48 protein-coding genes, 2 tRNA genes and 3 pseudogenes (1 of these 53 running past the window's edge) are annotated in these 57671 nt (G+C 62.1%); 35 read left to right on the plus strand and 18 right to left on the minus strand.

Translation table 11 applies throughout. The features are described 5' to 3' along the window. The 5 genes from dnaA to L0U84_RS00025 all read left to right on the plus strand — a co-directional run. Positions 1 to 936 (plus strand): chromosomal replication initiator protein DnaA (gene dnaA, locus L0U84_RS00005; RefSeq protein ID WP_233799567.1); only part of this gene is annotated, 936 nt, incomplete at its 5' end. Between the two features lie 542 nt (positions 937 to 1478). Further along, complete coding sequence (gene dnaN / locus L0U84_RS00010) at positions 1479 to 2582, plus strand: DNA polymerase III subunit beta (protein WP_129956695.1); 1104 nt, start codon at positions 1479 to 1481, stop codon at positions 2580 to 2582. 114 nt (positions 2583 to 2696) lie between these two features. After that, positions 2697 to 5168, plus strand: coding sequence for a DNA topoisomerase (ATP-hydrolyzing) subunit B (gyrB, locus tag L0U84_RS00015; RefSeq protein ID WP_233845954.1), 2472 nt, complete (start codon positions 2697 to 2699; stop codon positions 5166 to 5168). Positions 5169 to 5772: 604 nt separating this feature from the next. Then, on the plus strand, positions 5773 to 6471 hold the full coding sequence (locus tag L0U84_RS00020) for a TnsA endonuclease N-terminal domain-containing protein (protein ID WP_233845956.1): 699 nt from the start codon (positions 5773 to 5775) through the stop codon (positions 6469 to 6471). Beyond that, positions 6452 to 7633: an integrase catalytic domain-containing protein gene (locus tag L0U84_RS00025; protein WP_233845958.1), complete on the plus strand. Its 1182-nt coding sequence runs from the start codon at positions 6452 to 6454 to the stop codon at positions 7631 to 7633. Before L0U84_RS00020 ends, L0U84_RS00025 begins: the two co-directional genes overlap by 20 nt. A gap of 66 nt (positions 7634 to 7699) precedes the next feature. Here L0U84_RS00025 and L0U84_RS00030 read toward each other — a convergent pair. Beyond that, positions 7700 to 8194, minus strand: a pseudogene (locus L0U84_RS00030) (ATP-binding protein); the annotation flags it as partial. A 294-nt stretch (positions 8195 to 8488) separates the two neighbouring features. Here L0U84_RS00030 and L0U84_RS00035 point away from each other — a divergent pair. Together L0U84_RS00035 and L0U84_RS00040 are read left to right on the plus strand one after the other, a co-directional pair. Continuing rightward, the gene (locus L0U84_RS00035) at positions 8489 to 8656 is read left to right on the plus strand and encodes a hypothetical protein (protein WP_011493047.1); all 168 of its coding nucleotides are present in this window, start codon (positions 8489 to 8491) and stop codon (positions 8654 to 8656) included. Further along, positions 8637 to 10694, plus strand: coding sequence for a recombinase family protein (locus L0U84_RS00040; RefSeq protein WP_233845960.1), 2058 nt, complete (start codon positions 8637 to 8639; stop codon positions 10692 to 10694). Before L0U84_RS00035 ends, L0U84_RS00040 begins: the two co-directional genes overlap by 20 nt. 28 nt (positions 10695 to 10722) lie before the next feature. Here the strand turns inward: L0U84_RS00040 and L0U84_RS00045 are convergent. The 7 genes and pseudogenes from L0U84_RS00045 to L0U84_RS00075 form a co-directional block, all read right to left on the minus strand. Further along, positions 10723 to 11043: pseudogene (locus L0U84_RS00045) on the minus strand (ATP-binding protein); the annotation flags it as partial. Beyond that, positions 11036 to 12514 (minus strand): IS21 family transposase, encoded by a 1479-nt coding sequence (istA, locus tag L0U84_RS00050; protein ID WP_267939715.1) that lies wholly within the window; start codon positions 12512 to 12514, stop codon positions 11036 to 11038. The gene istA and the pseudogene L0U84_RS00045, both read right to left, overlap by 8 nt. Positions 12515 to 12655: 141 nt before the next feature. Further along, positions 12656 to 12778, minus strand: a pseudogene (locus L0U84_RS00055) (plasmid partitioning protein RepB C-terminal domain-containing protein); the annotation flags it as partial. Further along, complete coding sequence (locus L0U84_RS00060; RefSeq protein WP_267939716.1) at positions 12775 to 13644, minus strand: ParB/RepB/Spo0J family partition protein; 870 nt, start codon at positions 13642 to 13644, stop codon at positions 12775 to 12777. The pseudogene L0U84_RS00055 and the gene L0U84_RS00060, both read right to left, overlap by 4 nt. A 29-nt stretch (positions 13645 to 13673) precedes the next feature. Next, complete coding sequence (locus L0U84_RS00065) at positions 13674 to 15239, minus strand: recombinase family protein (protein WP_233845966.1); 1566 nt, start codon at positions 15237 to 15239, stop codon at positions 13674 to 13676. A gap of 167 nt (positions 15240 to 15406) precedes the next feature. Beyond that, complete coding sequence (locus tag L0U84_RS00070; protein WP_233845968.1) at positions 15407 to 15850, minus strand: hypothetical protein; 444 nt, start codon at positions 15848 to 15850, stop codon at positions 15407 to 15409. 1012 nt (positions 15851 to 16862) lie between these two features. Continuing rightward, complete coding sequence (locus tag L0U84_RS00075; protein ID WP_233845970.1) at positions 16863 to 17744, minus strand: AraC family transcriptional regulator; 882 nt, start codon at positions 17742 to 17744, stop codon at positions 16863 to 16865. A 327-nt stretch (positions 17745 to 18071) separates the two neighbouring features. Here L0U84_RS00075 and L0U84_RS00080 point away from each other — a divergent pair, with 327 nt between their 5' ends. Together L0U84_RS00080 and eutC are read left to right on the plus strand one after the other, a co-directional pair. Continuing rightward, positions 18072 to 19466 carry an ethanolamine ammonia-lyase subunit EutB gene (locus L0U84_RS00080; protein WP_233845973.1) on the plus strand — a complete coding sequence of 465 codons (1395 nt, stop codon included), beginning with the start codon at positions 18072 to 18074 and terminating at the stop codon, positions 19464 to 19466. Continuing rightward, positions 19463 to 20254: an ethanolamine ammonia-lyase subunit EutC gene (gene eutC / locus L0U84_RS00085; RefSeq protein ID WP_233845975.1), complete on the plus strand. Its 792-nt coding sequence runs from the start codon at positions 19463 to 19465 to the stop codon at positions 20252 to 20254. The genes L0U84_RS00080 and eutC overlap by 4 nt, the downstream gene beginning before the upstream one ends. A gap of 36 nt (positions 20255 to 20290) precedes the next feature. Here the strand turns inward: eutC and L0U84_RS00090 are convergent, their stop codons facing one another. After that, positions 20291 to 22705 (minus strand): heavy metal translocating P-type ATPase, encoded by a 2415-nt coding sequence (locus L0U84_RS00090; RefSeq protein ID WP_442793959.1) that lies wholly within the window; start codon positions 22703 to 22705, stop codon positions 20291 to 20293. A gap of 81 nt (positions 22706 to 22786) precedes the next feature. Between L0U84_RS00090 and cadR the strand changes: the two genes are divergently transcribed. The 6 genes from cadR to L0U84_RS00120 all read left to right on the plus strand — a co-directional run bounded on the left by cadR (position 22787) and on the right by L0U84_RS00120 (position 28443). Continuing rightward, positions 22787 to 23218 carry a Cd(II)/Pb(II)-responsive transcriptional regulator gene (gene cadR, locus L0U84_RS00095; RefSeq protein WP_129956701.1) on the plus strand — a complete coding sequence of 144 codons (432 nt, stop codon included), beginning with the start codon at positions 22787 to 22789 and terminating at the stop codon, positions 23216 to 23218. 122 nt (positions 23219 to 23340) lie between these two features. After that, entirely contained in the window at positions 23341 to 23541 is a 201-nt protein-coding gene (locus tag L0U84_RS00100; RefSeq protein ID WP_233845985.1) for a hypothetical protein, read from the plus strand. A gap of 23 nt (positions 23542 to 23564) precedes the next feature. Continuing rightward, positions 23565 to 24968: an ATP-dependent RNA helicase DbpA gene (dbpA, locus tag L0U84_RS00105; protein WP_233845987.1), complete on the plus strand. Its 1404-nt coding sequence runs from the start codon at positions 23565 to 23567 to the stop codon at positions 24966 to 24968. A gap of 453 nt (positions 24969 to 25421) precedes the next feature. Further along, complete coding sequence (locus tag L0U84_RS00110; RefSeq protein WP_233845989.1) at positions 25422 to 26576, plus strand: pyridoxal phosphate-dependent aminotransferase; 1155 nt, start codon at positions 25422 to 25424, stop codon at positions 26574 to 26576. 64 nt (positions 26577 to 26640) lie between these two features. Beyond that, positions 26641 to 27435: an ABC transporter substrate-binding protein gene (locus tag L0U84_RS00115; RefSeq protein WP_233845991.1), complete on the plus strand. Its 795-nt coding sequence runs from the start codon at positions 26641 to 26643 to the stop codon at positions 27433 to 27435. Positions 27436 to 27576: 141 nt separating this feature from the next. Beyond that, a complete protein-coding gene (locus tag L0U84_RS00120; protein WP_233845994.1) occupies positions 27577 to 28443 on the plus strand; it encodes an AraC family transcriptional regulator in 867 nt (288 codons plus the stop codon). 46 nt (positions 28444 to 28489) lie between these two features. Here the strand turns inward: L0U84_RS00120 and L0U84_RS00125 are convergent, their stop codons facing one another. Then, on the minus strand, positions 28490 to 29077 hold the full coding sequence (locus tag L0U84_RS00125; RefSeq protein WP_233845996.1) for a LysE family translocator: 588 nt from the start codon (positions 29075 to 29077) through the stop codon (positions 28490 to 28492). A gap of 471 nt (positions 29078 to 29548) precedes the next feature. Between L0U84_RS00125 and L0U84_RS00130 the strand changes: the two genes are divergently transcribed. Beyond that, positions 29549 to 29830: a hypothetical protein gene (locus L0U84_RS00130; protein ID WP_233845998.1), complete on the plus strand. Its 282-nt coding sequence runs from the start codon at positions 29549 to 29551 to the stop codon at positions 29828 to 29830. Between the two features lie 26 nt (positions 29831 to 29856). After that, positions 29857 to 31374 carry a sensor domain-containing diguanylate cyclase gene (locus L0U84_RS00135; RefSeq protein WP_233846006.1) on the plus strand — a complete coding sequence of 506 codons (1518 nt, stop codon included), beginning with the start codon at positions 29857 to 29859 and terminating at the stop codon, positions 31372 to 31374. Positions 31375 to 31615: 241 nt separating this feature from the next. Here L0U84_RS00135 and L0U84_RS00140 read toward each other — a convergent pair. Continuing rightward, positions 31616 to 31691 (minus strand) — tRNA-Lys (locus L0U84_RS00140). A gap of 204 nt (positions 31692 to 31895) precedes the next feature. Between L0U84_RS00140 and L0U84_RS00145 the strand changes: the two genes are divergently transcribed. Both L0U84_RS00145 and L0U84_RS00150 read left to right on the plus strand, forming a co-directional pair. After that, positions 31896 to 32300, plus strand: coding sequence for a PaaI family thioesterase (locus L0U84_RS00145; RefSeq protein WP_233846009.1), 405 nt, complete (start codon positions 31896 to 31898; stop codon positions 32298 to 32300). 75 nt (positions 32301 to 32375) lie between these two features. Next, the gene (locus L0U84_RS00150) at positions 32376 to 33254 is read left to right on the plus strand and encodes a patatin-like phospholipase family protein (protein ID WP_233846017.1); all 879 of its coding nucleotides are present in this window, start codon (positions 32376 to 32378) and stop codon (positions 33252 to 33254) included. A 56-nt stretch (positions 33255 to 33310) separates the two neighbouring features. On the opposite strand, the gene L0U84_RS00155 is transcribed toward L0U84_RS00150, so the two are convergent. Further along, positions 33311 to 34324, minus strand: a complete 1014-nt coding sequence (locus tag L0U84_RS00155; RefSeq protein ID WP_129956711.1) for a D-2-hydroxyacid dehydrogenase family protein — start codon at positions 34322 to 34324, stop codon at positions 33311 to 33313. Between the two features lie 385 nt (positions 34325 to 34709). On the opposite strand from L0U84_RS00155, the gene L0U84_RS00160 reads away from it, so the two are divergent. Continuing rightward, a complete protein-coding gene (locus L0U84_RS00160) occupies positions 34710 to 36566 on the plus strand; it encodes a phosphoenolpyruvate carboxykinase (GTP) (RefSeq protein ID WP_233846026.1) in 1857 nt (618 codons plus the stop codon). A gap of 21 nt (positions 36567 to 36587) precedes the next feature. Here the strand turns inward: L0U84_RS00160 and L0U84_RS00165 are convergent, their stop codons facing one another. After that, positions 36588 to 36848 (minus strand): hypothetical protein, encoded by a 261-nt coding sequence (locus L0U84_RS00165; RefSeq protein WP_233846028.1) that lies wholly within the window; start codon positions 36846 to 36848, stop codon positions 36588 to 36590. Positions 36849 to 36908: 60 nt separating this feature from the next. On the opposite strand from L0U84_RS00165, the gene L0U84_RS00170 reads away from it, so the two are divergent. Continuing rightward, a complete protein-coding gene (locus L0U84_RS00170) occupies positions 36909 to 38015 on the plus strand; it encodes a LysR family transcriptional regulator (RefSeq protein WP_233846030.1) in 1107 nt (368 codons plus the stop codon). Between the two features lie 165 nt (positions 38016 to 38180). Here L0U84_RS00170 and L0U84_RS00175 read toward each other — a convergent pair whose 3' ends face one another. The 3 genes from L0U84_RS00175 to dprA form a co-directional block, all read right to left on the minus strand. After that, positions 38181 to 40850, minus strand: a complete 2670-nt coding sequence (locus L0U84_RS00175; RefSeq protein ID WP_233846039.1) for a DNA topoisomerase III — start codon at positions 40848 to 40850, stop codon at positions 38181 to 38183. Positions 40851 to 41160: 310 nt separating this feature from the next. Beyond that, on the minus strand, positions 41161 to 41538 hold the full coding sequence (locus L0U84_RS00180; RefSeq protein WP_233846041.1) for a thioredoxin family protein: 378 nt from the start codon (positions 41536 to 41538) through the stop codon (positions 41161 to 41163). 101 nt (positions 41539 to 41639) lie between these two features. Beyond that, positions 41640 to 42869: a DNA-processing protein DprA gene (dprA, locus tag L0U84_RS00185; RefSeq protein WP_233846044.1), complete on the minus strand. Its 1230-nt coding sequence runs from the start codon at positions 42867 to 42869 to the stop codon at positions 41640 to 41642. Positions 42870 to 43133: 264 nt separating this feature from the next. Between dprA and def the strand changes: the two genes are divergently transcribed. The 14 genes from def (at position 43134) to L0U84_RS00255 (ending at position 55874) form a co-directional block, all read left to right on the plus strand. After that, positions 43134 to 43637 (plus strand): peptide deformylase, encoded by a 504-nt coding sequence (gene def / locus L0U84_RS00190; RefSeq protein WP_129956718.1) that lies wholly within the window; start codon positions 43134 to 43136, stop codon positions 43635 to 43637. A 29-nt stretch (positions 43638 to 43666) separates the two neighbouring features. After that, positions 43667 to 44662, plus strand: a complete 996-nt coding sequence (fmt, locus tag L0U84_RS00195; RefSeq protein ID WP_233846046.1) for a methionyl-tRNA formyltransferase — start codon at positions 43667 to 43669, stop codon at positions 44660 to 44662. Between the two features lie 116 nt (positions 44663 to 44778). Beyond that, the gene (locus L0U84_RS00200; protein WP_233851879.1) at positions 44779 to 45420 is read left to right on the plus strand and encodes a LysE family translocator; all 642 of its coding nucleotides are present in this window, start codon (positions 44779 to 44781) and stop codon (positions 45418 to 45420) included. 105 nt (positions 45421 to 45525) lie between these two features. Next, positions 45526 to 46383: a zinc metalloprotease HtpX gene (gene htpX, locus L0U84_RS00205; protein WP_233846048.1), complete on the plus strand. Its 858-nt coding sequence runs from the start codon at positions 45526 to 45528 to the stop codon at positions 46381 to 46383. A 197-nt stretch (positions 46384 to 46580) separates the two neighbouring features. Then, positions 46581 to 48020 carry a 16S rRNA (cytosine(967)-C(5))-methyltransferase RsmB gene (gene rsmB, locus L0U84_RS00210; RefSeq protein WP_233846050.1) on the plus strand — a complete coding sequence of 480 codons (1440 nt, stop codon included), beginning with the start codon at positions 46581 to 46583 and terminating at the stop codon, positions 48018 to 48020. Then, positions 48017 to 48616 (plus strand): DUF4390 domain-containing protein, encoded by a 600-nt coding sequence (locus tag L0U84_RS00215; RefSeq protein ID WP_233846052.1) that lies wholly within the window; start codon positions 48017 to 48019, stop codon positions 48614 to 48616. Before rsmB ends, L0U84_RS00215 begins: the two co-directional genes overlap by 4 nt. Continuing rightward, positions 48606 to 51032, plus strand: coding sequence for a sensor histidine kinase (locus L0U84_RS00220; protein WP_233846054.1), 2427 nt, complete (start codon positions 48606 to 48608; stop codon positions 51030 to 51032). The genes L0U84_RS00215 and L0U84_RS00220 overlap by 11 nt, the downstream gene beginning before the upstream one ends. After that, the gene (gene esaR, locus L0U84_RS00225) at positions 51033 to 51722 is read left to right on the plus strand and encodes a response regulator transcription factor EsaR (RefSeq protein ID WP_233846056.1); all 690 of its coding nucleotides are present in this window, start codon (positions 51033 to 51035) and stop codon (positions 51720 to 51722) included. 94 nt (positions 51723 to 51816) lie between these two features. Further along, positions 51817 to 51892 (plus strand) — tRNA-Phe (locus tag L0U84_RS00230). Between the two features lie 394 nt (positions 51893 to 52286). Beyond that, positions 52287 to 53018 (plus strand): 7-cyano-7-deazaguanine synthase QueC, encoded by a 732-nt coding sequence (queC, locus tag L0U84_RS00235; protein ID WP_233846058.1) that lies wholly within the window; start codon positions 52287 to 52289, stop codon positions 53016 to 53018. Positions 53019 to 53072: 54 nt separating this feature from the next. Continuing rightward, positions 53073 to 53705: a 7-carboxy-7-deazaguanine synthase gene (queE, locus tag L0U84_RS00240; protein ID WP_233846060.1), complete on the plus strand. Its 633-nt coding sequence runs from the start codon at positions 53073 to 53075 to the stop codon at positions 53703 to 53705. A gap of 9 nt (positions 53706 to 53714) precedes the next feature. Next, positions 53715 to 54158: a 6-carboxytetrahydropterin synthase QueD gene (queD, locus tag L0U84_RS00245; RefSeq protein WP_233851880.1), complete on the plus strand. Its 444-nt coding sequence runs from the start codon at positions 53715 to 53717 to the stop codon at positions 54156 to 54158. Between the two features lie 202 nt (positions 54159 to 54360). Continuing rightward, on the plus strand, positions 54361 to 55143 hold the full coding sequence (locus L0U84_RS00250) for an HpcH/HpaI aldolase family protein (RefSeq protein WP_233846063.1): 783 nt from the start codon (positions 54361 to 54363) through the stop codon (positions 55141 to 55143). Then, positions 55140 to 55874, plus strand: coding sequence for a tetratricopeptide repeat protein (locus tag L0U84_RS00255; RefSeq protein WP_233846065.1), 735 nt, complete (start codon positions 55140 to 55142; stop codon positions 55872 to 55874). Before L0U84_RS00250 ends, L0U84_RS00255 begins: the two co-directional genes overlap by 4 nt. Positions 55875 to 55953: 79 nt before the next feature. Here the strand turns inward: L0U84_RS00255 and rodA are convergent, their stop codons facing one another. Next, the gene (rodA, locus tag L0U84_RS00260) at positions 55954 to 57102 is read right to left on the minus strand and encodes a rod shape-determining protein RodA (protein ID WP_233846067.1); all 1149 of its coding nucleotides are present in this window, start codon (positions 57100 to 57102) and stop codon (positions 55954 to 55956) included. A 10-nt stretch (positions 57103 to 57112) separates the two neighbouring features. Then, a protein-coding gene (mrdA, locus tag L0U84_RS00265) for a penicillin-binding protein 2 (protein WP_233846070.1) crosses the window boundary here: on the minus strand, positions 57113 to 57671 show its 3' end. Its footprint extends 1808 nt past the window's final position; 559 of the gene's 2367 nt are visible here — the last part of the coding sequence; its start codon lies off the right edge, out of view — the gene reads right to left on this strand; its stop codon occupies positions 57113 to 57115.

Here is a 57671-nt window from a genome sequence, read left to right on the forward strand (position 1 = left end):
GTCGCCGACAACCCCGGCATCTCGTACAACCCGTTGTTCCTGTACGGTGGCGTGGGCCTCGGCAAGACCCACCTGATCCACGCGATCGGCAATCAGTTGCTGATGGACAAACCCGGCGCGCGGATTCGCTACATCCACGCGGAACAATATGTGTCCGACGTCGTGAAGGCGTACCAGCGCAAGGCGTTCGACGACTTCAAGCGCTACTACCACTCGCTCGACCTGCTGCTGATCGACGATATTCAGTTCTTCTCGGGCAAGTCGCGCACGCAAGAGGAATTCTTCTACGCGTTCGAGGCGCTGGTCGCGAACAAGGCGCAGGTGATCATCACGAGCGACACGTATCCGAAGGAAATTTCGGGTATCGACGATCGCCTGATCTCGCGCTTCGACTCCGGCCTGACGGTGGCGATCGAGCCGCCCGAACTCGAAATGCGCGTCGCGATTCTGATGCGCAAGGCGCAATCGGAATTCGTGAGCCTGAACGAGGACGTCGCGTTCTTCGTCGCGAAGCATCTGCGTTCGAACGTGCGCGAGCTCGAAGGCGCGCTGCGCAAGATCCTCGCGTATTCGAAGTTCCACGGCCGCGAAATCACGATCGAACTGACCAAGGAAGCGCTGAAAGATCTGCTGACGGTGCAGAACCGGCAGATTTCAGTGGAAAACATCCAGAAGACGGTCGCCGACTTTTACAGCATCAAGGTCGCGGACATGTATTCGAAGAAGCGTCCGGCGAACATCGCGCGGCCGCGGCAGATCGCGATGTATCTGGCGAAGGAATTGACGCAGAAGAGTCTGCCGGAAATCGGCGAGCTGTTCGGCGGCCGCGACCACACGACGGTGCTGCACGCGGTGCGTAAGATCGCCGACGAGCGCAGCAAGGACGCGCAGCTGAATCACGAACTGCACGTGCTGGAGCAGACGCTGAAGGGCTAAACGGGCTGGCTGCGCCCACGACTATGAACCGCCGCGGGCGCGGAGTGAAATGCGAATGTGGATTGGTAGCGGCTGCAAGTGGGCCGCGCCAGCAACGGAAGCAGGGAAACGTGGAAGCGGGGCATCGAACGAGCAACCGGCGCCCATCTGCCGGACCCGGACGGGATAACGACAGGAGCGCAACGGCAAGCAGCCGGAGAGTGGCGTAAAAGCGCGGGGAAAAGTGCGACGAGGATACGGCTTGACCTGCCCGACCTGGCGCAATAGGCCGCCCGCGAACCGGCCGCGCAGCGCAGCGGCGCAACAAACCGCGAGCGACCGAGACCCCGCTCCGCAAAATCGACCTGTTTATTCCCAGACTCGCCCCCAATTTAGTGAGGCGGTCCCGTTTTCAGGCACAATACAGGTTTAACCGCCCGGCGGCCGCGGGCGGATTTCACGCCGTGACGGGCGCTTGCGTGGCGCCGGCGGGGAGCTGCGGCTGCACGCTGGAAAGCTTGTCCTGCAAGGCGTGCAGGCCGTTATATCAACGAAGGAACCCTATGCAACTGGTCAAGACCGAACGCGATAACCTCCTCAGGCCGCTGCAAACCGTGAGCGGCATCGTCGAACGCCGCCATACGTTGCCGATCCTCGCCAATTTGCTGATCACCAAGAACGGTCCCGACGTATCGTTCCTGTCGACCGACCTCGAGTTGCAGATCACCACGCGCGCCGACTTCGGCGTGGGCGGCGATTCGGTTGCGACCACGGTGGCGGCGCGCAAGCTCCTCGACATTCTGCGCGCGATGCCCGATGGCCAGGTCACGCTGACGTTGAACGACAAGCGCCTGACAGTGCAATCCGGCAAGAGCCGCTTTGCGCTGCAAACGCTCGCCGCGGACGAGTTCCCGACCGTCGCTCAGGCTAAAGACTACGGCGCGAGCCTCGTGGTTCCGCAAAAGACGTTTCGCCAGCTGCTCGGCATGGTCCATTTCTCGATGGCCCAGCAGGACATCCGCTACTACCTGAACGGCATGCTGCTGGTGGTGGACGGCGATCAGCTGATGGCGGTCGCGACGGACGGGCACCGTCTCGCGTTTTCGTCGATGAAGATCGAAGGCTCGTTCGCGCGCCAGGAAGTAATCATTCCGCGCAAGACGATTCTCGAATTGCAGCGCCTGCTCGAAGACATCGACGACACGCTGAAGATCGACATCGCGCAGACGCAGGTCAAGTTCACGTTCGGCCAGGTCGAACTCGTGTCGAAGCTCGTGGAAGGCAAGTTCCCCGACTTCCAGCGCGTGATTCCGAAGTCGCACAAGAACAAATTCCAGATTGGCCGTGAAGAACTGCAGCGCTCTCTGCAACGCGCGGCGATTCTGACGTCGGATAAGTTCAAGGGCGTGCGCTGCATCGTCGAGCCGGGCCAGTTGAAGATCATGTCGACCAACGCCGATCAGGAAGAGGCGCAGGAAGAACTGGAAATCGCGTACGACGGCGACAGCGTAGATATCGGGTTCAACGTCACGTATCTGCTCGACGTGCTCGCGAACCTGAAGGTCGACATGTTGCAGGTGAGCCTGGGTGATGCCAGCTCCAGCGCGTTGATCACGATTCCCGAGAACGACGAATTCAAGTACGTGGTGATGCCGATGCGCATCTGACGCGTCCAACATCAAGAAGAACACCAAGGGGCGCAGCGCCCCTTTGGCGTTTTTATGGCGTTTTGAAAAGTCCAGAGCAGCAACCTTGCAGTAACGCAGAACCGGAAAAAATCCATGACTGAAACGAACAATACGCAGCCCGATAACAGCTACGGCGCCTCGTCAATCCAGATCCTCGAAGGTCTGGAAGCCGTGCGCAAGCGGCCTGGGATGTACATCGGGGATACATCGGATGGCACCGGTTTGCACCACCTCGTGTTCGAAGTGCTCGACAACTCTATCGACGAAGCGCTCGCCGGGCATTGCAACGACATCCAGGTGATCATTCACGCGGACAACTCGATCTCGATCACCGACAACGGCCGCGGCGTGCCGACCGGCCTGAAGATGGACGACAAGCACGATCCGAAGCGCAGCGCCGCTGAAATCGTGATGACCGAGTTGCACGCCGGCGGCAAGTTCGACCAGAACAGCTACAAGGTGTCGGGCGGCCTGCACGGCGTGGGCGTGTCGTGCGTGAACGCGCTTTCCGCGTGGCTGCGTCTGACCGTGCGCCGCGACGGCAAGAAGCACTTCATGGAATTCCACCGTGGCGTGCCGCAGAACCGCATGCTCGAAGAAATCGACGGCGTGACCACGTCGCCGATGCAGGTGGTCGGCGACACCGAAAACCGCGGTACCGAAGTGCATTTCATGGCCGACGAGACGATTTTCGGCAACGTCGAATATCACTACGACATTCTCGCGAAGCGGATTCGCGAGCTTTCGTTCCTCAATAACGGCGTGCGGATTCGTTTGCTGGATCAGCGCTCGGGCAAGGAAGAAGATTTTGCGTTCGTCGGCGGCGTGAAGGGCTTTGTCGAGTACATCAACAAGAACAAGTCCGTGCTGCATCCGAACATCTTCCACATCATTGGCGAGAAGGAGGGTGTGGGCGTCGAAGTGGCGATGCAGTGGAACGACAGCTACAACGAAAACGTGCTGTGCTTCACGAACAACATTCCGCAGCGCGACGGCGGCACGCACCTTACCGGTTTGCGTGCGGCGATGACGCGCGTGCTGAACAAGTACATCGCCGATCACGAAGTCGCGAAGAAGGCGAAGGTCGAAACGTCGGGCGACGACATGCGTGAAGGGCTATCGTGCGTGCTGTCGGTGAAGGTGCCGGAGCCGAAGTTCAGCTCGCAGACGAAGGACAAGCTGGTGTCGTCGGAAGTGCGCGCGCCGGTGGAAGATGTGGTCGCGAAGGCGCTCGAGGAATTCCTCCTTGAGACGCCGGGCGACGCGAAGATCATCTGCGGCAAGATCGTCGATGCGGCGCGTGCGCGCGATGCGGCGCGCAAGGCGCGTGAGATGACGCGCCGCAAGGGCGTGCTCGATGGCGTTGGTTTGCCCGGGAAGCTCGCGGATTGCCAGGAGAAGGATCCGGCGAAGTCGGAGATCTATATCGTCGAGGGTGACTCGGCGGGCGGGTCGGCGAAGCAGGGGCGTGACCGCAAGTTTCAGGCTATCTTGCCGCTGCGCGGTAAGGTGCTGAACGTCGAGAAGGCACGTTACGACAAGCTGCTTTCTTCCGAGCAGATCGTTACGCTGATTACCGCGCTTGGGTGCGGGATCGGCAAGGAAGACTACAACCTCGAGAAGCTGCGTTATCACCGCATCATCATCATGACCGATGCTGACGTCGATGGTGCGCACATCCGGACGCTGTTGTTGACGTTCTTCTATCGGCAGATGCCTGAGATGATCGAGCGAGGTTATATCTATATCGCACAGCCGCCGCTGTACAAGATCAAGGCGGGGAAGGACGAGCGGTATCTGAAGGATGAGTCGGAAGTGAATGCTCATATTCTTCGGCTCGCGCTGCAGGGATCGGAGTTGGTGGCTTCTGAAGGTGCGACGCCGATTACCGGGGATGCGTTGGGTGAGTTGGCTCGGGCTTATCTGTTGGCGCAGGCGGTGGTTGATCGTTTGAGCCGCTTGTATGACGCTGGTGCGCTCGAGGCCGTGATGGATGGCGTCGTTATCGATCTAACCAGCGAGCAGGCGGCCGAGGCTTCGGCTCGCGCCCTCGAAGCGAAGCTGCGGGATGATGCGCTGAAGCCTGATGTCACCGTAACCACGATGTATGACCCCGTGCGAGAACTGCGCTCGCTGCGCGTCGCGCGGACGCATCATGGGAATCAGAAGATTTCCGTTATCGATGAAGAGTTTCAGTTGACCGCGGATTATCAGCAACTGGTGACTACCGCTAATACGTTTAAGGGGCTGATTGGCTCTGGCGCTGTGATCAAGCGTGGGGAGCGGAGTATGGCTGTCACCGACTTCAAGAGTGCGATGAAGTGGCTGCTTGCTGATGCCGAGCGGAATATGTCCAAGCAGCGCTATAAAGGCCTCGGTGAGATGAATCCTGAGCAGCTTTGGGAAACGACTATGGATCCGCAAGTGCGCCGTCTTCTGAGAGTGCAGATCGAGGATGCTATTGCTGCTGATGGGATCTTTACTACGCTGATGGGGGATGATGTCGAGCCGCGGAGGGCGTTCATCGAGTCTAATGCGCTTAGGGCGGGGAATATCGACGTTTAAAGGTGTAGGTTGTCAGAGATAGTGAAAAAATTCTCACTGAGATGAAAATTATTTCTCAGTGTTTGTGAAAATCTAGAGCAATGCTATAGCCCGGTCGACGAGCCACGTCTTCCGGGCTATTTTATTTTTTCGAGGCCAAAAACCTTACCCCGAGACGACCGGGGAACTGTAATTCAATAAATGTTGTACATTGCGCTAGTGAAAATGATTGCGCGATAAAAAATGAAATTTTCCTGGAATTGCAAAGCGTTGCGAATTAAACTCAAGGCGACCGGTTCGCAGCAGAAAATACTGCAATAGTTATTAATCGCAGGCCGGCAATCAATAAAATAACGTCTTCATTGCAAAAAGATGCTAATTTTAAGCAGCACTGTGCTCGCCCATCGATTTTGACGGGCACGAATAAAAGGAGGTCTGAATGTAAAAACGGAGCAAACCCCCTATTGGAAGCTCGCCCCGCTGGTGGGAGCTGACGCTACCCGATCTGGACAATCGAAGTATCGTCAATCCCCCGCCTCCGGTCAAGTTTTTGCGCCCAATTTTTTCTGATCTCGCAAGTTGAGAGGGTTTAATGCGCTCTTTTAATTTGCAAGCGGAGTGAATCATGCAAAACAAACCGCATGCCACCGTCACGCCGACGGCTAGGCAGGGGAGTCATCACATCCCCGCACGACAAGTCGTCCGGCCTACCGGTGGGATCTTCCGCGGCCGTTTTCCTTCCCGAAAATCAGGCAGAACCGTCGCGTTCGAGTCATTGATCGAGCGTGATGCATTGTTTCTTTTCGAATTTTCTCGCGGCGTCGTCAGTTATCGCGAACAACCATACTCGATTTATTACTCGTCCGAAGAAAAAACGCGGAAGTACACGCCAGACTTTGAGCTTACTCTGGCCAGCGGCGCTTTGCTCCTCATTGAGATCAAACCAGAAGAAAAGGCGCTTGCGCCAGACGAAGAAAGCCGGCTGCGACACATTGGGGAACATTTTTCCGAACTCGGCGTGCCGTTTCGCGTTCTGACGGACACTCAGATTCGTAGCGGCACACTCCTGTCTAATCTGAACACGTTATTCCCCTACCTAAGCAAACCGTTGTCCGGCTTGCAACGAAGGCTGGCTGTTGCACCACTCTTCGATGAGAAATTGCTGACGGTTGGACGTGCGAGCGCGCGTCTCGGTTCCACCGCAGCCGTTTGGCAGTTCCTTGCTCAAGATCTGCTGACCTGTGATCTGCGTCAGCCGTTGAGCGAATCGACTGCCTTGTCCATTCAAACCCGCGAGCCGAACGATGAAGAACTATATTTTTAAGGTTGGGGTGTCCATCGAAGTGGATGACCAAGTTCATAGGATCGTGCATCTCACGGCCGAAGGACTAGTGCACCTGACAGCGGCGGTCACCGGCGCAATAACCGTGACGTCGACAACGGAGCTGCAGAGGCAATATCAATCTGGTCGGCTGCGCTTTCTGGACGAGACAACGAACGTCGGCGAGCCGGTGTTCTCACGACTGGGGCGCCCGCTATCAACCTTCCCAGACCTCGTCCAAGGGAAGGCACTTCGGAAAAGAAAGTACTTGGACATGTTGCTTGCGCGGGGGCCGATAGTCTCGACGGCAACTGTACTAGCTCCGCTCATTAAGGAATGTGCGAGGGAACTGAACGACCCGCATCCGCCCAGTCCTATCAGCGTCTACAGATGGGCTCGCAGCATCTCACGAGCAGGTGGCGACAACCGGGCATTGATCGATCGATTCGATCGCAGAGGGGGTGGGAGCAGGTTACCCCTTCCCAGCCTGAACTTGCTGCAACAATCGATCGACTCGATATACATGGCGCGGGAACGAGGCTCCGTGACTGATGTGTATGCTGACCTCCGTTACCGGGTAGATCGCGAAAATGAATTTCGCAGCGAGAGCGAGAAGGTTCCGATGCCGAGTCTTGCCACGGTATATCGGGCGATCTGTTCCCTCGATTCGTTTGATGTAACGGCGGCCCGCCGTGGAAAGCGCATCGCGAAGATCAAGTTTCGTACAAGTGGCCTCGGGGTCCATGTTGAACAGATCCTTGAGCGTGTCGAGATCGATCACTCGCCTCTGGACCTCTTTGTGATCGACGAGAGGACAAATTTACCCTTGGGGCGTCCGACAGTGACCATCGCACTTGATCGGTATTCAAGGATGCCGGTCGGTATGCACGTTGGATTTCAGGGCCCGTCAGTCCATGCTGTCCTGCGGTGCCTGAGGCACGCCATAGTGCCAAAGGCTGATCTTCGAGATCGCTATCCGGATCTTCAAAACGACTGGCCGTGTCACGGCAAGATCCGTGAACTTGTCTGTGACAATGGGCAGGAATTTCACAGCGACGAGCTCAAGAAGGTTGCGTTCGAACTCGGCATGATCGTGACGTTTTGCCCAAAACGTCAACCATGGTTCAAAGGCGCAGTTGAGCGCTTCCTGAAGACATTGTGTTGATTTTCACGGAGTCTTAACCCACCGTTTTCATCTAAATTTGACCCACCTCGAGACAGCGTAGTACATCTATTCCGGTGTGGATAACTCTTCGTTTCCAGCCGGTTTTGCTGCCCTTTTTCTCGTTGCCTTCGCTTTGGCAGAACTGGTCCTGAAGCGCCACGATTCGTTGCCAGTCTCGACGATGTGGCAATGATGCGTAACCCGGTCCAGCAGCGCTGTCGTCATCTTTGCATCCCCGAACACCGTTGCCCACTCGCCGAAGCTGAGATTGGTGGTGATCGCGACACTCGTATGCTCGTACAGCTTTGACAGCAGGTGGAACAGCAATGCGCCACCGGTCTGGCTGAACGGCAGATAGCCAAGTTCATCGAGAATCACCAGATCGACGTACATCAGCTTGTGTGCGATCTGGCCTTGTTTGCCCGCCGATTTCTCCTGCTCCAGGGCGTTGGTCAGCTCGACAGTTGAGAAGTAACGCACACGCTTGCCGTGGCGCTGTACGGCCTCGATTCCGATTGCCGAGGCAAGGTGCGTCTTGCCAGTGCCCGGCGAACCCACTACACACTGCCCATCATCATTGCGATGATGTGATCATCCGCTATCCGTTTCACCCTCGCTGCGGTGAACGGATAACCGTCATCGGGATGAACAATTACCGGGGCGAGTCGTATCTGACTATCAGGCAGCCCGATGGCACTCTGACGCATCTTCCGCCGTGGATGGCAGGCGAGGATGCTGCCCGCATGTCTGTCGTCGTCCAGCCGGAGTTGCCTCATGCGGTGCTGATCGAACTTCTGCGCCTGGTCGACACGGCGTTATCGTGCTTTGCGGCGGTAACACCTGAGGGAGGCAAAGATGCGCAACCAGATGACGAGGCAGAAGGATCTGTTCGAGGAAACTGTGCCGGAGGCGTTAGTATCAGAGGAGATGCAAGCCGAGCTGGTGACGCAACTGGCGCTGCTGATGTTCGCGTTGATCGACGTCATCGAAGCGGAGGCGCGTGATGAGCAAGATCGGCGCTGAACACCTTTCCCGTCGTGCATACGTGTACGTCCGTCAGTCAACGCTGGATCAGGTCCACCACAATCGCGAGAGCCAGTTGCGCCAATACGGGCTTGCCGATCGCGCACGCGGACTTGGCTGGCCAGATGCGACGGTTATCGATGACGACCTGGGTCGCTCCGGCTCTGGCAATCATCGTCCCGGATTCGAGCGCCTATTGGTGGCACTGTGCAGCGGCGAAGTGGGTGCCGTATTCTGCATCGAAGCCTCGCGTCTTGCGCGCAATGGTCGTGACTGGCACACGCTTCTGGAATTCTGCCGTCTTGTAGGATGCCTGCTGATTGACGAAGATGGAATTTACGATCCGAGACAGCCTAACGATCGCCTCCTGTTAGGCATGAAGGGCACGCTTTCCGAGATGGAGCTTTCGACGTTTCGCCAACGCTCACAGGCGGCTCTTGATCAGAAAGCCAAACGCGGTGAACTGTTCACGTCGGTGCCAATCGGTTATGTGCGTGCACAAGGAAATCGTATCGAGAAGGATCCTGATACCCGCGTCCGGGAAGCGCTCGATCTGGCGTTCCGGAAGTTTCGCGAGTTTGGTAGCGTCAGGCAGGTCCTCCTATGGATTCGACAGGAATGCATTGAGCTACCCGCGGTGAACTACGGCCCGGACGGTCGCCACATTGTATGGAAGCTTCCCGTCTATAACACCCTTCTGCACATCCTGACGAATCCGACTTATGGCGGCGCATACGCGTTTGGCAAGACCCGGACTATTGCTCGCATTGTGAACGGACGCAAGCGAGTGTTTGCGGGCAACCCCCTTCAGCGCGAGGAATGGCAGGCCTTGATCATCGAGCACCACGCGGGCTACATTAGCTGGGACGAGTACGAGGCGAACCGCAAATTGATTACCAATAACGCGAACATGAAGGGCAGCATGGTCCGCGGCGCTGTCAAGCGCGGGAGCTCGCTTCTGGCGGGACTGCTTCGTTGCGGTCACTGCGGGCGCAAGCTGCACGTTGCGTATTCCGGCACCAAAGGCACCGTCGCGCGGTACAACTGTCAGGGCAGCATGATCAATCATGGTGGCCCTCGCTGCATTTCGTTTGGTGCGGTTCGTGTTGATCAACGCGTTACTGAAGAAGTTTTGCGCCAACTTCAACCGTTAGGTATTCGTGCATCACTCGAGGCCATTGAACGTACACGAACAGAGCAGGACGAACGCGTGCGGCACAAGGAGCTGGCACTTGAACAGGCGCGGTATGAAGCTGCGCGAGCACGTCGGCAATACGATGCGATTGATCCTGAGAACCGGCTGGTTGCGGCGGAACTTGAGCGACGGTGGAATGAAACGCTGAAGACGCAGGTGCAAATACAGACCGAACTCGACCTCCTGCGCGAACAGTCATCGAGGGCGCTGAGTGCGGGCGCGCGTGATGAACTTCTGCGACTCGGTGAAGACCTGCCCCGGCTATGGCACCACCCGGCCAGTTCGGTCGAGATCAAGAAACGCATTCTTAGGACGGTCGTCAAGGAGATCGTTGCCACAAAGCAGGACGACACGATTCGTGCACTCGTGCATTGGCAAGGAGGCGATCACACCGAGATCGTGTTCGAGAAGAACCACACAGGTGAGCATCGCTGGGCCACCGATGTCGCAACGATAGACATCGTTCGCGCGTTGGCGAGAACGTTGGCAGATCAAGGCGTAGCGGCGGTCATCAATCGACTAGGCAAACGGACGGCGAAGGGCCACACCTGGACCGCCGCGCGAATCTGCACGCTGCGGAAGGACCATCGAATCCCTGCATATCGCGAAGGCGAACGGCAGGAGCGCCGCGAACTGACGGTTACAGAAGTAGCCACCCTGCTGGGTATCAGTGCGCCAACCGTCATCCGCCTGATTCGAGTCGGGAGGTTGCCGGCGTCACAGGCTTGTCTGGGTGCGCCATGGATCATCCAGCAGGTGGACGTCGACAATTATCTGGAGCGACGAGCTGCGGACCGTCCGCAATCAGATAACTCAAATCAATTATCCATTGATCTTCAATGACATAGGGAGGTGAGCATTATGTCTCGTGCCCGGGGCCGCCGATGAACACGACGTTGTGTGCGCTTGCGAGAAACGACAGTTCGCTGAGTTCACGAATCAGCGCTTCATCAACTTGTGCCTGTGCGAAGTCGAAGCCTTTCAGGTCGCGGTGAGCCGGGAAGCGTGCGGCGGTCATCTGGTAAGCGATCGAGCGGACCTGCCGTTCGGCGGTTTCCGCCATCAACAGCTGCTTCATGAAGCGCTCCGGCTCGAAGTCAGTGTGACGCGCCTGTGCCAGTAGCTCCGGCCAGGTACTCGCCATGCCGTGCAGTTTGAGGCCCTTGAGCTGGGCAATGATGTCGTTAGACATGACGATCCTCCGGTGGGTTGGCGCGTAGCGTCTCGTAGCGATTCACGTCAGCCGCCGGTTCTTCCTTGAGCTGGAGTTTCGTGGTGGCGAGACTGGCACTCGTGACAGGCGCCTTCAGCCGGCTCAGCACGTTCAGGACATGCTCCCCACTGGGGCGCCCTGAATCCAGCGCAGCCTGCACAGCGAGCAGCACAGCATCGAGTCCGTGTTCGCGCACCGCGGCGAGCACCTGCGTCATGATGCGATCGCCGCCCGGGTGTTTGAGCAGGTGCCGCTGCAATAGCTGCAGCGGTTGCGGCATCGTGATGAAGGGCGCACCGTTGCGCAGTGCGCCGGGTTTGCGCTCGACCAGCGTGATGTAGTGTCGCCAGTCGTAAAAGGTCATGTGCCGCTCGAAGCTGCGTTCGTGGCGGGCGATCTCGTGCGCGTCGGCGACGACGCTGAGATACGCCGGATAGCAGCGCACGCTCACCAGCTGGTTCGTGTACTCGGTAGGCACGCTGTAGCGGTTGCGCTGGACGTGGATCAGGCTGGTCGACGAAACCCGCAGGGTCTGCTCGACGTAGCCGTCGAACGGCCGTGGGTTGGGCATCAGCCGGGTGCGCTCGTCCTGCAACACGTCCTCGACTGTCAGCTCGGGCCATTGCGGGTGCCGCATGTGCCAGGCTTCGCGACACTGGCCGGCGACCCATTCGTTCAGAATCTCCAGCGTCTCCCAGCGCCGTAGCGCCGCTTCGTGCCAGATCTGCCGTCGGCGGTCCTGAACATTCTTTTCGACGATGCCTTTCTCCCAGCCTGCCGCCCGGTTGCAGAACTCTGGCTCGAACAGATAGTGGCTGCACATCGCTTCGAAGCGTGCGTTGACCGCGCGCTCCTTGCCGCGGCCAACCTTGTCCACGGCGGTCTTCATGTTGTCGTAGATGCCGCGCCTGGGCACACCGCCGAATGCGGCGAATGCGCGGGCGTGCGCGTCGAACAGCATCTCGTGACTCTGGGTGGGATAGGCGACGAGCCAGAACGCGCGGCTGGCGTTGAGTTTGACGTGGGCAACCTCGAGGCGCCGCCGCAGCCCGCCGATGAAGGCGTATTCGCAGCTCCAGTCGAACTGGAAGGCTTCGCCGGGCTCGAAGGCGAGCGGCACGTAGGCCTTTCTGCGCGGCGCTTCGGCCTGTTCCTCATGCCAGCGCCTCACGAACGCGCTGACGCGGCCGTAGCTGCCCGCGTAACCCTCGCCGCGGATCGCCTCGAACATGAATCGCGCGGTGCGCCGGTCGCGCTTCGGGCGATGACTGTCCGCCCGCAGCCAGCCCGTCAGCTGTGCGGCCCACTCGTCAACAACGCTCGGACTGACGCGCTTTGGATACTTCGGCTCGACAGAATCGGTCTGCCGCAGCCAGCTGCGCACCGTGTTTCGGGACAGGCCCGTACGCCTCGCAATCTCGCGCAGCGGGACCTGCTCGCGGAAATACATCCGCCTGATCTTGGCCAATATGCCCACCGTGATCACCTCTGTATCCCCTGCTCAAAGATTGAGCAGGACATTCAATCACGTGGGTCAAAATTCGATGAAAATTACGCCCCTTAGTGGGTCAATTCTGCGTGAACATCAACAGGTTCTTATCTGCTTGTATTTTCTCGATTCGACCACGGGGGCCGGTATCCTGCGCGAAGGCAGGATGTTGCAAACTGGCACTGACAACGGCTCGGGGATGAATCCAAGAGTGACGCCGGTCATGTAACACTCCCGTTTGGCCAGACGCGTTCGGCAAGATATTTCGGCAGGCTGGCCAGTCCTTCCGCGCGCAGAAGGTTGATGAAGTTCTCATCGGCGAACAGTTGCCTCAACGCACCGACGACAAACAGCAACCGCTGTTGTGTGAATTCGGCCTTCCTGACCATGGATTTCTGACGTTCTACCTCGCGCTCATACGTGCGTACGAGACTCGATGTCGTGACGGCAGCGGACTTTCTGGTCATATTGCGCGCAGTGCTTCTCCCAAGCGCTTTTCTGCGTTCGATGACACGGCGAGCGTTCATTAGTTGTTTGCCCCACAATTTGCCCGACTCGTAGGCCTCCTGGAGTGCGGCCTGTATTTCAGCGTCGTCGTCGCCGGCGCCGACAATCGTGAGGGCGGCGTTCAGGGGAACGAGGCCTTTCTCCACCGCAACCACGAGTCTCTCTTCCCCTTGATGCAGCAGCGTCAGGATGCCGTGAACGTAAGTCTGTGTGAGCCCCGTTTTTTCGGCGATGACCTTCGGTGCATACCCCTGCTGCTGCAATTGCCGGATGCCGGCGAGCCGTTCGATGGGACGACACTGTCTGCGCGCAATGTTTTCAGTCAGACTCATGACGAACGCGTCCTCATCGCTGACGCTCACGACGAGCGCGGGAATAGTCGTTTCCCCGAGCGTGCGGAACGCCTTCAATCGCCCCTCGCCGCACACGAGCAGATATTTTTCTATGCCGCCTGCCGTGGCTCGCGGCGTAACCACAATAGGCTTTTTGAGACCGATGGCCTTGATGTTGTCGACGATTTCCTTGAAAACCCGACTGTTCCGTTCCCTCGGATTGATGACCTCAATCTGATTGACGGGGACCATACGGATTTCTCCGGTCTGCTGTCGCGAATTCACGCTACTCTCCTGAGACGGGCGCGTTCAGCCATGCCATAGAGGTAGTCCAGCGTATCGAAGCGATAGCTCTCAAACTCGATGGGGTTCTGGTCTGCCAGCTGAATGCGAGGTTGGCAAAAATCCAGATGTGGCAGCAGGTAGTAGTCCAGCGTCGATGCGTTCGTCTGGTCGAGCCGTACCGCAACAGTGATGTCCGGCAGAAGGCTCGTATCAAAACGCACCTTCCAGTGGTTGCGGCCGTTGTCATGCGCCTGGCAGCGCGCGAGCACGATGCAGGCCGTGAACTCGTCATTGACCGTCAGCAGGTCGGTTGCCGGGTCGCGTATCACCGTGCCACCCAAATCCGCGATTTTCGTCTCTGTCTGCGCGACGATTTCTGGATGCAGTTGCCGCAGGAAGCGGTTGGTTTCGATGTAACGATAATCCCGGCCCGGCGTAAAACCCACGGTCTGGTAGGCGCGAATCAGGCTGCCGAAGCGGTATACGTAAACAGACGTAGATGGCATGCCATCCGTTTCGTCAATCACGACGCCGGACAGAAACCCGCGACTTCGGTACAGGTTGCGCAGCCGCTCGATTAGCTCCTCATCTGAATAGCGACGCGCTCGTGCTCTCATGATGCCCTGGGCGGTGTAGAACGTCTCGCTCGGCACAATGGCCTGAAATGCGCCTTCCTTTCGAATCCACATGTCTGGTGTGTTGGTCACGCGCATTTTCTTCAGCTTGAACGACACACGGTTGTACACGTTGTTGCCGATGTATTTCTCGTTGGTCAATACCTCCCGTACCGTGGCTCGAGTCCATTCCCGGTCGAGGTCAGTCCGCACGCGCATGCCGTTCAGACGCGCTGCAATTTCGTATTCATCGAGCGACCCGTCGATAAACCAGTCGTAAATCAGGTTGACGGTTCGGACTTCGCTTTCCGGTCCCGGCATGAGAATTACCCGGTCTGTCTGCAGGCTCTTATGTTCGCCCCGGCGCAATTCTGCTTTCATGAGACCGTGGTCGTCGACCAATACGCGGCGTAGTCCATAGCCAGCCGGGCCTCCTTGCCGGAAACCCATCTCAATCAGACGACACTGGCCGGCGAACACCTTCGCCGACAGCTCCCGGCTGTATTCGCCGGCCATGGCCCGCTTCACCCCTTTCACGATAGTCGAGACAGGCGACCCGTCGTTCTCGAACTGCTCGGCGCAGTACGCCACCTGGATGCCAGCGCGGCGGCAGATGTACTCGTAATACGCGCTCTCGTCGGCATCCTGGAATCGCCCCCAGCGACTCACGTCGTAGACGAGGATTACGGTGAAGTCAGCGTTGCCATTGACCACATCGGATATGAGATTTTGCAGTGCCTGCCGACCGTCGATTCGAAGGCCGCTTTTGCCCTCATCGGCGTATGTGCGGACGATTTCGAATCCGCGCCGGGCTGCGTAATCTCGAATCCGGTCGCGCTGATTCTCGGTCGAATACTGCTGATGCTCGGTCGACATGCGGACGTACTCCGCTGCGCGCCCGGCAGGCGAATTGGCCACGACTGGTGCATCCGCGTTATTGAATGACATGCTCCACCCCGCAACTCAAACACGGAAACGCGACAGCCACCGGGCGCAAGGGAACGTCGAATGCGAGCGTCGCAGCTTCACGTCAGGTGGTCGCGTTCGAAAGCGAACGGTGACAAGGCAAAGGTAGCAGGCCCGACACCAATGCGTATCAAGTCATCTCTTTGCAATCACGTCGGTGGCGCTGGCGGCGCGGACAGCACGGCTATGTGGACGGTCCACGCGTTCATATTTGCAACGCCGATGTCTTCGGCGTGAGATAGCACGTAGAAGCCAGAGTCCAGCGGCCGGGGGAGCCTGACAACGTCCATCTTTGCAATCGGCGTGTGACTCCGCCGTGCGTTGCGCGTTCGCTGCATACTGCGGTTGCGCTCGCGATACGCCGGGTGAGCAGCTCGATATTCGCGCCAGTAGCTCGAGTGGCCTGCGCGCCATTTCGCCTGCGCCCGGGCCTGGTTGTCGCGATAGTCGCTATCGATGCGGAGCCGGTTGTTCTGCCAGTTGCGTCGACGGGCGCGCTGGCACGCTTTCGAGGAGCAATATCGCTGACGGGGAACATGCAGCAGCGGCACGAACGCGTTGCCACAGGCGAGACAAAGGCGGGTCGATTTCATGAAAACCCTCCATGTCAGGCTGCGACGGGCGGACTCCGACGCCTCGACCAGCCACTGAAACCACTGGACTGAGACGGGATAGAGAGGGGCTTACTCGGTAATCGCTTCGTTAACCGGCCATCCCTATGTGTTTGGCGCGGTAGTAGACCAGTCGCAGAAATTTGGACATTTCTTGACCGTCAGTGTGCATCGAGATGGTTGGCTCACGACTGCCCTATGGGCGACGGTGATGGGAGAAACTCGCCAGGAAAGTACCCCGTTCTCATTCGGGCTCAGCTGCGCGGCCAAAAATCTCACGCGATGCTTCCCCTAATCTCATCTCATGCGTCCCACAGTCCGCCGAGCCTTGTCTGACGGGCCCAAAAATCTCACGTTTTGAGTCTCGCTACAGGTGTAGTGCGAAGCTCGACCGAGCATCTCATCAAGTCGTGCGATAGAGTCCTGAAACCCCGCAGCCGTAAAGGCTTGCGGGGTTTTTTGTTGCCCGCCTCCGCGACACAGTCCCGAACCGATACTGAGCGAATCACATCGAGTGGCAGTTGCGCCTACAGAAAAATCGATTTGCGAGCCCCGACTCTGAATGGCTGCGGTTGAAAATCCGCGGGGCGCGACCATTCAGTTGCCGCCGACGAGATCTTCTAATGGCCTTTCACTCAAGGCGACTTATCCACATCCCCCTTTGGACAAGTTTTGTAAAAGCAGCCGAACACGTTGTGGGCGAAACCTTGATAAACGCTCAGCGTTAACGGACCGACTAAAAGTTCTCCCTGGCTCCGTTAACCTGTCCGCCCGCGCTCCCAAGGGTTATCGATTCCGCAGCGCGTTGATCCGTAAACGAACTTCCAAGTTATCCACAGCCGAACGCGTCACTTGTTAACTATTACTACGTATACATATACAAAGACTATAAAAATCAGAGAAGCAAACCGAAACCTGCGCAACGTATACGCACACGAGAACAGCAACATCGCAGCAAGCAGAAGTCGCGAGCACCCGCCCAGCCACCCGCGCCTCACCCCAACGGCAAACAGATCTCCGTAATCAACTCCGCAGGCGCAGTCTCCTTGGGACTATTCAAATACTCCTCGAACACCGGCGCATCCGCCGCCTCTCTTCCAGACTGCACGAGCCAGGTCGCGTATAACCACTCGTAAGCCGCCCGCATATCGCTATACGGCCCAACATGCCGCAACACCGCATATTCCCCGCCGCGTATACGCGTGACAGAAACCCCGCCACCCATCCCAACGGCAGAAGCAACTTCAGCCATCACCGGTCCCGGCAACAGCACTCCCGCCTTCGAGCGCAGCGCCTGCTCTTCGACCAGCCCCGGATCATCGAAGTAAACGCCGATCATCCGCATCTGTGCCTCGAGCAGATTATGTTTCGCAAGCCACCCAAACAAAGCATCAAAAGCCTTGCCGATCTGCATATAAGGCCCGACATGATCGACCGACAGAATCTCCATCGGCTCCACGTAACGAATCACGACCTCACGAATCATCGTCATCTGATCGTCTCCTGAAAGCGCCGGCCGAAACCGGCTGTGCGTGCCCTGCTTGCGATACTGCGCCGGCGGCACACCAAACACCGCGCGAAACGTCCGCGAAAATGACTGCAAACTGCTATACCCGGAACGCTCGGCGATCAGGGCAATCGGCATCGAGCTGTTTGCGAGAAACCCCGCCGCGCGATGCAACCGTAAACGGCGGACCGTCGTCGCGACCGTCTCGCCGTACATCGCCTGATAAATCCGGTGCCAGTGATATGGCGACAGGCATGCAATCTCCGCAAGCCGATCGATATCGAGCGGCTCGTCGAGGTGATCGTAGATATGATCGAGCACGCGTGCGAGTCGCGTTTCATATCGAGCCCGATGGTTTGATTCATTCATAGCTGGACCGCAGAAAATTGGCGCGAGAGCATGCAAGCAAAGTATCACGCCGCGGCGTGCGGGCCGTTTACCAAATCCTGCGGATTTAACGCGGTCCGCGAGAAGCGGATTAAGCGCTTGTTGACCACGCCACGCCACGCCGCGCGCGCAAGCGCGCGCACGTACACAAGCGGGAGCACCAAACGCAGCATCGGCAAACAGCCCCGACCCGCCGCAACGTGACGCTGCCTCAATTTGGCGCTATGGTGTGTAATCCACACCACCAGCAGCAAGCAGCCGCCGTTCCCATTCCTACCCGCGTTCGCGCGAAGCGATGGAGCCGCAAACATGAGCTATACCGAGTCGATCGGCAGTCGCACGTACCGGTTCGCCGACCTGAAGACCTTACTAGCCAAAGCGAGCCCGCAGCGCTCCGGCGACCAACTGGCAGGCGTCGCGGCAACGAGCGAAGAAGAGCGGGTCGCCGCCAAAATGGCGCTGGCACAGGTGCCGCTGCGCACGTTCCTGAACGAACCGCTGATCCCCTACGAAACCGACGAAGTCACCCGCCTGATCATCGACGATCACTCGCCACAAGCCTTCGCCGAAATCTCGCATCTGACGGTAGGCGATTTCCGCAACTGGCTGCTCAGCGCCACAACCGACACCGACGCACTCACCCGCATCACCCAGGGCCTCACGCCTGAAATGGTCGCCGCGGTCTCGAAGCTGATGCGCAACCAGGACCTGATCGCCGCCGCCCGTAAACGCCCGGTCGTCACCCGCTTTCGCAACACGGTCGGTTTACCGGGCCGCATGTCCGTACGCCTGCAACCGAACCACCCGACCGACGACGTCAAGGGCATCGCCGCCTCGATGCTCGACGGCCTGATGTACGGCTGCGGGGACGCAATGATCGGCATCAACCCCGCGAGCGACAATCTCGCCGCGATCACGAAGCTGCTTCACATGATCGACGGATTCCGTCAGCGCTATCAGGTGCCGACGCAGTCATGCGTCCTCACGCATGTGACGAGCACGATCGCGGCGATCGAAAAAGGCGCGCCGGTCGATCTCGTGTTCCAGTCGATCGCGGGCACCGAGAAAGCGAACGCGAGCTTCGGCATTTCGCTCGCGCTGCTGCAGCAAGCGTACGAGGCGGGGTTGTCGCTGCAACGCGGCACCGTCGGCAGCAATCTGATGTACTTCGAAACGGGGCAGGGCAGCGCGTTGTCGGCGAATGCGCATTTCGGCGTCGACCAGCAGACCTGCGAGGCGCGAGCCTATGCGGTCGCGCGCAAGTTCAAGCCGTTCCTGGTGAACACGGTGGTCGGTTTCATCGGCCCCGAGTATCTGTACGACGGCAAGCAGATCACGCGTGCGGGTCTCGAGGATCACTTCTGCGGCAAGCTGCTCGGCGTGCCGATGGGCTGCGATATCTGCTATACGAACCATGCCGAAGCGGATCAGGACGACATGGACAATCTGCTGACGCTGCTCGGCGTCGCGGGCATCAATTTCATCATGGGCGTGCCGGGCGCGGACGACGTCATGCTCAACTATCAGAGCACGTCGTTTCACGATGCGCTGTACGTGCGTGACGTGCTCGGTTTACGGCGCGCGCCTGAATTCGAGGAATGGCTGGAATCGATGCAGATCATCGACGCACGCGGCGCACTGATCAGTGCATCGACGCGGCAACCGCTGCTCGAAGGCGCACGCGACTGGATGGGGATCGCATGAGCGAGAACGACGCACTCGATAAGGATCCATGGAACGCGCTGCGTCGGTTTACGCAGGCACGCATCGCGTTGGGTCGCGCGGGCAACAGCCTGCCGACCGCGCCATTGCTCGCGTTCAATCTCGCGCATGCGCAGGCGCGCGACGCCGTGCACCATCCGCTCGACGTGGAGCCACTGCACGCACAGCTGCGCTCGCAAGGTTTCAACACGCTCGACGTGCATAGCGCCGCGCCGGATCGGGAGCATTATTTGCGGCGACCTGACCTGGGGCGGCGTCTGTCGGATGAGAGTCGCGCGGCGCTCGCGCAATTGCCGGCACAATCAACCGATGTGCTGTTCGTCATTGGCGATGGTCTATCGGCATTTGCCGCGTCGAAGCAGGCTGTGCCGTTGCTGCAAGCTGTACGTCCAAAGCTTGCGGGTTGGAGCGTCGGTCCCGTAGTGATCGCGCGTCAGGCGCGCGTCGCGCTTGGCGACGAGATCGGCGAATTGCTCGACGCGAAAATCGTCGTGATGCTGATCGGCGAGCGGCCGGGTTTGAGCTCACCGGATAGCCTCGGCATCTACATCACGTACGCGCCGAAAGCGGGTTGCAGCGACGCGCAGCGCAACTGCATTTCGAACGTGCGGCCCGAGGGACTCGACTATCCGCAGGCCGCGCACAAGCTGCACTATCTGCTCACGCAGGCGAGGAAGCTCAAACTCACCGGCGTAGGTTTGAAAGACGACAGCGATGAGCTACTGGCGGGCGCAGCAACGCATCCCGCGGTGAGCGACGGTTCAACGTAGGACGCAACGCGAAAGCAAACGCCACACGCCCGTCGCTCACTTGCGCAACAACCTCAAGCCATTGCCCACCACCAGCAAACTCGCGCCTACATCGGCGAACACCGCCATCCACATCGTGCCGAAGCCCATCAACGTCAGCACGAGAAACACGCTCTTGATGCCCAGCGCGAGCGCGATGTTCTGCACCAGCACCGCATACGTCGCCTTCGACAACCGGATGAACGCCGGAATCTTGCGCAGATCGTCGTCCATCAGCGCGACGTCGGCCGTCTCGATAGCAGTATCGGTGCCCATCGCACCCATCGCGAAGCCGATGTCAGCGCGCGCGAGTGCGGGCGCATCGTTGATGCCATCGCCGACCATCCCGACGGTCGCGCCATCGGCCGACCATTGCGCGACCGCAGCGAGTTTGTCCTCGGGCAACTGATCGCCGCGCACTTGATCGACGCCGACCTGTTGCGCGATCGCCTCGGCGGTGTGGCGGTTGTCGCCGGTCAGCATCGAGGTGGCGACGCCGAGTCGCCGCAATTCAGCGACGGCGGCGCGGCTCGTCTCCTTCACCGTGTCGGCGACCGCAAACAGCGCGAGCACGCGCTGCGCGTCGACCAGCATCACGACGGTTTTGCCTTGCTGTTCGAGCGCATCGAGACGCGCTTCGAGTTGCGGCGAGCAGCGGCCCAGTTCCTCGACCAGACGATGATTGCCGAGCCAGTACGCGATGCCGCCGATGTCGCCGCGCACGCCGCGTCCAGCGATCGCTTCGAACGCATCGACGTGCAGGTGTTCGACGCCGTCGTCATCTGCGGCAGCAGCAATCGCCATCGAAACGGGATGGTCGGAGCGTCCCGCGAGGCTCGCCGCGAGCGTGCGGTAGCGGTGCGCGTCACCGTCGTCGCCAAGCGCCTCGAACTCCGTCTGCACCGGCTTGCCATGCGTAATCGTGCCGGTTTTATCGAGCGCCAACCGGGTCAGCTGGCGCCCCTGTTCGAGGTATACGCCGCCCTTGATCAGAATCCCCTTGCGCGCCGCGGCCGCAAGCCCGCTGACGATCGTCACCGGCGTCGAAATCACGAGAGCGCACGGACACGCGATCACCAGCAGCACCAGCGCCTTGTAGACCCACGCGTGCCACGCTCCACCGAACAGCAGCGGCGGAACCAGCGCGACGGCGAGCGCAATCGCGAACACGATCGGCGTATAGACGCGCGCGAATTCATCGACGAAGCGCTGCGTCGGCGCCTTCGTGCCCTGGGCCTCCTCGACCGCGTGGATGATGCGCGCGAGCGTCGTGTTGCCCGCCGCGGCCGTCACGCGGTAGTCGAACGAGCCCGCCTGGTTGATCGTGCCGGCGAATACGGTGTCGCCGGTCGTTTTGTCGACCGGCAGGCTCTCGCCGGTGATCGGCGCCTGATCGACGCTCGAACGGCCCGAGACGATCTCGCCGTCGAGCGCGATCCGCTCGCCCGGCTTCACGCGCACCAGCGCGCCGGGCGCGATCGCGTCGACGCGGACGAACTGCCACGCGCCATCGGATTGCTGCACGCTGGCTTCTTCCGGCGTGAGCCGCATCAGCCCTTCGATCGCGTTGCGCGCGCGATCGAGCGAATGCGCTTCGATCAGCTCGGCGATCGTGAACAGCACCATCACCATCGCGGCTTCGGGCCACTGGCCGAGCAATGCCGCGCCGGTCACGGCGATGCTCATCAGCGCATTGATGTTCATGTTGCCGTTACGCAGCGCAAGCCAGCCTTTGCGATACGTCGTGAGGCCGCAAGAGGCGATCGCGATGACTGCCATACCCGCCACCACCCAGGTGGGCGCACCGAGCCAGCTAGCGGCTTCTGAAGCCGCCGCGACGACGCCGGCGAGAATCAAGGGCCACCACGGCTTGCGCATGGCGCCAGCGGCCGCCACGGATGCAGCGTTGGCATCGTCGGTGTCGCTTGCCAGTTCGGGCGTGAAGTCGAGCGAGCGCAGCGCGGCGAGGACCGTGTCGAGCGCCTCCGGCGCGTGGATGACAGTCAGCACGCGCTGCATCAGGTTGAATTCCATGCTGCGCACGGACGGCATGCGGCCGAGCTTTTTGCGGATCAGCGCTTCCTCGGTCGGGCAGTCCATCTGCAGGATGCGGATCGCAGTGCGCAGGTCGTTGCCGACCGCTTCGGAAGGCGGCAGGCGCAGCGAAGTCGGCGCGAACGTGGTGGAGGCGCAGCAAGCGCCATCAGCGTGATCGTGGGCGTGCTCGTGGGCGTGATCGTGGGCGTGGCCGTGGCCGTGGTCATGGTCATGGTCATGGTCATCGTGGTGAGCGTGCTCTTCATGCCGATGTTCGCCGCAACTGTCGGCGTCATGCGCATGCTCGCGCCGCGCGCCAATCTCCCCGCAAGCCCCGTGCGTACAGGCTTCGCCCACTTCTGGACGATCGACGGCAAAACGGTTGGTATCAGGCATTGGTGGCTTCCTCGTGCGATTTGTGGTCTAGTAAACACCTTGAAGCCACTACAAGGTCAAGGCCGCGTGGAGGAAAGGTCCATGAAGATCGGCGAACTGGCGAAAATCGCCCATTGCACGACGGAAACCATCCGTTTCTACGAGAAAGAGCGCCTGCTGCCCGAGGCGGAGCGCACCGAAGCCAATTACCGCAGTTACACGGCGAAGCACGTCGAGCGCCTGCGCTTCATCCGCAATTGCCGCGCGCTGGACATGACCCACGACGAAATCCGCGCATTGCTGCGTTTGACCGACGCGCCGGCGAACGGCTGCGGCAGCATGCATGCGCTGATCGACGAGCATGTCGCGCACGTCGACACGCGTATCGAAGAGCTGCAGCAGCTGAAGGCGCAACTGACGACGCTGCGCGATCAATGCCACGGCGAGCATCCGGTCGAGGACTGCGGCATCGTGCACGGCCTGACCGACATGGATGTGGCCGTGCCGCGTCCGCGGCATACGCATCTCGGCTGAAGCCGTGCCGGCCGTCGTGCGCTATCGCATCACGACGCAGCGCCGGCGCAACAACCCCATACACGGCAAGGCCGCGCCTGCGACCTTGCCGATCGATCATCGAATCCAGTTGGAGAATCAACGTGTTCACCTGTAGAAACCAGTCCTGCGGCGCGCAGTGGGAGCAATCCGACGTCGTCATCAAGAACGAAGGCCAGGGGCTCCTGTTCCGCTGCCCGCTGTGCGGCGCTCGCAACTACGTCGAGCGTTTCGACGGTGACGACGGCAAGGTGCTGTACGAGCAACTGCCGGGCCGCCCCGACCAGGGCCCGATGGCCGAGTAATCGCGATTCCTGCAGACGACCCTATGAACAGTCCCACCTCCACCGGCGCCGCATTCAGCGAGCTGCCGCTGCCGCCCGCGACGCTCGCGAACCTGACGCAGCTCGGCTACGTCGAAATGACGCCGATCCAGGCCGCCAGTCTGCCGATCGCGCTTGCCGGCAACGACCTGATCGCCCAGGCGAAAACCGGCAGCGGCAAGACCGCGGCGTTTTCGCTGGCGCTGCTCGCGCGCCTCGACGCACGCAAATTCGACACGCAGGCCATGGTGCTGTGTCCGACGCGCGAACTCGCCGATCAGGTCACGCAGGAAATCCGCCGCCTCGCGCGCGCGGAAGAAAACATCAAGGTGCTGACCTTGTGCGGCGGTACGCCGATGCGTCCGCAGACGGCCAGCCTCGAACACGGCGCGCACGTCGTGGTCGGCACGCCTGGCCGCATCATGGATCACCTCGAACGCGGCACCCTCGTGCTTCAAGCGCTGAACACGCTCGTGCTCGACGAAGCCGACCGCATGCTCGACATGGGTTTCTTCGACGACATCGCGAAGGTCGCGCGGCAGTGCCCAAAAGAGCGGCAGACGCTGCTGTTTTCGGCGACGTACCCTGAAGGCATTGCGAAGCTGAGCCAGCAATTTCTGCGCAATCCCAAGGAAATCAAACTCGCCGAGCGGCACGACGACAGCAAGATCCGTCAGCGCTTCTATGAAGTGAGCGAAGATGAACGGCTGCACGCGGTCGGTCTGCTGCTGAACCACTATCGACCGGTCAGCACGATCGCGTTCTGCAACACCAAGCAGCAGTGTCGCGATCTGCTCGACGTACTGCGCGCGCAGGGCTTTCATGCGCTCGCGCTGCACGGCGAACTCGATCAGCGCGAGCGCGATCAGGTGCTGATCCAGTTCGCAAACCGCAGCTGCTCAGTGCTCGTCGCAACCGACGTCGCCGCGCGCGGCCTCGACATCGCGCAACTCGAAGCGGTGATCAACGTCGACGTGACGCCGGACCCGGAAGTGCACACGCACCGCATCGGCCGCACGGGCCGCGCCGATCAGGAAGGCTGGGCGCTCAGTCTCGCGAGCATGGACGAGATGGGGCGTGTCGGTGGGATCGAGCAGGCGCACAAGCGCGACGTCGAATGGCACAAGCTGGCCGAACTGAAGGCGGCCAGCAACGAGCCGCTGCTGCCGCCGATGGAAACGCTGCAGATCCTCGGCGGCCGCAAGGACAAGATCCGTCCCGGCGACGTGCTCGGCGCGCTGACCGGCGACGCCGGTTTCGCGGGCTCGCAGATCGGCAAGATCAACGTGACCGACATGTCGACCTATGTCGCGGTGGAGCGCAGCATCGCGCGCGAGGCGGTGCGCCGGCTCAGCGCGGGCAAGCTGAAGGGACGCAAGGTCAAGGTCCGTTTGATGGACGAAGCCTGATTCACCCGAAGCTCCGGCTTTCCGTGAAAGTCAGATGATTCGAAAAAGCGGCCGCGTATGCGGCCGTTTTCACAAGCGCCTTTTGCTTCAGAAGCCCGTTTCTGCGCTGTGTTCGTAGCGGCGCCGCGCTGCGCACCCCGGATCCAGGGGCGTCACGGTGGCCGAGCTGCGCCGGCCGTTCGCGCCGCGCAGGCGCTGAGCATCACATTACTTCATACCTACCCAGTTACGCGCATTCCCAGAACTCCCCACTGTCTGCCCGCAAACTGTGATTCCGCCGGCTTTGGCCCGCGTAGAGCGGCTTCGCGCGAGCCATGAAGAAAACGCATGCCGCGCATGACAAAGTTTCGATTGTGAGCGTTCTTTGGCTGATGCTTAATCACCCCACCGGAAGGAATGCCCCGCCGCCGCCGTTCGCGCGGCCGCTGGCGGCCGAAGAAAGGGAGAAAGTCTATGCAGAGCGCCATGCAAGCCCGCTCGAAACTGCCGGATGTCGGCACCACCATTTTTACCGTGATCGGCCAGTTGGCCGCTCAACACGATGCATTGAATCTGTCGCAGGGCGCGCCGAATTTCGCGCCGGACCCGAAGCTCGTCGAGGGTGTCGCGCAAGCGATGCGCGCCGGCCATAACCAGTACGCGCCGATGGCCGGCATCGGCGCGCTGCGCGAAGCGCTCGCCGACAAGGTCGAAACGCTGTACGGCGTGCGCTACGACCCGGCCAGCGAAGTGACCGTGCTCGCGAGCGCGAGCGAAGGGCTCTATTCGACGATCAGCGCGCTCGTGCATCCGGGCGACGAAGTGATCTACTTCGAACCGTCGTTCGACAGCTATGCCCCGATCGTGCGCCTGCAGGGCGCGACGCCGATCGCGATCAAGCTGTCGCTCGACCACTTCCGCGTGAACTGGGACGAAGTCGCCGCCGCGATCACGCCGAAGACGCGCATGATCATCGTCAACACGCCGCACAATCCGACCGCGACGATTTTTAGCGACGCCGACATCGAGCGGCTCAAAGCGCTCACGCGCAACACCGACATCGTGATCCTGTCCGACGAGGTCTACGAGCACGTCGTGTTCGACGGCGAGAAGCATCAGAGCATGGCGTGCCATCGCGAACTCGCGGAGCGCAGCGTGATCGTGTCGTCGTTCGGCAAGTCGTATCACGTGACCGGCTGGCGCGTCGGCTATTGCCTCGCGCCCGCTGCGCTGATGGACGAGATCCGCAAGGTCCATCAGTTCATGGTGTTCTCCGCCGATACACCGATGCAGCACGCGTTCGTCGACGCGCTCGCCAATCGCGACAGCTACCTCGGTCTGTCCGACTTCTATCAGAAGAAGCGCGATCTGCTCTCGCATGCACTGCGCGAATCGCGCTTCGAGTTGTTGTCGAGCGAAGGCAGTTTCTTTATGCTCGCCCGGTTCCGCGGCTTCTCCGATGAAAGCGACAGCGATTTCGTGCTGCGCCTGATCCGCGATGCGCGCGTCGCGACGATTCCGTTGTCGGCGTTCTACACGGACGGCACGGATTCGGGGTTGATTCGCCTGAGTTTCGCGAAGGACGACGCGACCCTGCTCGAAGGCGCCCGGCGTTTGTGTGAAATCTGAGCGCGCGGAAGCACACTCGAAGTATCGAAGCCATCAAAGTATTCGAAGCAAGAAGGGAGACGTTATGAAGTTGCTCAAGTGTTTATTGGCGCTGGCCTGCGCAGGCGCGTCGCTCGCAACATGGTCGGCCGCAAGCGCCGCCGATACCTCGACATTGCGTTTCGGCCTCGAAGCGCAGTACCCGCCGTTCGAATCGAAAGGGCCGGGCGGCGAGCTGCAAGGGCTCGATATCGACGTGGGCAACGCGGTATGCGCGGCCGCGCACATGACGTGCAAATGGGTCGAAACCTCGTTCGACGGCCTGATTCCGGCGCTGCAAGGCCGCAAGTTCGACGCGATCAATTCGGCAATGAATGCGACCGAACAGCGCCGTCAGGCGATCGATTTCACGACGGTGGTCTATCGCGTGCCGACGCAACTGATCGCGCGCAGCGACAGCGGTCTGCAGCCGACACCCGAGTCGCTGAAAGGCAAGCGCGTCGGCGTGCTGCAGGGCTCGATTCAGGAAACCTTCGCGAAGGTGCATTGGGAGCCGGTCGGCGTGGTCGTGCTGCCGTATCAGGATCAGAACCAGGTCTATGCCGATCTGACCGCGGGCCGTCTCGATGGCACGCTGGTGCTCGCGCCGGCCGGGCAAACCGGCTTTCTGTCGAAGCCCGAAGGCAAGGGCTACGGGTTCGTCGGTCAGCCGGTGCGTGACGACAAGATTCTCGGCAGCGGCATCGCATACGGTATTCGCAAGGGCGACACCGCGTTGCGCGATCAGTTGAACGCCGCGATCGCGAAGGTGCAAGCCGACGGCACGGTGAAGACGCTCGCCGCGAAATATCTCGGCAATATCGACGTCAGCGCGAAGTAGTCGCATCGCGTTCGACCGGCGGCGCCGTTTGCGAGCGGCGCCGCGCGTTCGCTTGTTGGCCACGCGTTTGACGGCTACGATACGTAGGCTTCGCGAAGTCGGAGACAACGGCGAAGTCGACGGATCAACCGGAGAGCGCGCATGAGCGAGACGACCGAAGCGGCACGCGCTGCGAACACCGCGCGCGCAAATGGCGCAGACGCGCCGCGCTTCTGGCGCAGCGACGCGCTGCCGTTCATCGAGGCGCGCTCCATCGACGATGGCCGCAAGGTCTGCTACGCCAAACATTCGCACGAAACGTTTTCGATCGGCGCGGTGACGGGCGGCCGCAGCGTCTATCTGAACCGCCACGCGCGGGAATGGGTCGGCGCGGGTGCCGTCGTGATGATGAACCCCGACGATGTGCACGCGTGCAACCCGGTTGCCGGCGATCGGTGGTCGTATCGGATGCTGCACGTCGATGTCGCGTGGTTCACGAAACTGCAGCACGAGCTGGGTTTCAACCAGAACCATACGTTTCGCGCGTTTTCGCAGATCATGACGCTCGACGCCGCGTTGTTCGACGGCTTGAACCGGCTGTGCGAGATTCTCGCCAGCAACGACGATGACGTCGACACGCTGCGCAAGGAAAGCGCCGCCATCACCTTCTTTTCCAACGTGCAGCAAACGCTCAATCCGGCCAGCTCGCCCGAGCGTGCGGAGAGCGGCCAGCTCGCGCGTGCCGCGGAGTACATCGCCGAAAACTGCACGCGCGCGCTGAAACTCGACGACGTGTGCGAAGCGGCCGGATTGTCCGCTTCTCATTTGATACGCACGTTCAAGCTGCGCTATGGCATGACGCCGCACGCGTATCTGATCAACCGACGCATCCAGTACAGTCGCGCGCAACTGCGGCGCGGGGCACTGATCGCTGATGTCGCGCTCGACGCCGGCTTCGCCGATCAGGCGCATTTGCAGCGCACCTTCAAGCGGCTGGTGGCGGCGACGCCGGGGCAATATCGCCGCTGAGCGTGACGCGGCATGAAGCCGCGTCGGCAAGCATTCACGACCCGCGTCACTCCACGAGCAGATACAACGCGCTGAGCGTGAGCAGTGCGGCCATCACGCGATTGAACACCCGGACCCGCTTCGCTTCACGCAAATGCCTGCGCAAAAAAGTGCCGGCATACGCCCAACTCGCAATCGACAGGTAGCAGATCACGAAGTAGAGCGCCGTGAATTGCCAGACGAGCCCGCTGTCGCCGCCGGCCGCATACGCGCCCATGCCGGCCAGCGACGCGAGCCACGCCTTCGGATTGAGCCATTGCATCGCCGCGCCGTGCGCGAACGACGGTCCGCGCGCCGGCTTGTCCGCGCCGAGTTGGCCGCTATCGATGGTGAGCTTGTAGGCCATGTAGAGCAGAAAACCCACGCCCGTCCATTTGACGATCTCGATCAGATTGGGAAAGTGCGCGAGCAATTCGTGCAGGCCGAGACCGATCAACAGAAGCAGCAACGTGAATCCAACCGTCGCGCCAGTGACGTGCCGCAAACTCGCGGCGAGCCCGTGCCGCGCGCCGGCGCTGAGCGCCACGACGTTGACCGGGCCGGGAGAAATGGAACTGGCGAGCGCGAACGCGGCCATCGACAGGAATGCGGTCATCGGATGCCTCGAAACGTGAGTGGGCAAATGGATTGCGACGCTCAACGGTAACGAGACGGCGAGGACGTGTATTGAAGGAAATTGCCCAGGCGAAAAGCCGTTGAAACCGCATGCGGCTTCAACGGATCATCAAAACATAATGCGACGACGCGTTAATCCGATAACGAACACGCGTTTGAATTTAAAAATAAATCTGCGCAAACGTTACCGAGGAAAACCAATTCTGTGATTATCGGGTAAATTGTACTTATCGAAACTTATGATATGCACCTATGAAGCCGGCGATTATTCAGGCCGATAAACAGTCCGAGGCCTCGAAAAACCGGTGATACAGGGCTTAACGACTTACGCGCGAAAAAGCGAATCCATCAAGCGCGCGATGAATGCCTGGCATCAGTATCAATAGACCAGTCCGCTTCTGCTGGGAGCGACCAGTCGAATGGAAGAAAGGGAGTGCATGTGGGTCGCCATGTGAGCAGGCAAAAGATTGCGGACGAATTGAACGGGCTGTGTCGCGCGTTATTCGACGGCTGGCGCGAGCGCAGATGCATGATTCCGCTCGCGTATCTGTTGCATGTCTGGCCGCTCGTCGATGCGACGCAGTGGTCGTTCAAACGCCTGCGCGACAACCTGCGTGATCTCGAGTGCTGGCATCTGAACTACGTGTCCGACGAAGATGGCGGGAGAATTCGCTATCTGCTGGGTGTTCTGTCCCAACAAGCCGGAAGCGTAGTGAGCACTTCGACAAACTAACTCCCGCCGTTGAAAGCGCAGAGCACATGATCCACAAAAGAAAGGGGCGGCTTCGCGTGCTGATCGCACGGGCGTGCAGACGTCGGATTCCGCGCGATGGCGTCGTCTACGCGGGATGCGGCGTGGTGCTGGCAATGCTCGCGCTGTGCGGCTACGCGCTGTATCAGAGCCGCGAAGATGCGATTGCGCGTGCGCTCGATTCAACCCGCGATGTCGCCACGATCACGGAGCGCGACATCGCGCGCAATTTCGAGTTGTACGCGCTGTCGCTGCAGGCGGTCGCCGACGGCCTCGGGCGTCCGGGCGTGCTCGATTCGCCGCGTCTGCGGCGCGAGATCCTGTTCGATCGCGCGGCCACCGGGCAATACGTCGGCGCGATGGTGGTGATCGACGCACTGGGCAACGTCGTGATGGATTCGGATAGCGACGTGCCGCGCGGAGGAAACCTGTCGGACCGTCCGTACTTCAGGATTCATCGCGAAGATCCGGATCTCGGGCTCGATGTCAGCGCGCCGTATAGCTCGAGACTCAGACCCGGTTCGCGCAGCATCGCGTTGAGCCGGCGGCTGTCGCGGCCGGACGGGTCGTTTGCGGGGATCGTCGCGCTCGGTATCGATCAGGAGTATTTCGCGAGCCTGTTTGCGGATTTGCGGATCGGGCAGCACGGCTCGGTGGCGATCATCAGAACGGACGGCACGATCATCGTGCGACGACCCGACGATCGACACGTAACGGGCAGCGACATCAGCAAGACGGCGTTCTTCCAGCACCTACTCGCGAAAGACGAGGGCAGCTTTATCGCGTCTTCGCCGCTCGATGGTGCCGAGCGGCTCTACTCGTTCAGACGGATTCCGCAATTGCCGCTGATCGTGCTGGTCGCCGAGTCGACCGCCGATATCTATGCAGGCTGGTGGAAGCGCGCACTGACGATCGGTTCGCTGATGCTGATCTTCGGGATTGGCGTGATCGTGTTGGCGGCGTGGCTCGGCGCCGAGTTCCGACGGCGACAGCGGGTCGAGCATGAGCTCGAACGGCTTGCCGGCACGGACGGACTCACCGGCCTGCCCAATCGTCGCGCGCTGTGCGAAACGCTCGATCGCGAATGGCTGCGCGCGCGCCGCACGGGCAGCATGTTGTCGTTGCTGTTCGTCGATATTGATCACTTCAAGGCCTACAACGATACGTATGGCCATCAGGCCGGCGACGTCGCGCTGACCGCGGTTGCGCGCTGCATCCGCAGGGTGATCCAGCGGCCGGGCGATTGCGTCGGCCGATACGGCGGCGAGGAGTTCATCGTGGTGCTGCCTGATACCGACGGGGCCGGTGCCGGGGTGGTCGGCGAGAACATCCGCGTGGCGATCGGCGAACTGAACATCGCGCACGTGGGCTGCGAGTTTGGTCGCGTGACGGTCAGCATCGGCGCGACCACGTCGCGGCCGGATCGGGCGACGGATGTCAGCGTCGTCGTGCGGGCCGCGGATGAGGCGTTGTATACGGCAAAGGCCGGTGGCAGGAATATGGTCGCGCAGATGGGAGTCGGCTGACCGGTCGCTGCTGGAATTTCTGCGCTGGAAATAAAAAGGGTTGCGACGCTTTCGCGTGCAACCCTTTTCATTTTCGCGCGGTGCTACTTTGCGCGAATGGTCGATGATTGGCTCAGAACGTTGCACCGCCGACGGAGCAACCTTACCTACCTGCAGGATGTTTGCCTGAAGTGTCGCAGCAGTTCGCGACCAGAATGCAAAAAGCCCGGTCGCGGTGACCGGGCTTTTTGCTTGAATCTGGTGGTGGGGCGTGAGTGACTCGAACACTCGACCTACGGATTAAGAGTCCGCTGCTCTACCAACTGAGCTAACGCCCCAACAGAAGCGAGATTATGCAGGATCTTTTCGAGATTGCCAAGCTCTTTTAGCAGCTTTGTTAAAAAGATCGCATTGTCCGAACTCGAACCTTCCCTCGACAATGCCGCCATCCCGAAAACATCGACGCATCCAACGCTGCCGGTATCATGTCGCGGACACCTCGCCGCGCGCAGCATCACGCGGCATTCGACCGGGGGATTGCCATGGATGACAAAGAGATTACCGAGCTGCTCGACCGAGTTCTCGCACCATGGGTCCGTGCGCTCACGCTGACGCCGATCAAGGTCGACGAGGAAAGTGCGACGCTGCGTCTGCCGTTTTCCGGCGAGTGGCGCCACTCAGGCGGCATGATCAGCGGCCAGGTGTTCATGGCGGCAGCGGATACGGCGATGGTCGTCGCCATCACCGCCGCGCTCGGCGGCTTCAAGCCAATGAGCACTGTGTCGCTGAACATCAACTTCATGCGCGCGGTCCGCAAGGGCGATGTGCTCATCAAGGCGCGCGTGTTGCGCATGGGCCGCAATCTCGTGTTCGGCGAAGTCGAACTGTTCGACGAAGGCGGCAACATGGCCGTTCAAGCCACCACGACTTACGCGCTGCTGGGGTGAATGCTCGCCGGCCCCGAGCCGGCCGGTAACACAATCTATCCGTGGCAAGAGCAAAGGAAAGCAAGGAAAAGCAGCATGTTCGATCAGGTCGTATTCGCCGGCGGAGGCAACCGCTGCTGGTGGCAGGCGGGTTTCTGGGACGTCGTGCAGCCGCAACTCGACATCCGTCCGCGCGTGATCACCGGCATTTCGGCCGGCGCCGCAACCGCATGCATGATCTACACGCGCGGAGATTCCGACTGGGTCATGCGCTATTACGAGGAAGCACTGCGTCACAACACGCGCAACGCCTACTGGGGCAACCTGCTGCGCGGCGAGTCGGTGTTCCCGCATTACCGGATCTACCGACAGGCGCTGCTCGACATCTACGGCGACAAGTTTTCCAGGCTCGCGCAGGCGCCGGAAATCCGTATCGGCGTGTCGCATCTGCCGCGCTGGCTCGGCGCGAGAAGCGCGGTCGCGGCGGGGCTGGTGGCGTACAACATCGAAAAGTACGTGCGCAAGACACTGCATCCGACGCTCGGTCGGACGCTTGGTTTTCATCCGGAATTCGTGCGTGCGCAGGATTGCGCGAGCGTCGACGAGTTGGCGGACCTGATCCTGCAATCGTCAAGTACGCCGCCATTCACGCCGGTTCTGCGACGCAACGGCCGGCCGGTGCTGGACGGCGGCATGGTCGATAACGTGCCGGTCGGCGCGCTCGATGCCGATGCGCCGGGCAACGTGCTCGTGATGGTCACGCGTCTCTATCCGCGGCCGCAGATGTTCGTCGTGCCGCACGGCGTGCAGCAGCGGCTTTACGTGCAGCCGTCGCGCAAGGTGCCGATTTCGAGTTGGGATTACACGAGTCCGTCGCAGATGGTGCACGCCTATAACCTCGGCCGGGCGGACGGCGAGGTCTTCCTTGAACGCATATCCGCATTGATGGAGGCGGGAGCGCACGAGGCGCGGTGAGCGACGCGACGCGGCGCGGCGGGCCAAACCTGACCCGCCAGCGCTTCATCCGCCAATCACCGCCGACGCCCGCCCTGCAACGCCTCCGGATTCGCGACACTGGCGGTATCGCCGGCGTCGAACGCGAGGATGTTCTTGAACGCCGCCGAAAAATACAACTCGTAGCTCTCACGCTCCACGTAGCCGATGTGCGGCGTGCAGATGACGTTTTCCATGCGCAACAGGCTGTAGCCTTGCAGGATCGGCTCGCTTTCGTAGACGTCGATCGCGACCATCCCCGGACGGTTGTGCGACAGGGCGGTCACCAGCGCATTCTCTTCGAGCAACTCGGCACGGCTCGTGTTGACGAGCAGCGCGGTCGGCTTCATGCGCATCAGATCGTCCTGCTTGACGATGCCACGCGTGTCATCGTGCAGACGCAGATGCAGAGACAGCACATCGCTGGTCTCGAACAGCTCTTCACGACTCGCGGCGACGCCGTAGCCGTCGGCGCTAGCGGCTTCACGCGAATGCTCGCGGCCCCAGATCAGCACGTTCATGCCGAACGCTTTGCCGTAGCCAGCGAGCAGCCGCCCGATCTTGCCGTAGCCCCAGATCCCGAGCGTCTGTCCGCGCAGCACCTGGCCCAAACCGAAGTTCGGTGGCAGCGCCGACGTCTTCAGTCCGGACTGCTGCCAGGCGCCCTGCTTAAGGTTTGCCACGTATTGCGGAATACGCCGTTGGGCGGCCATGATGAGTGCCCACGTCAGTTCGGCCGGTGCGACCGGCGAACCGCTGCCCTCGAGCACGGCGATGCCGCGCTCGGTACACGCCGCGAGATCGATGTGGCTCGATACTTTGCCGGTCTGACTGATCATGCGCAAACGCGGCAGCTTATCGAGCAGTTGCGAGGTGATGCGGGTACGTTCGCGAATCAGGACGAGGGCGTCGACTTCCGCAAGACGGCTCGCCAATTGTCCGAGACCGCGCACGGTATTGTTGAATACTTTGACTTCCTGGTCGGCCAGCAATTGAAAGCAGTCGAGCTTGCGAACGGCGTCCTGGTAATCGTCGAGGATGGCAATCTTCATGGTATGTAATTTGCGGCGCACCTCGGTGGTGCGAACGGAATGTTATGCTGACTGTCCCAGCATGTGACTTAGGTCACACGTTGGTCTGGCTAGATGTCCTACCGTAGAAACTGTCGCACAAAAAAGAACGGCAGCGCTACGGAAAGGCGAATTGAGAACGTTTTTAGCAGTTTGTTGCGTGTTGAGGCAAGCCGCTTTACACAAGGTTGCAGAAGCTTTGTAGAAGCGCGCCTCCGCCTGGCAAGCTGTGTGGCCCAGGACGATCTGCGCAATCGTGCGCCGACGGTCGAAAATTGACACGTCGGCGTGATGAATTCAATGCCTCTCGCATGCAGCGTCCCAGGGCTTGTACCGTTTTTCTATTGCTTCAAACGGAGACAAGTCGATGAATCATCCCTCGTTCGAAGGGCAGCCTACTATCCAGGCGCCCGCATGGGTCAAACACCGCAAGCTGATCGACTGGGTCCAGCGCATCGTCGCGCTGACCAAGCCCGAAAAGGTGGTCTGGTGCGACGGCTCGCAGGAAGAATATGACCGCCTGTGCGCGCAGATGGTCGAAGCCGGAACCCTGAGGAAACTCAACCCCGCCAAGCGTCCCAATTCCTATCTTGCCTGCTCCGATCCGTCCGACGTCGCGCGCGTCGAGGATCGCACCTTCATCTGCTCGAAGCGCGCCGAAGACGCCGGCCCCACCAACAACTGGATCGCTCCGGCCGAAATGCGCTCGACGCTCGATGGCCTGTTCGATGGCGCGATGCGCGGCCGCACGATGTACGTGGTGCCGTTCTCGATGGGCCCGCTCGGCTCGCCGATCGCGCACATCGGCGTCGAGCTGAGCGACAGCCCGTACGTCGCGACCAATATGCGCATCATGACGCGCATGGGCCGCAAGGTGTACGACGTGCTCGGCGAGGACGGCGAGTTCGTTCCGTGCGTGCATTCGGTTGGTGCGCCGCTCGCGGCGGGCGAGCAGGACGTCGCGTGGCCTTGCAACAAGACCAAGTACATCGTGCATTTCCCCGAAGCGCGCGAAATCTGGAGCTTTGGCTCGGGCTACGGCGGCAATGCGCTGCTCGGCAAGAAGTGCTTCGCGCTGCGCATCGCGTCGACGATGGGCCGCGACGAGGGCTGGCTCGCCGAACACATGCTGATTCTCGGCGTCACGTCCCCGGAAGGGCGCAAGCATCACGTGGCGGCAGCGTTCCCGTCGGCGTGCGGCAAGACCAACTTTGCGATGCTGATCCCACCGGCCGGCCTGAACGGCTGGAAAATCTCGACGATCGGCGACGACATCGCGTGGATCAAACCGGGCAAGGACGGCCGCCTGTACGCGATCAATCCGGAAGCCGGCTACTTCGGCGTTGCGCCGGGCACGAGCGAAAAGACCAACTACAACGCGCTCGCCACGTTGAAGGAAAACGTGATCTTCACGAACGTCGCGCTGACCGACGACGGCGACGTCTGGTGGGAAGGCATGACCGACGAGCCGCCGGCGCACCTGATCGACTGGCAGGGCAAGGACTGGACGCCGGCCGAGGCAAAGGAAACCGGCCGCAAGGCGGCGCATCCGAACGCGCGCTTCACGGCGCCGGCTTCGCAGTGCCCGTCGATCGACGCGGACTGGGAAAACCCGGCCGGCGTCGCGATCGACGCGTTCATCTTCGGCGGCCGTCGCTCGACCACCGTGCCGCTCGTCACCGAAGCGCGCAACTGGGTCGAGGGCGTCTACATGGCGGCGACGATGGGCTCCGAAACCACCGCCGCGGCCGCTGGCCAGCAAGGCGTGGTGCGCCGTGATCCGTTCGCGATGCTGCCGTTCTGCGGCTACAACATGAGCGACTATTTCAGCCATTGGCTGAAAACCGGTGAGCGTCTGCAACAGCTGAGCGCGAAGCTGCCGAAAATATTCTGCGTGAACTGGTTCCGCAAGGGCACGGACGGCAAGTTCGTGTGGCCCGGCTTTGGCGAGAACATGCGCGTGCTGAGCTGGATGGTCGGCCGCATTGAAGGCACCGCGCAGGGCGAAGAGCATGCGTTCGGCGTTTCGCCGCACTATGAGGACATCGACTGGAGCGGCCTGAACTTCAGCCGTGAGCAGTTTGAGCAGGTGATTTCCGTCGACGACGCTGCCTGGCGCGACGAGCTCGTGCTGCACACGAAGCTGTTTGACACGCTGCAACACGGTCTGCCGGCGGCGCTGACTGAAGCAAAGCGGGCGCTCGAGGGAAAACTCACGGCCTGATTACGTGAGTGCTCACTCAGCCTAAAGAGCCGCCCTCGGGCGGCTTTTTCTTTGGGCGCCAGTTTTATTTCCATGGTTTCGAATTCCGCCGTGCCCGAACAACCGTTGCGTCTGTTCGAACAAAAAAGACAGAGCAAGCTGCAGCGCAGCAGATTGTTTTTGTTTTGGGAATAATCGCTGGTCGGACCCCGGTTTTGTCGACACAGTCGTACCAAAATTGACAATATTTCCTGTTTCGCGGGCAACTTCTGCACGATTTTGCGAGTCGTAGGAGAATTCCAAGTTCGCTTCACTGGTTTTCACTAATTGTCAGGAAGCAGTAACAAGGCAGGGAGTTGTCCTATGGATCATTTGCAGTCGATGCGAGTTTTCGTCAAGGTGGCGGATCTCGGCAGTTTTGCCCGCGCCGCAAGCGCGATGGATATTTCCAACGCGGTCGCCACCCGTCACGTTGCCGACCTCGAAGGCCGCCTTGGTACGCGGCTGCTCAATCGCACGACCCGCAGCTTGTCGCTGACCGAATCCGGTCAGGTCTATCTCGAGCGCGCCCGTCAGATTCTCGACGAACTGGAAGATGTCGAACAGATGGTGGTCGCGCGCAATCATGAACCCGTCGGCACACTGCGCATCGTAGCGCCCGTCGTGTTCGGGCTTCATAACCTCGCGCCCGTGCTGCAAACGTACGCGGAGCGCTATCCGAAAGTCATCCCCGACGTCACGCTGGTCGATCGTCAGGTAGACCTCGTCGAGGAGGGTTTCGATGTCGGCGTCGTGATCGCCCGGCAAATGCGCAGCGCGAGCATCGTCACCCGGCGTTTGACCACGGGCTGCATGACCGTCTGCGCGACGCCGGCATATCTGGAAAAGCATGGCACGCCGTCGCGTCCCGAACATCTGCTCGAACATCCTTGCCTGAGCCTGCCGTCCGAATACTGGGGCGATGAGCGGGTGTTCACGGGGCCAGAAGGCGAAGTGCGGGTGCGGCCGTCGAACGTGATCGTCGCGAACAACACGGAAATGCTGCGGCAGTTTGCACTGCTTGGCATGGGCATCGCGATTCTGCCGAGCTATCTGATCGGTCGCGATATGACGCGCGGCCGGCTGGTGCGTCTGCTCGGCGATTATCGTTTGCCGCAGGTCGAGATCAATATTGCATACCCGAGCCGCCGTCACCTGCCGGCCAAGGTGCGCACGTTCATCGACCATCTGGTCGAGCACTTCAACCAGACGCCGAACAGCGTGCTCGGCGAGCAGTGGATAAAGGACGGTCTGGAGCGTCCTGCGACGTCGGCCGCGTTCGAAAGTGCCGAGTCGCGTGCGCCAGAAGCGTTCGATGGCGCCGAGCCGCTGTCGCGGCTGCTCGATAGCGAGCTGTCGCCGGCCGTGCCGAAGCCGATGACGAAGTCGTCCAATCGCAGCACACGGCCGACGGCGTTGTCGCCGCTGTAAGTCTTTGAATGTCGAAGCCCGCAGCCCTGCGGGCGGCCAATAAAAAGGCGCAGTCACCTGAAGTGACTGCGCCTTTTTTGATGGGCAGATGCGGACGCAGCCGCAGGCCAGGCACGGATCGCCGGCTGGCGGCTGCCACCGCGAGCCGCCGATCCGAATCCCGCCTTACGAGCCGGTTTTACGCGCCGCGGCTTTCTTCGCCGGTGCCTTCTTGGCCGCAGCGGTCTTGGCAGCGGGAGCCTTCTTCGCCGCCGCCTTCTTTTCCGCCGGCTCGGCCTTCACGGCCACGGCGGTATCGCCTTCATCCGCTTCCGGCATCGCCTTCGCCGCAGAACGGGAACCCGCCGTCTTCGCCGCCGCGGTTTTCGCCGCCGCCGGCTCCTTCTTCTCGAACTCGAAACCGATCTTGCCGTCGTTCTGCTTGACGAGGAACGCCTTGAAGTTACGACCGGTACGCGACGACTTGAAGTTCGTCAGCAGGTCGGTGCGACCCTCCTCGAGCAGCTTGGCCATCTGCTCGCGGGCGATTTCCTGCTGGAGGATCACCTTGCCGGAGCGGAAGTCGCACGACTTCGGATTCGCCACCGAGTTTTCGCAGACGTAGCTCATGCCGTGCTCGAACACGCGGCCCTGGCACTTCGGACACGCACCGACCGGCTGCTGATCGGAGAAGTCGGGCGGTTCGCCGTCTTCTCCGGCCGCATCCTGGCCGAAGTCGAACTCGAGCTTGTAGTTCTTGATCTCGTCGTCGAGCGACAGTTTCAGGATCGCCGAGAACGGGCGCCCCATCTTGCTGCGGAACCCCGACAGCGGCCCGATCGTCTTGTTCTGCAGCAGTTCCTCGACTTCGGGGATCTCAAACTGACGACCGCCCGGAATCTTCGAGATCGAGAACTCGCACTTCGAGCACGCGAACCGGCGGTAGTTTTCCTTCACCTGGCCGCCGCAATTCGGGCAAGGTGTCTGCAACGTCGCGTAATCGCCCGGGATCGTGTCCGAATCGTATTCCTTCGCGCGCTTGACGATGGTCTGCGTCATGCGCGCGATTTCCTGCATGAACGCGTCGCGAGGCAGGTTGCCGCGCTCCATCTGCGACAGCTTGTATTCCCACTCGCCGGTCAGCTCCGGCGCAGTCAGCTCCTTCACGCCGAGGCCGCGCAGGAGCGTCATCAGCTGGAAGGCCTTGGCTGTCGGAAACAGATCGCGGCCTTCGCGGATCAGATACTTTTCGGTCAGCAGACCTTCGATGATCGCCGCCCGCGTCGCCGGCGTGCCAAGACCCTTGGCCGCCATCGCTTCGCGCAACTCGTCGTCTTCGACCAGCTTGCCCGCACCCTCCATCGCCGACAGCAGCGTCGCTTCGTTGTAGCGCGCCGGCGGCTTCGTGACCAGTTGCTGGGCGGCGATCTTGTCGGTCTTGACCTTCTCGTGCTTCTGCACCGGCACGAGGTTCGCGTCGTCGCCGCTGGTTTCGCGGCCGTAGATCTGCAGCCAACCCGGCTCGACGAGCACCTTGCCCTCGGTCTTGAACTGATGGCCGACCACCTCGGTGATACGGGTCGTCACACGGTATTCGGCAGCCGGGAAGAACACCGCGAGGAAGCGCTTGACGACGAGGTCGTAAAGCTTCTGCTCCGGCTCGGACAGATTCTTCGGCGCCTGCAGCGTCGGGATGATCGCGAAGTGGTCGCTGATCTTCGAGTTGTCGAAGATGCGCTTGTTCGGCTTCACCCAGCCCTTGTCGAGTACCTGTTTCGCGAACGGCAGGTAGTTGTTGCTCTCCTTGAGCATGCCGAGCGTCTGCTTGACCGTGTCCAGATAGTCTTCCGGCAGCGCGCGCGCGTCGGTTCGCGGATAGGTCAGCACCTTGTGCTTTTCGTACAGCGCCTGAGCGAGGCCCAGCGTGTTCTTCGCCGAAAAGCCGAAGCGGCCGTTGGCTTCACGCTGCAGGCTGGTCAGGTCGAAGAGGGCGGGCGAGAGCTGCGTCGACGGCTTCGACTCCTCGGTCACCGTGCCCATCTGGCCGCGGCAAGCCGCGACGATCGTCTCGGCAGCGGGCAGCGACCACAGACGCGAATCGCGCTTTTCCGGGTCGAACTCGTCGCGCTTGAATTTCGGGTCGAACCAGCGGCCTTCGTAGAAGCCGCCCGCACAGACGAACTCCGCCTTCACTTCCCAGTAATCGCGCGGCACGAAGCGTCGAATCTTCTCTTCGCGCTCGACGACGATCGACAGCGTCGGGGTCTGCACGCGCCCGACCGTGGTCAGGAAAAAGCCGCCACCCTTGCTGTTGAACGCGGTCATCGCGCGCGTGCCGTTGATGCCGACGAGCCAGTCCGCTTCCGAGCGGCAGCGCGCCGCATCGGCGAGCGGCTGCATCTCTTCGTCGCTGCGCAGACGCGCGAAACCGTCGCGGATCGAGCCGGCCGTCATCGACTGCAGCCACAGCCGTTGCACCGGCTGTTTGGCTTTCGCGTGCTGCGCGATCAGGCGGAAAATCAGCTCGCCCTCGCGCCCCGCGTCGCATGCGTTGATCAGACGGTCGATGTCCTTGCGCTTCAGCAGCTTGGTCAGCACCTTCAGGCGCGACTCGCTCTTGGCGATCGGATTCAGATCGAAATGCGGAGGAATGACGGGCAGATTGGCAAAGCTCCACTTGCCACGCTTGACTTCGTATTCGTCGGGCGCGGCGATTTCCAGCAGATGGCCCACTGCCGATGAAAGGACGTAGTCGTCGCTTTCGTAGTACTCGTCATGCTTGGTAAAGCCGCCCAAAGCGCGCGCGATGTCGTTCGCGACAGAAGGCTTTTCGGCGATGATCAGTGCTTTGGACATGACTCGATGTGAGGTTGGTAGATCCGGGTTGGTGGCCTTGAGCGCCAACATGGCGCACGACGCTCGCTTGAGACCTTTTTCGACCCAATAACGACCGCTTTATAGCACAAGGCGCGAACCCAACGGGTCAAGTGCCATAAAAGCGCGCCATCATAATTGCGCGTCCGGCGGTTGATCAACTGCGGCAAACACCGCGTGCGGACAGCGATGCCAGCGGCGATGCTGTCCCAAAATTGGGCGGCGACGGCCCTTGCCACAAACCGTGCGCCGCGAGGCTTTCCGTTTGGCCGGGCGGCGCGCGAAGTCGTCTTCAGGCGACCGCCAGCGCCGGTCGCAGCTTCGGCGCGCCGGTCACGCCGGGCAGCGTGGTCAGATCCGACAGCATCCGCTCGACGATCGACACCTGTGGCAAAACCGTACCGAAAAATCGTGTCGTCACCGAGTCTTCGATCAGGACGGTCGGAAAATTCTCGACGTCCAGATCGTCGAAGCGATCCGCATGAGTTTCGATGTCGATCCATGCGAAACAGACTTCCGGGTGCCGTTCGGCCAACTGATTGAAGGCGTCCCGGTACTCGCGGCACGTTCCGCACCATTCCGCGCACAGGCATGCAACGAACAACGTGCCGGGTTCGTTGACGCGCTCGGCGATCCGGTCCTGATCGGTGTCGAGATTCAGCGCGGGCATGAAGTGGTTTCCTTGTGTACTTTGTCGGGTGCTTTGGCGCGAATGTAGCATGGCCGGTCACGAAAAGTTGCCAATCTGCGTTGATGCCGGTCAGTCTCGGCTCATTCATGATGGGCTCGCATGAAGCGGCCGCCGGGCAGCAGCGTGACTTCCCCGGCGAGTTCGAGTCGGAGCAAGGCGGCGTGCAGGGCGGCATCTTCCATCTCGGTGCGGGCGGCGAGAATTTCAAGCGTCGTCGGCGAATGACCGAGCGCGACGAGCAGCCGCTGGGCGTCGGCGGCGAGAGCCGGTTGCGGGGCCGATCCGGATGTTGGTGAGTCGGCGAGGGCGGTGCTCGTGGCTTGCGAAGCGTTTCCTTCCGACGAAAAGCTCGAAGTCGAATGCTCCAGCGGCACGGTCCGCCTCGCCGCGCGTCCCGCATGGCGCGCCGGCCGCCCGGCAAAGCCGAGCTCCTCCAGCACCTCGTCAGGCGTTTCCACCAGCCGCGCCCCCTGCTTGATCATCCGATGACAGCCGCGCGACAACGGCGCGTAAATGGATCCGGGCAACGCGAACACGTCGCGCCCCATCTCGTTGGCGAGCCGCGCGGTAATCAGCGAGCCGGAACGCATTGCCGCCTCGACGATCACGACGCCGCTGACCAACCCAGCGATCAACCGGTTGCGCTGCGGGAAATTGGCGGCGCGCGCCGGCGTGCCGAGCGGCCACTCCGACAGGATTGCGCCCTGCGCGCCGATCTGCCGCGCAAGCGCTTGGTGCGCCGCCGGATAGACGAGGTCCGCGCCGGTGCCGATCACCGCGACCGTCCCGCCGACGCCTTCCAGCCCGCCCCGATGCGCGGCACCGTCGATGCCGAGCGCGAGCCCCGAGACGACCGTCACACCCGCCGCCGACAGTTCACGCGCGAACCGCCGCGCATCCTCGATGCCCTGCGGGGTCGCGCTGCGGCTGCCCACCAGCGCGACCGCGCGCGTATGCAGCAGATCGAGCCGGCCCTTTATATATAGAAGCGGTGGCGGATCGGGCATCGTCAGCAGCGCGGGTGGATAGGCGGGATCGTCGAGCGTGACGATCTGGTTGCCCGGCTGCTCGCGCCATGCGAGCACCGCATCGAACTGGCCGTCGAACGTTGGACCCGGTGGTGCCAGCACCGCGCGCGCCGCGGCTTCGCCGGCGACTGCCGCGAGCGTCTGCGGCGACTGCGCAAACAGCGCCTGCGGCAACCCGAATGCGCCAAGCAACAGACGCAACGCGGCGGGTTTGAGGCCCGGCGCAAGCGACAACCGCAGCCAGGCGGCCAGTTCGTTACGGGTTGCGGGCAAGGTCTGCATGCGGGTCGCTCCTCTGGCGGGGCCTGCGGTCAGGCGGGCGCCATGCTAAAATTTTCATCATCCGAAATAAAACGGCAATATGCCGCGAATAACCGCGGCGCCGCGCTTAACGGTGCGGGTTCGTCGTCGGGCGCACGAGGCGCGTTGAATCGAACCGGTTCGACAGCATCTATCCTCGGCGTATTACGACGGGCTCACAACCTGGCCGAATGGCTAACGCGAGCCTTCCCACGGTTGGCGGCGTCTGAAATCACACTCGAAATCATGGCTTTACTGAACATCCTCAATTACCCGGACAAACGGCTGCACAAGGTGGCGAAGCCAGTCGCGGAGGTCAACGACCGTATCCGCCGTCTGGTCGCGGACATGTCCGAAACGATGTACGCGGCGCCCGGTGTCGGCCTCGCCGCCACTCAGGTAGACGTGCACGAACGCGTGATCGTGATCGACGTGTCGGAAACGCACGACGAACTGCTCGCGTTCATCAACCCGGAAATCGTCTGGTCCAGCGATGAGAGGAAGCTGTCGGAAGAGGGCTGCCTGTCGGTGCCCGGGATCTACGACAACGTCGAGCGCGCCGAGAAGGTCCGCGTGCGCGCGCTGAACGAGAAGGGCGAAACGTTCGAGCTCGATTGCGAGGGGCTTCTCGCCGTGTGCATCCAGCACGAGATGGATCACCTGATGGGCCGCGTGTTCGTCGAATATCTGTCGCCGCTGAAGCAAACGCGCATCAAGAGCAAGATGAAGAAGCTCGCCCACGCGATGTAACGCGCTGTCAACTTGCCCGCTGCCCATTCATGAGTCATTCGTTGCGCGTCATCTTCGCCGGTACGCCGGAATTCGCCGCAGCCGCGCTGGCCGCGATTCATCGTGCCGGATTTGCCGTGCCGCTCGTGCTGACGCAGCCGGACCGGCCCGCGGGACGCGGCATGAAGCTTCAGGCGAGCCCGGTCAAGCGCTACGCGCAGGAACATGGCCTCGCGGTCGCGCAACCCATCTCGCTGCGCCGCGCCGGCAAATATCCGCAGGAAGCCGCCGCCGGCATAGAGCAACTGCGCGCGACGCCGCACGACGTGATGGTGGTCGCCGCTTATGGGCTGATCCTGCCGCAGGAAGTGCTCGACATTCCGCGCTTCGGCTGCATCAACATTCACGCGTCGCTGCTGCCGCGCTGGCGCGGCGCGGCGCCGATTCATCGCGCGATCGAGGCGGGCGACACGCAAACCGGCATCACGCTGATGCAGATGGACGCAGGCCTCGACACCGGCGCGATGATCTCCGAAGTGCGCGCCCCGATCTCCACCGACGACACCACCGCCACGTTGCACGATCGCCTCGCCGAGGACGGCGCGCGGCTGATCGTCGAAGCGCTGATCGAACTCGAGCGCAGCGGCAAGCTGACGTCGACCCCGCAACCGGTCGACGGCGTGACCTACGCGGAAAAAATCGCCAAGCACGAAGCGGCGCTCGACTGGCGCCGCCCGGCCGCGGCGCTTGCGCGTCAGGTGCGCGCGTTCGACCCATTCCCAGGCGGCGCCGGCACGCTCGACGACGGCAGCACCGTCAAGATCTGGGCCGCCACCACTGCGGTCTCGTCGGCCGCTGGCAGCGACAAGGCGCCAGGCACCATCACCGAGGTTGCGCCCGACGGCGTGCTGGTCGCTTGCGGTGAAGGCGTACTGCGTCTGACGCAATTGCAGAAGCCCGGCGGCAAGCGCCTGCCGGTGCGCGAATTCCTGGCTGGCTCGCCGCTCGCCGCAGGCCAGCGCTTCCAGCTTCCCGAGGCGGAATAAGCGCATCGCGCACGCCAGAACATCGTCCATTCGGCCAGTGTTCTCCACGCGCGCCGCGAGGGCGCCGCGCGTTAGAATCCTCCATGCAGCAGACCAGGTTTTCGAGGGTTCATCACATGTTCGGCATCGTCCATTTCGAGTTTTTCATCGTCGCAGTTTTTCTCCTGAACATCACGCCGGGGCCGGATACCGCTTATATCGTCGGGCGCAGCGTCGCCCAGGGTCGCGGCGCGGGGCTGGTGTCGGCGCTCGGCATTTCGGCAGGCTGCTGCATTCATTCGCTTGCCTGCGCGTTTGGACTGACCGCGCTGCTGGCCGCATCGGCTACGGCGTTCACCATCGTCAAATTCGTCGGCGCGATCTATCTGATCTATCTGGGTGCGCGGCTGGTCTTCACGAAGCCGGCCGCCGATGCGCCCGCCGGCGACGTGCGCGCGCCGTCCACGCCGAAGTCGCTGCGGCAGTTGTTCCTGCAAGGCTTCTGGACCAACGTGCTGAACCCGAAGGTCGTGCTGTTCTTTGTGTCGTTCTTCCCGCAATTCGTCACCACGGGCAGCGAACACAAGACCTTCGCGTTTCTCACGCTCGGCGCGGTCTTCGTGCTGATGAGCATGGTCTGGAACAGCTTCGTCGCGTGGATCGCGGGGAGCGTCACGCAGCGTTTCTCGGGCAAGCCGGCGGTCAAGCGCTGGCTCGACCGCGGCGTCGGCAGCGCGTTCGTCGGCCTGGGCATCAAACTCGCGACCGCCTCGCGATGATTGAATTTTCCCGCATCGCCCATATCTAACATTTAGCTTACAATCTGGCGCCGCAATCGCGCGGCACGGAGATGAAGGCCACGCTCGGGGCAAGGAGTTGCAGACATGTTCAATTGGGTGAAAACCGCGATGTTGATGGCCGGGATTACGGCCCTTTTCATCGTGATCGGCGGGATGATCGGCGGGTCGCGCGGCATGATGCTCGCGCTCGTGATCGCCCTTGGGATGAATTTCTTTTCGTACTGGTTCTCCGACAAGATGGTCCTGCGCATGTACAACGCGCAGGAAGTCGACGAAAACAGCGCGCCGCAGTTCTATCGGATGGTGCGCGATCTCGCCACCCGCGCGAACCTGCCGATGCCGCGCGTCTACCTGATCAACGAAGACGCGCCGAACGCGTTCGCCACCGGCCGCAATCCGGAGCACGCGGCGGTCGCGGCAACCACCGGCATTCTGCGCGTGCTGTCCGAGCGCGAGATGCGCGGCGTGATGGCGCACGAACTCGCACACGTGAAGCATCGAGACATTCTGATCTCGACGGTTTCGGCGACCATGGCCGGCGCGATTTCCGCGTTGGCGAACTTCGCGATGTTCTTCGGCGGCCGCGACGAAAACGGTCGTCCCGCGAACCCGATCGCGAGCATCGCGGTCGCGTTGCTCGCGCCGATCGCGGGCGCGTTGATCCAGATGGCGATTTCGCGTGCGCGCGAGTTCGAAGCCGACCGTGGCGGCGCGCAGATTTCGGGCGACCCGCAGGCACTGGCGTCGGCGCTCGACAAGATTCATCGCTATGCGAGCGGTATTCCGTTCCCGACGGCCGAGGCGCATCCGGCCACCGCGCAGATGATGATCATGAATCCGCTGTCGGGCGGCGGTATCGCGAATCTGTTCTCGACGCACCCTGCGACCGAGGAACGCATCGCGCGTCTGATGGAAATGGCACGCACCGGGCGCTTCGACTAAGGCACCGGCTCGCTCGGCGCTTCGAGCCTGAAATACTGAAGAGCGGGCCCTTGAGGCCCGCTTTTTTTCGCGCCTCTCGTCGCCGCTGCGCGACAGCATTCGCGGCCACTACCTTTGCACGGCGGCGCCCCACCGGCGTCACGCTACAATGTGCGCTGATTGCGCCGCGCACCGTGCGGCTTGCCCTTGCTCCCTTCATGACTTCAAAGCCTTCTTCGCGTTCTGCCTCCTCGTCGACGCGTTCCCGCGAATCCCGTTTGTCGGCGCTGCATCTGTCGCCCGAATCGCTCGGGTTCGCACTCGACTGCGCCGCCCAGGCCGTCGGTGCCGTGCGTCTCGGCGCGGCGTTGCCGGCGGCGCTGCAAAGCGTGTTCGTGGCAATGCCGGAGGGCAACGCCGCAGCGGCGCGCGGCGCGGTGCAGGACATCTCCTATCGCACGATGCGGCGTCTCGCGACCGTCGAGTGGCTGATCGCGAAGCTCGTGAAGAAAGCACCGCCGCCGCACGTCTCGCATGTGCTCGCGTGCGCGCTCGCACTGCTCGTCGACGACGAAGCGAGCGCCGCCTATACGCCGTTCACGGTCGTCGATCAGGCGGTCAAGGCGATCGGCGCGCGCCGCGAGTTCGGGTTCGTGAAGGGGCTCGTCAACGCGGTGCTGCGTAACTTTTTGCGCGAGCGCGACACGTTGCTCGTCGCGGTGCAAGCCGACGAAGTAGCGCGCTGGAACTATCCGGCCTGGTGGATCGACGCGGTGAAGCGGGCATGGCCCGATGCGTGGCAATCGGTGCTGGTCGCCGGCAACGCGCAAGGTCCGCTGACGTTGCGCGTGAACGCACGCCATTCGACGGTCGACGCCTATCTGCAAGTGCTGCAACGCCAGCAGATCGCCGCGTGCAAGGCCGGCGAGCACGCGGTCATGCTCGCCACGCCGATGCCGGTCGAGCGCATTCCGGGCTTTAGCGAAGGTGTGGTGTCGGTACAGGACGCAGGCGCGCAATTCGCGGCGCAACTGCTCGGCGTGCGTGACGGCATGCGTGTGCTCGACGCGTGCGCGGCCCCAGGCGGCAAGACCGGCCATCTGCTCGAACTCGCCAACATTCAACTCGTCGCGCTCGAAAGCGATGCGTCGCGCGCGCGCCGCATCGGCGAAAACCTGCGGCGTCTGAAGCTCGAAGCGGAAGTGCGCATCGGCGACGCGGGTAACCCCGCTAAATGGCACGACGATCTCGACCAGCCGTTCGACCGCATCCTCGCCGACGTGCCGTGCTCGGCGTCGGGCATCGTGCGGCGTCATCCGGATATTCGCTGGCTGCGTCGACAGTCCGATATCGCCGCGCTGGTCGCCGAACAACGCCGCATTCTCGACGCGCTGTGGCCGCTCGTGAAACCAGGCGGCGAGTTGCTTTACGTTACGTGTTCGATCTTCCCCGAAGAGGGCGAGTTGCAGGCACAGTGGTTTGAAAACCAGCATCAGGATGCGGTACGATTGGACGCGCCGGGGCAGCTGTTACCCTCAGTTGCCCGCGCGCCCGCCGACCCATCGGCCGGTTCTCATGCTGGACAACCCGCTGAACTCAGCGCCGGCACGAACTCAGACCACGACGGATTTTTCTACGCGCGCTTTCAGAAACGGTGACCATCAAACGCTTCTTCCCGCTTCGGCTCGCTGCCGTGTTCTGGATCGCGCTGGCCGTCTGGCTTGCAGCGCCGAGCGCGGCGCACGCTGACTCGATCGCGGTGCAGCGGGCGTCGCTGCAGGCCGACAATGGCGGCTGGAGTCTCGACGCGCATTTCGAATTCGACCTGAACAGCAATCTCGAAGACGCGGTCAACAAAGGCATTCCGCTTTATTTCACGACCGATTTCGAACTGAGCCGGCCGCGCTGGTACTGGTTCGATGAGCAGCCGGTCAGCGTGTCGCAAAGCTTGCGGCTGTCGTTTCAACCGCTCACACGCGAATATCGCGTGTCGAGCGTGCAGTCGGGCGGCTTGCAGCTCGGCTTTTCCACGCTCAAGGATGCGCTCGCGGTCATCAAGCACGTGACGTCGTGGCACGTGATCGACCGCAATCAGGTGCGTGTCGGCGAAACCTATAACGCGTCGGTGCGCACGCAACTCGACATCGGGCTGATGCCCAAGCCGTTCCAGATCGACGCGGTGAACAACCGCGACTGGAACCTCGCCTCCGATTGGAAGCGCTTCACTTTCACGGCGGCCGATCGTGCTAAATAGAGTGCGCTCATCTCCCACCAGTGTCAGCAGCATCGTCGTGCGCGTGCTGGTGTCGACGGTCGCGGTGACGGCCGTGCTGCTGCTCGTGCTGCTGGCCGCCGCGAGCGCGAACACCGAATTCTTCGATCGCTACTACCAATGGCTCTATGCGGCCAACGTCGCGGTTGCGCTGGTCTTCCTGCTGGTGGTGACGACGCTGGTCATCATCATCATCGTGCGATTACGCACGGGCAAATTCGGCACGCGACTGCTAGCGAAGCTCGCGTTCTTCATGGCGCTGGTCGGCGTGGTGCCGGGGGGCATCATCTACATCGTGTCGTATCAGTTCGTCTCGCGCAGCATCGAGTCGTGGTTCGACGTGAATGTCGAAACTGCACTTGCATCCGGCCTCAATCTCGGGCGCGGCATGCTCGACGCGTCGCTGTCCGATCTGCAGACGAAGGCGCGCCTGATGTCCGAGCAGCTCGCCAGCGCGGATGCCGCCGGCACCACGTTGACGCTCCTGCGTCTGCGCGACCAGTTCGGCGTGCAGGACGCGACGATCGTCGAGCCGACCCGCAGCATGTCGGGCGCGACGCCGGACATGCACGTGGTCGCGCAGGCGTCGGGCAACTACGCGATGCTGCTGCCGAACGATCTGCCGACGCCGCTGATGATCGAGCAGGCGCGTGGCCGCGGCTATGCGGCGATCGAGGGCGAAGTTGACGGCGACGCGCATGCCCAGGGCGGCAAGGGCGCACTGCGTCTGCGCGTGGTGCAGCGTATTCCCGATGCGAACGCGTCGCTATTGCAGCCCGCCGAGCGCTTCCTGCAGCTGACGCAGCCGGTCTCGACGACACTCGCGCGCAATGCCGACTCGGTGCAGCGCGCGTATCGCGAGTATCAGGAGAAGGCGCTCGGGCGCACCGGTCTGCGCAAGATGTACATCGGCACGCTGACGCTGTCGCTGTTTCTCGCGACCTTCATTGCGATGATGCTCGCGCTCGCGCTCGGCAATCAGCTCGCGCGGCCGCTGTTCCTGCTCGCCCAGGGCACGAAGGAAATCACCGAGGGCGACTACACGCCGAAGCGCGAGATCAAGTCGCGCGACGAACTGGGCTTCCTCACACAGTCGTTCAACGCGATGACGCGGCAGTTGTCGGAAGCGCGCGGGGCGGTCGAGAAGAATCGTATCGCGCTCGAGCATTCGAAGGCGTATCTCGAGAGCATCCTCGCGAACCTGACCGCGGGCGTGTTCGTGTTCGACCGGCAGTTCCGGCTGACCACCGCGAATCGCGGCGCCGAGCGGATCTTCCGTCAACCGTTCCAGACGGTGCTGGGTTCGTCGCTCGATCAGATCGGCGTGCTTGGCGAATTCGGCGCGATGGTGCGCAAGTCATTCGCCGATCGCGAAGCGGCGAGCGAAGACGGCCACGACGACAACGGCCACTGGCAGCAGCAGGTTTCGGTGCCGGTGCCCGGTGAAACCGAGCCGCTCACGTTGCTCGTGCGCGGCGCGCGCCTCGTCGCGGCGAACGAGCGCGACGCGGAAGACATGCAGACCTCGGGCTACGTGATCGTGTTCGACGACATCTCCGACGTGATCTCCGCGCAGCGTTCGATCGCGTGGGGCGAAGTCGCGCGGCGCCTCGCACACGAGATCAAGAATCCGCTCACCCCGATTCAACTGTCGGCCGAGCGTTTGCAGATGAAGCTCGCCGACAAGCTCGCGCCGTCGGATGCGGACGTGTTGAAGCGCGGAGCGACGACGATCGTCAATCAGGTCGCCGCGATGAAGCAGATGGTCGACGATTTCCGCGATTACGCCCGCACACCGCCCGCGGTGCTCGCGCATCTGCAATTGAATGATCTGGTCAGCGAGGTGCTCACGCTGTACGGTATCGAAGAAGGCAAGGGCGCGATCCAGGTCGAGCTCGCGGCCTTGCCCGCGATACGCGGCGACGCGACCCAGTTGCGTCAGGTGATCCATAACCTGCTGCAGAATGCGCAGGATGCGGTCGCCGAAGTCGCGCATCCGCGTGTTTTGCTCGAGACGAGGACAGTAGAATACGGAGACCCCGACGCGCAAGGCAAGGCACGCGTCGCGGTACGTCTGACCGTGTCGGATAACGGATCGGGCTTCCCCGCGCGTATCCTCACGCGCGCGTTCGAGCCGTACGTGACGACCAAGGCCAAAGGTACGGGTCTGGGACTTGCGATGGTCAAGAAGATCGTCGACGAACATGGCGCGCGCATCGACATTCGCAATCGCATGAAGGCCGGCGACGTGATCGAAGGCGCGCAAATTTCGATTCTCTTCCTTCAGCTGGCGGACGACCCCGCGCAGCCGGGTGCACCTGGTTCAGGTGCGCATCCGGCGCACGGCGGCGCGTCGCAGGGAACGACAAAAGCAACAGTGCAGACAAGGGCAGCGTAAATGGCAACCATCCTGGTGGTAGATGATGAAATGGGCATCCGGGAACTGCTCTCGGAGATCCTCAGCGACGAGGGACACGTCGTGGAGGCCGCTGAGAACGCGCAGGAGGCGCGCGAGTTCCGTCTGCGTCAGGCGCCGGACCTGGTGCTGCTCGACATCTGGATGCCGGACACCGACGGCGTGACGCTGCTCAAGGAATGGGCCGCGCAAGGACAATTGACGATGCCCGTCATCATGATGTCCGGTCACGCGACGATCGACACCGCTGTCGAAGCCACCAAGATCGGCGCGCTCAACTTCCTCGAAAAGCCGATCGCGTTACAGAAGCTGCTGAAGGCGGTCGAGCAGGGACTCGCGCGCGGTAACGCGGCGGCTGTGCCTGGCGGAGTGGCCGCGAAGCCGGCGTTGCCGGTGAGCGCGTCGTCGGTTGCGTCGGCGGCCGCGTTGCCGATGCTATCGGCCGACGGCGTCAGCGGCGGCGCGCTCGCCGCGCAAACCGCATCGATCTCGTTCGATATCCCGCTGCGCGATGCGCGCGACGCGTTCGAGCGCGCGTACTTCGAATATCACCTCGCGCGCGAGAACGGCAGCATGACGCGTGTCGCGGAGAAGACCGGTCTCGAGCGCACGCATCTTTATCGCAAGTTGAAGCAACTCGGCGTCGATCTCGGCAAGAACAAGGGCGAGTGAGCGCCACGTGTTGCATGCAAATGCGGCCCGGCAAAATTTTTTATGAAAGGGCTTGCTGAACTGGGGATCGCTTGATATAGTTTCGTTCTTCGTTGGCCCGGTAGCTCAGTTGGTAGAGCAGCGGATTGAAAATCCGCGTGTCGGTGGTTCGATTCCGCCCCAGGCCACCAGGATTCAGCCCCAGGAAATCGCAAGATTCCTGGGGCTTTTCCGTTTGGCGGACAAGTCGTTATGTCGGGTTGTCATGCAGTTGGAGCCGCGCGGGTGGGACAGCTGGCGTCGGTGACATTCGGTGTCGCGTGATAAAATCGCGCCAGTTCAAGGACTTGCATGCAGATGTCGCACGCGGTCGTGCACCGTACGAATGCGGTGCGGAGCGTATCGCACCGAAGCACCCAATCCTTCGCCCGACGATCGGCGGTATAAGCGCCCAGCCACGTTCACGCGCAACGCGCGACCTATACTGCTTTGGGCCGGCACAATGCCGGCACACGTCGCGCCGCGTTGCTTGCATGGCGCACCTCGCGCAGCGCGACGTGGCACTCTCATTCACGGAGTATCACGGTGATCCGCAAAGACGCTAAGCGTAGCGCGCTCGTGCTGTTTTCCGGCGGCCAGGATTCCGCCACGTGTCTCGCGTGGGCGCTCGATCGTTACGATACGGTCGAGACGATCGGCTTCGATTATGGTCAGCGTCATCGCGTCGAACTCGAATGTCGCGAGGGGTTCCGTCAGGCCATCGTGCGCGCGTTTCCGGCGTGGGCCGATCGTCTCGGCGACGATCACATGATCGACCTGTCGCTGCTCGGCGCGATCAGCGACACCGCGATGACGCGCGAAATCGAGATCGAAGCCACGGCCAATGGGTTGCCGAACACGTTCGTGCCGGGCCGCAATCTGATGTTCATGACGATCGCGGCGGCTATCGCGTATCGGCGCGGTTTGCAGGTGCTGGTCGGCGGGATGTGCGAGACGGACTTCTCGGGCTACCCCGATTGCCGCGACGACACGATGAAAGCGCTGCAGGTCGCGCTGAACCTCGGCATGGACAAGCGCTTCGCGCTGGAAACGCCGCTGATGTGGCTCGACAAGGCCGACACGTGGCGCCTCGCGCACGAACTCGGCGGCGACGAACTGGTTGAACTGGTGCGCGTCGAGACGCATACCTGCTATGTCGGCGAACGCGCCGAGCTGCACTCGTGGGGCTTCGGCTGCGGCGAATGCCCGGCATGCCGGTTGCGCAAACGTGGCTATGAGGCCTATCTCTCCGGCGAAAAAGTCACCGAGCCGGTCTGACGGTTCGCGCGAGAGCGCGCATCATTGATTCAGGAACACAGGACAGAAAGCAGCATGACGTACGCGGTCAAGGAAATCTTCTACACGTTGCAGGGCGAGGGCGCGAATGCGGGGCGACCGGCGGTGTTTTGCCGTTTCGCGGGCTGCAACCTGTGGTCGGGCCGCGAAGAGGATCGCGCGGAAGCCGTCTGCCGTTTCTGCGACACCGATTTCGTCGGCACCGACGGCGAGAACGGCGGCAAGTACCGCACACCCGACGAGCTCGTCGCGATGATCGCGTCGCAATGGCCGCAAGGCGAGGGCGAACGCTTCGTCGTGTGCACCGGCGGCGAGCCGATGCTGCAGATCGATCAGCCGCTCGTCGACGCGCTGCACGCGGCCGGCTTCGAGATCGCGATCGAAACCAACGGCTCGCTGCCGGTGCTCGACACGATCGACTGGATCTGCGTGAGCCCGAAGGCCGACGCGCCGCTCGTCGTGACGAAGGGCAACGAACTTAAGGTCGTGATCCCGCAGGACAACCAGCGCCTCGCCGACTACGCGAAGCTCGACTTCGAGTATTTCCTCGTCCAGCCAATGGACGGTCCGTCGCGCGAGATCAACACGAAGCTCGCGATCGACTGGTGCAAGCGTCATCCACAGTGGCGCCTGTCGATGCAGACTCACAAGTATCTGAACATTCCCTGATTTGCCGTGCTGACGATTACCCGAAAACTCGAATTCGACGCGGGCCACCGCATTCCCGATCACCGCAGCCAGTGCCGTAATCTGCACGGCCATCGCTACGTGCTCGAAATTACGCTGCAAGGCGATCTGGTCGACACCGAAGGCGCGCCCGATCGCGGCATGGTGATGGACTTCGCCGACGTGAAGTCGCTCGCGAACGAGCACCTGGTCGACCAGTGGGACCACGCGTTTCTCGTCTACGAAGGCGACACGCAGGTGCGTGGCTTTCTCGACACCATGGCGGGCCACAAGACGGTCGTGATCGATCGCATTCCCACCGTCGAAAACCTCGCCGCGATTGCGTTCGATATTCTCGCAAACGTCTACGACGCGCACTACGGCGTGAACCTGCGCCTGCATAAAGTGCGTCTGTACGAGACGCCGAACTGCTGGGCCGACGTGGTCCGCGACTAGCTTCCCATCTGAATCCACGCTGGCCGCGCGAGCGAACTCTCGCGTTATTGTCACGGTATGATCGTTCCGACAAACACACGGAGCGAGACATGCCGGTCACCGCATTGCGTCGCAGCAGGCAACGAGGCCGTCAGCGCCTCGGTGCCTGCCTGATTCACTATCTGGCCCCGCTTCGCATTGCCAACCTGCGCGAGGCCAGCCGATGAGCACCTTCACCAACTCCCTCAAACAACGTCTGAAGGACGACGCGCCGCTGTTCGGGCTGTGGCTGTCGCTCGGCAGCGAGACGGCGGCCGAAGCGCTCGCGCATGCCGGCTTCGACTGGCTGCTGATCGACATGGAGCACGCGCCGAACGATAGCGGCGGCGTCGAGTCGCAATTGCGCGCGATCGCCGCCGCCCATCTGCCGAGCGAACCGGTGGTGCGCGTGCCCGCGAGCGAGCCGTGGCTCGTCAAGCGCGTGCTCGACGCCGGCGCGCGCACGCTGATGTTCCCGAACATCGAATCCGCTGAAGACGCGGCACGCGCCGTGCGGCTCACCCAATATCCCACCGCCGAGGCGCTCGACGGCCTGCGCGGCGTAGCGGGCGTCGTGCGTGCAGCCGGGTACGGCATGCGGCGTGACTACGTGCAGACGGCCAACGCACAGATCGCGACGATCGTGCAGATCGAATCGGCGCGCGGCCTGGCGGAGGTCGAGCAGATCGCGGCGACGCCGGGCGTCGACTGCCTGTTCGTCGGGCCGGCCGATCTGGCCGCGAGCCTTGGTCATCTCGGCGACGCGAAGCACGCCGACGTGCAGGCGGCGATGGCGCGTATCGTCAGCGCGGCGGACCAGGCCGGCATTGCCGCCGGCATCTTCGCAATGGACGTGGCGAGCGCGCGGCAGCATCGCGATGCCGGCTTTCGCTTCGTCGCGCTGGCCGCCGACGTGATCTGGATGTTGCGCGCGACGCGCCAGGCATTACAGGAGGTGAGGTCATGAACGGCAGAGTGCAGGGCGTCGCCGCGCGAACGAAGGTATGGGTGGGCACGCGCGTGCTCGTCGCGGCGGCGCTGCTCGTAAGCGGCGCGTGGGACGCGGCGTACGCGCAGGACAGCGTCGCGAAGTCGAACGATCCGCAGACGCAATCCGCGGTGGCCGACTACAACGCCGGCAACCTCGGCGCGGCGCTGACCGAATTCCGCCAGGCCGCCGAACGCGGCAGCCGGCTTGCCCAGTTCAACTACGCGATGATGCTGCTCAACGGCGAAGGCACGCCGGTCAACGTCGACGAAGGCAAGAAGTGGCTGCGCAAGGCGGCCGACGCGAACATGTCGCACGCGCAGTACGTGTACGGCAAGATGTACGACGATGGCGAGTTCGTCGAGCGCGATCCGGTGGAGGCGCATCGCTGGTTCATGAAGGCGGCCGCGCAGGGGCACGTGCAGGCGGAGCTGGCGCTCGCGAACCAGTTCCTCGACGGGCGCGGCACCGAGCGTGACAACAAGCAGGCGTTCGTCTGGTACAAGAAAGCGGCGCAAGGCGGTGACATGACCGCGCAGTACGTGACCGGCTCGTTCTACGAGCGCGGCGGCGATGGTGTCGACCGGAATCTGAATGTGGCGCGCGCATATTACGCCGCCGCGGCGGCGCAGGGCGATCCGGCCGCGCGCCTGAAGTACCAGCAGTTGAGCGCGCAGCTTCGCGATCAGAAGGAAGTGAAGCCGCAGTGACGAAGCCGCAATAAAGCAAAAGGGCGCTCACGATGAGCGCCCTTTTGCATGTTCGATTGCCGTGTGCCGCCAGCTACGCCTAGCTCTGCATCAACCGCTTCTGTCGCGCGACGCTCATGATCAGCCCGATCGCGACGCCCAATGTAGTCAGCGCAGTGCCACCGTAACTCATGAACGGCAACGGTACGCCGACCACCGGCAGAATGCCGCTCACCATGCCGATATTGACGAACGCGTACGTGAAGAACGCCATCGTCAACGAGCCGGCCAGTAATCGCCCGAACAGGGTCGCGCCATTGGCCGCGATGTAAAGTCCGCGCGCGATCAATAGCATGTACAGCGTGAGCAGCACGAGGCCACCCGCCAAACCGAACTCTTCCGAAAACACCGCGAAGATGAAGTCGGTGTGCTTCTCGGGGATGAACTCCAGATGCGCTTGCGTGCCCTTGAGCCAGCCCTTGCCGAGCGGGCCGCCCGAGCCGATCGCGATCACCGCCTGAATCGTGTGGAAGCCTTTGCCGAGCGGGTCCGAGGTCGGGTCGAGCAGCGTGCAGATGCGGTGTTTCTGGTAGTCGTGCATCAGCGGCCACTGCACTTCGGGCTGACAGATCTTGTCCTGGAACGCCGCGATCGATCCCACCGCGATCACGCCCGCGATCAGCACCGGCACGATCAGCTTGAAGCTCAGCCCCGCGAAGTAGATCACGAACAGTCCGGCCGCGAACACGAGCACGGCCGTGCCGAGGTCGGGCTGCTTCGCGATCAGGCCGACCGGCACGATCAGAATCACGAAGCCGACCAGATAGTCGTACCAGCGCATCACGCCTTCGCGGCGCTGGTAGTACCAGGCGAGCATCAGCGGTGTCGCGATCTTCAGGATTTCCGATGGCTGGATCACCACACCGACATTGATCCAGCGCTTCGCACCCTTGCGCGTGAGGCCGAACATCGCGACCGCGACCAGTAATGCGATCCCGAAGGTGTAGAGCGGGACCGCGAATCGCATCAGCGTATTGGGCGGCACATTGGCGAGTCCCCACATCAGCACGAAGGTGAGCAGGATGTTGCGCAACTGGTCTTCGACGCGGCCCGGCATGTCGAGAGTCGCGCTGTACAGCGTGACGATGCCGACACATAGCAGCAGAAACACGATCAGCGCGAGCGGGCGGTCGAAGCCCACGAACATCCGTTTGATGCGGTCGAGCCAGGCGCGCTTGTCGAATTGCATGCCTTTCTCCTTACTCGTCGATGCCACCGGCGGCCGGCTGGCGCGGTGACGCGTTCTGGACGCTGTCCTCGCGCGATGGCGCAGCGACGGTCGGCGTCGGCTCGCTCGCGGGACGGGGTTTGTGCGGGGCGCCGGATGAACGCGGCGTGGTTTTCTTTGCGACGGCCGAAGCCGAAGCGGGCTTGGCCGCCGACGCAGCGCGCGCCGCGGTAGCCGAAGCCGCGGCCGGCGCGGTAGGCGGCGCTGCCGCCGCGGCGCCAGCCGATGCGGCCACCGGCCCAGACGCGCCATTTACACCCGAAGCCGCAACCGCCGCCGACGGACCGGAGGCCGCCGCCGGCAGCGCCCCCGGGAGTGCCGTAAAGCCCGCCGCGATCTTGAGCGACTGAGCGTCTTCATGCAATGCGGGCATATCGCCGACCTGTGGCGCAGATGCTTCGACCGTGTTCGATGCCGCTGCCGTCACGGCCGCTTCCTCCGCGCCGGGTTTGTTCCTGCCGATCAGGTAATAGTCGAGCACCTTACGCGCGATCGGACCGGCCGACTCCGCGCCCCAGCCGCCGTTTTCG

This window comes from Paraburkholderia sp. HD33-4 (assembly GCF_021390635.1).
Taxonomy (GTDB): domain Bacteria; phylum Pseudomonadota; class Gammaproteobacteria; order Burkholderiales; family Burkholderiaceae; genus Paraburkholderia.

Bases quoted from the DNA above. Each gene is read 5' to 3' on its own strand.
- dnaN (WP_129956695.1), top strand. From the start codon at position 1,479: ATGCAACTGGTCAAGACCGAACGCGATAACCTCCTCAGGCCGCTGCAA.
- gyrB (WP_233845954.1), top strand. From the start codon at position 2,697: ATGACTGAAACGAACAATACGCAGCCCGATAACAGCTACGGCGCCTCG.
- L0U84_RS00020 (WP_233845956.1), top strand. From the start codon at position 5,773: ATGCAAAACAAACCGCATGCCACCGTCACGCCGACGGCTAGGCAGGGG.
- L0U84_RS00025 (WP_233845958.1), top strand. From the start codon at position 6,452: ATGAAGAACTATATTTTTAAGGTTGGGGTGTCCATCGAAGTGGATGAC.
- L0U84_RS00035 (WP_011493047.1), top strand. From the start codon at position 8,489: ATGCGCAACCAGATGACGAGGCAGAAGGATCTGTTCGAGGAAACTGTG.
- L0U84_RS00040 (WP_233845960.1), top strand. From the start codon at position 8,637: ATGAGCAAGATCGGCGCTGAACACCTTTCCCGTCGTGCATACGTGTAC.
- istA (WP_267939715.1), bottom strand. From the start codon at position 12,514: ATGTATTTCCGCGAGCAGGTCCCGCTGCGCGAGATTGCGAGGCGTACG.
- L0U84_RS00060 (WP_267939716.1), bottom strand. From the start codon at position 13,644: ATGGTCCCCGTCAATCAGATTGAGGTCATCAATCCGAGGGAACGGAAC.
- L0U84_RS00065 (WP_233845966.1), bottom strand. From the start codon at position 15,239: ATGTCATTCAATAACGCGGATGCACCAGTCGTGGCCAATTCGCCTGCC.
- L0U84_RS00070 (WP_233845968.1), bottom strand. From the start codon at position 15,850: ATGAAATCGACCCGCCTTTGTCTCGCCTGTGGCAACGCGTTCGTGCCG.
- L0U84_RS00075 (WP_233845970.1), bottom strand. From the start codon at position 17,744: ATGAATGAATCAAACCATCGGGCTCGATATGAAACGCGACTCGCACGC.
- L0U84_RS00080 (WP_233845973.1), top strand. From the start codon at position 18,072: ATGAGCTATACCGAGTCGATCGGCAGTCGCACGTACCGGTTCGCCGAC.
- eutC (WP_233845975.1), top strand. From the start codon at position 19,463: ATGAGCGAGAACGACGCACTCGATAAGGATCCATGGAACGCGCTGCGT.
- L0U84_RS00090 (WP_442793959.1), bottom strand. From the start codon at position 22,705: ATGCCTGATACCAACCGTTTTGCCGTCGATCGTCCAGAAGTGGGCGAA.
- cadR (WP_129956701.1), top strand. From the start codon at position 22,787: ATGAAGATCGGCGAACTGGCGAAAATCGCCCATTGCACGACGGAAACC.
- dbpA (WP_233845987.1), top strand. From the start codon at position 23,565: ATGAACAGTCCCACCTCCACCGGCGCCGCATTCAGCGAGCTGCCGCTG.
- L0U84_RS00110 (WP_233845989.1), top strand. From the start codon at position 25,422: ATGCAGAGCGCCATGCAAGCCCGCTCGAAACTGCCGGATGTCGGCACC.
- L0U84_RS00115 (WP_233845991.1), top strand. From the start codon at position 26,641: ATGAAGTTGCTCAAGTGTTTATTGGCGCTGGCCTGCGCAGGCGCGTCG.
- L0U84_RS00120 (WP_233845994.1), top strand. From the start codon at position 27,577: ATGAGCGAGACGACCGAAGCGGCACGCGCTGCGAACACCGCGCGCGCA.
- L0U84_RS00125 (WP_233845996.1), bottom strand. From the start codon at position 29,077: ATGACCGCATTCCTGTCGATGGCCGCGTTCGCGCTCGCCAGTTCCATT.
- L0U84_RS00135 (WP_233846006.1), top strand. From the start codon at position 29,857: ATGATCCACAAAAGAAAGGGGCGGCTTCGCGTGCTGATCGCACGGGCG.
- L0U84_RS00145 (WP_233846009.1), top strand. From the start codon at position 31,896: ATGGATGACAAAGAGATTACCGAGCTGCTCGACCGAGTTCTCGCACCA.
- L0U84_RS00150 (WP_233846017.1), top strand. From the start codon at position 32,376: ATGTTCGATCAGGTCGTATTCGCCGGCGGAGGCAACCGCTGCTGGTGG.
- L0U84_RS00155 (WP_129956711.1), bottom strand. From the start codon at position 34,324: ATGAAGATTGCCATCCTCGACGATTACCAGGACGCCGTTCGCAAGCTC.
- L0U84_RS00160 (WP_233846026.1), top strand. From the start codon at position 34,710: ATGAATCATCCCTCGTTCGAAGGGCAGCCTACTATCCAGGCGCCCGCA.
- L0U84_RS00170 (WP_233846030.1), top strand. From the start codon at position 36,909: ATGGATCATTTGCAGTCGATGCGAGTTTTCGTCAAGGTGGCGGATCTC.
- L0U84_RS00175 (WP_233846039.1), bottom strand. From the start codon at position 40,850: ATGTCCAAAGCACTGATCATCGCCGAAAAGCCTTCTGTCGCGAACGAC.
- L0U84_RS00180 (WP_233846041.1), bottom strand. From the start codon at position 41,538: ATGCCCGCGCTGAATCTCGACACCGATCAGGACCGGATCGCCGAGCGC.
- dprA (WP_233846044.1), bottom strand. From the start codon at position 42,869: ATGCAGACCTTGCCCGCAACCCGTAACGAACTGGCCGCCTGGCTGCGG.
- def (WP_129956718.1), top strand. From the start codon at position 43,134: ATGGCTTTACTGAACATCCTCAATTACCCGGACAAACGGCTGCACAAG.
- fmt (WP_233846046.1), top strand. From the start codon at position 43,667: ATGAGTCATTCGTTGCGCGTCATCTTCGCCGGTACGCCGGAATTCGCC.
- L0U84_RS00200 (WP_233851879.1), top strand. From the start codon at position 44,779: ATGTTCGGCATCGTCCATTTCGAGTTTTTCATCGTCGCAGTTTTTCTC.
- htpX (WP_233846048.1), top strand. From the start codon at position 45,526: ATGTTCAATTGGGTGAAAACCGCGATGTTGATGGCCGGGATTACGGCC.
- rsmB (WP_233846050.1), top strand. From the start codon at position 46,581: ATGACTTCAAAGCCTTCTTCGCGTTCTGCCTCCTCGTCGACGCGTTCC.
- esaR (WP_233846056.1), top strand. From the start codon at position 51,033: ATGGCAACCATCCTGGTGGTAGATGATGAAATGGGCATCCGGGAACTG.
- queE (WP_233846060.1), top strand. From the start codon at position 53,073: ATGACGTACGCGGTCAAGGAAATCTTCTACACGTTGCAGGGCGAGGGC.
- L0U84_RS00250 (WP_233846063.1), top strand. From the start codon at position 54,361: ATGAGCACCTTCACCAACTCCCTCAAACAACGTCTGAAGGACGACGCG.
- L0U84_RS00255 (WP_233846065.1), top strand. From the start codon at position 55,140: ATGAACGGCAGAGTGCAGGGCGTCGCCGCGCGAACGAAGGTATGGGTG.
- rodA (WP_233846067.1), bottom strand. From the start codon at position 57,102: ATGCAATTCGACAAGCGCGCCTGGCTCGACCGCATCAAACGGATGTTC.